The sequence below is a fragment of the Arthrobacter sp. zg-Y238 genome, from assembly GCF_024385525.1.
GTDB classification, from domain to species: Bacteria; Actinomycetota; Actinomycetes; order Actinomycetales; family Micrococcaceae; genus Arthrobacter_B; species Arthrobacter_B jinronghuae.
In genome coordinates, this window is sequence record NZ_JANFLU010000004.1 from 224,085 (window position 1) to 281,755 (window position 57,671).

57 protein-coding genes (2 of these 57 cut by a window edge) are annotated in these 57,671 nt (G+C 64.5%); 53 read left to right on the forward strand and 4 right to left on the reverse strand.

All coding sequences use genetic code 11. The features are described from left to right. Window positions 1-318 carry the 3' portion of a 50S ribosomal protein L7/L12 gene (gene rplL / locus NNX38_RS04765; protein ID WP_227918771.1) on the forward strand. It extends 57 nt beyond the left edge of the window, so 318 of the gene's 375 nt are visible here — the last part of the coding sequence; its start codon lies beyond the left edge, outside the window; it ends in the stop codon at window positions 316-318. 113 nt (window positions 319-431) lie between these two features. Here the strand turns inward: rplL and NNX38_RS04770 are convergent, their stop codons facing one another. Next, entirely contained in the window at window positions 432-1,646 is a 1,215-nt protein-coding gene (locus tag NNX38_RS04770) for an acetyl-CoA C-acetyltransferase (RefSeq protein ID WP_255796981.1), read from the reverse strand. Window positions 1,647-2,164: 518 nt separating this feature from the next. Here NNX38_RS04770 and rpoB point away from each other — a divergent pair. From rpoB to tuf, 18 genes are all read left to right on the forward strand, one after another. After that, on the forward strand, window positions 2,165-5,665 hold the full coding sequence (rpoB, locus tag NNX38_RS04775; protein WP_255796982.1) for a DNA-directed RNA polymerase subunit beta: 3,501 nt from the start codon (window positions 2,165-2,167) through the stop codon (window positions 5,663-5,665). A gap of 189 nt (window positions 5,666-5,854) precedes the next feature. Further along, window positions 5,855-9,745, forward strand: a complete 3,891-nt coding sequence (locus NNX38_RS04780; RefSeq protein ID WP_255796983.1) for a DNA-directed RNA polymerase subunit beta' — start codon at window positions 5,855-5,857, stop codon at window positions 9,743-9,745. Window positions 9,746-9,879: 134 nt separating this feature from the next. Continuing rightward, window positions 9,880-10,647 carry an IclR family transcriptional regulator gene (locus NNX38_RS04785; RefSeq protein WP_255796984.1) on the forward strand — a complete coding sequence of 256 codons (768 nt, stop codon included), beginning with the start codon at window positions 9,880-9,882 and terminating at the stop codon, window positions 10,645-10,647. A 152-nt stretch (window positions 10,648-10,799) separates the two neighbouring features. Further along, a complete protein-coding gene (locus tag NNX38_RS04790; RefSeq protein ID WP_255796985.1) occupies window positions 10,800-12,080 on the forward strand; it encodes an MFS transporter in 1,281 nt (426 codons plus the stop codon). Window positions 12,081-12,211: 131 nt separating this feature from the next. Further along, window positions 12,212-13,408, forward strand: a complete 1,197-nt coding sequence (locus NNX38_RS04795; RefSeq protein WP_255796986.1) for a 4-hydroxybenzoate 3-monooxygenase — start codon at window positions 12,212-12,214, stop codon at window positions 13,406-13,408. Window positions 13,409-13,523: 115 nt separating this feature from the next. Beyond that, window positions 13,524-14,348 carry a protocatechuate 3,4-dioxygenase subunit beta gene (pcaH, locus tag NNX38_RS04800; protein ID WP_370646367.1) on the forward strand — a complete coding sequence of 275 codons (825 nt, stop codon included), beginning with the start codon at window positions 13,524-13,526 and terminating at the stop codon, window positions 14,346-14,348. Continuing rightward, on the forward strand, window positions 14,348-14,914 hold the full coding sequence (gene pcaG / locus NNX38_RS04805; protein WP_255796987.1) for a protocatechuate 3,4-dioxygenase subunit alpha: 567 nt from the start codon (window positions 14,348-14,350) through the stop codon (window positions 14,912-14,914). Before pcaH ends, pcaG begins: the two co-directional genes overlap by 1 nt. A 2-nt stretch (window positions 14,915-14,916) precedes the next feature. After that, entirely contained in the window at window positions 14,917-16,332 is a 1,416-nt protein-coding gene (locus NNX38_RS04810; RefSeq protein WP_255796988.1) for a lyase family protein, read from the forward strand. Further along, complete coding sequence (locus NNX38_RS04815) at window positions 16,329-17,141, forward strand: alpha/beta fold hydrolase (RefSeq protein ID WP_255796989.1); 813 nt, start codon at window positions 16,329-16,331, stop codon at window positions 17,139-17,141. Before NNX38_RS04810 ends, NNX38_RS04815 begins: the two co-directional genes overlap by 4 nt. A gap of 52 nt (window positions 17,142-17,193) precedes the next feature. Beyond that, window positions 17,194-17,550: a 4-carboxymuconolactone decarboxylase gene (pcaC, locus tag NNX38_RS04820; protein WP_255797018.1), complete on the forward strand. Its 357-nt coding sequence runs from the start codon at window positions 17,194-17,196 to the stop codon at window positions 17,548-17,550. A gap of 58 nt (window positions 17,551-17,608) precedes the next feature. Next, window positions 17,609-18,808: a thiolase family protein gene (locus NNX38_RS04825; RefSeq protein ID WP_255796990.1), complete on the forward strand. Its 1,200-nt coding sequence runs from the start codon at window positions 17,609-17,611 to the stop codon at window positions 18,806-18,808. A gap of 32 nt (window positions 18,809-18,840) precedes the next feature. After that, on the forward strand, window positions 18,841-19,524 hold the full coding sequence (locus tag NNX38_RS04830; protein ID WP_255796991.1) for a 3-oxoacid CoA-transferase subunit A: 684 nt from the start codon (window positions 18,841-18,843) through the stop codon (window positions 19,522-19,524). After that, a complete protein-coding gene (locus tag NNX38_RS04835; protein ID WP_255796992.1) occupies window positions 19,521-20,186 on the forward strand; it encodes a 3-oxoacid CoA-transferase subunit B in 666 nt (221 codons plus the stop codon). Before NNX38_RS04830 ends, NNX38_RS04835 begins: the two co-directional genes overlap by 4 nt. Before the next feature lie 20 nt (window positions 20,187-20,206). Beyond that, the gene (locus tag NNX38_RS04840) at window positions 20,207-20,989 is read left to right on the forward strand and encodes an IclR family transcriptional regulator C-terminal domain-containing protein (protein WP_229950001.1); all 783 of its coding nucleotides are present in this window, start codon (window positions 20,207-20,209) and stop codon (window positions 20,987-20,989) included. A gap of 340 nt (window positions 20,990-21,329) precedes the next feature. After that, window positions 21,330-21,704: a 30S ribosomal protein S12 gene (rpsL, locus tag NNX38_RS04845; protein WP_146361060.1), complete on the forward strand. Its 375-nt coding sequence runs from the start codon at window positions 21,330-21,332 to the stop codon at window positions 21,702-21,704. A gap of 1 nt (window position 21,705) precedes the next feature. Continuing rightward, window positions 21,706-22,176 carry a 30S ribosomal protein S7 gene (rpsG, locus tag NNX38_RS04850; protein ID WP_146361062.1) on the forward strand — a complete coding sequence of 157 codons (471 nt, stop codon included), beginning with the start codon at window positions 21,706-21,708 and terminating at the stop codon, window positions 22,174-22,176. 110 nt (window positions 22,177-22,286) lie between these two features. Next, entirely contained in the window at window positions 22,287-24,401 is a 2,115-nt protein-coding gene (fusA, locus tag NNX38_RS04855) for an elongation factor G (RefSeq protein WP_255764885.1), read from the forward strand. A gap of 219 nt (window positions 24,402-24,620) precedes the next feature. Continuing rightward, entirely contained in the window at window positions 24,621-25,811 is a 1,191-nt protein-coding gene (gene tuf / locus NNX38_RS04860; protein ID WP_227918747.1) for an elongation factor Tu, read from the forward strand. 74 nt (window positions 25,812-25,885) lie between these two features. On the opposite strand, the gene NNX38_RS04865 is transcribed toward tuf, so the two are convergent. From NNX38_RS04865 to aroA, 3 genes are read right to left on the reverse strand one after another with little or no spacing between them, the layout of a single operon-like run. Further along, a complete protein-coding gene (locus NNX38_RS04865; protein WP_255796993.1) occupies window positions 25,886-27,898 on the reverse strand; it encodes an FAD-dependent oxidoreductase in 2,013 nt (670 codons plus the stop codon). A 7-nt stretch (window positions 27,899-27,905) separates the two neighbouring features. Next, on the reverse strand, window positions 27,906-29,144 hold the full coding sequence (locus NNX38_RS04870) for an acyl-CoA dehydrogenase family protein (RefSeq protein ID WP_255796994.1): 1,239 nt from the start codon (window positions 29,142-29,144) through the stop codon (window positions 27,906-27,908). Continuing rightward, the gene (gene aroA, locus NNX38_RS04875) at window positions 29,141-32,206 is read right to left on the reverse strand and encodes a 3-phosphoshikimate 1-carboxyvinyltransferase (protein WP_255796995.1); all 3,066 of its coding nucleotides are present in this window, start codon (window positions 32,204-32,206) and stop codon (window positions 29,141-29,143) included. The genes NNX38_RS04870 and aroA overlap by 4 nt, the downstream gene beginning before the upstream one ends. A gap of 392 nt (window positions 32,207-32,598) precedes the next feature. Here aroA and NNX38_RS04880 point away from each other — a divergent pair, with 392 nt between their 5' ends. From NNX38_RS04880 to rpsI, 34 genes are all read left to right on the forward strand, one after another. After that, window positions 32,599-38,442 (forward strand): proline-rich domain-containing protein, encoded by a 5,844-nt coding sequence (locus tag NNX38_RS04880; RefSeq protein ID WP_255796996.1) that lies wholly within the window; start codon window positions 32,599-32,601, stop codon window positions 38,440-38,442. 233 nt (window positions 38,443-38,675) lie between these two features. Then, complete coding sequence (locus NNX38_RS04885) at window positions 38,676-38,807, forward strand: hypothetical protein (protein WP_255796997.1); 132 nt, start codon at window positions 38,676-38,678, stop codon at window positions 38,805-38,807. A gap of 509 nt (window positions 38,808-39,316) precedes the next feature. After that, a complete protein-coding gene (gene rpsJ / locus NNX38_RS04890) occupies window positions 39,317-39,625 on the forward strand; it encodes a 30S ribosomal protein S10 (protein WP_146361073.1) in 309 nt (102 codons plus the stop codon). An 18-nt stretch (window positions 39,626-39,643) separates the two neighbouring features. Beyond that, window positions 39,644-40,300, forward strand: a complete 657-nt coding sequence (gene rplC, locus NNX38_RS04895; RefSeq protein WP_229947286.1) for a 50S ribosomal protein L3 — start codon at window positions 39,644-39,646, stop codon at window positions 40,298-40,300. 4 nt (window positions 40,301-40,304) lie between these two features. Further along, the gene (gene rplD / locus NNX38_RS04900) at window positions 40,305-40,919 is read left to right on the forward strand and encodes a 50S ribosomal protein L4 (RefSeq protein ID WP_227918737.1); all 615 of its coding nucleotides are present in this window, start codon (window positions 40,305-40,307) and stop codon (window positions 40,917-40,919) included. After that, the gene (gene rplW / locus NNX38_RS04905; protein WP_104052736.1) at window positions 40,916-41,221 is read left to right on the forward strand and encodes a 50S ribosomal protein L23; all 306 of its coding nucleotides are present in this window, start codon (window positions 40,916-40,918) and stop codon (window positions 41,219-41,221) included. The genes rplD and rplW overlap by 4 nt, the downstream gene beginning before the upstream one ends. Window positions 41,222-41,251: 30 nt before the next feature. Further along, window positions 41,252-42,091, forward strand: a complete 840-nt coding sequence (gene rplB, locus NNX38_RS04910) for a 50S ribosomal protein L2 (RefSeq protein WP_146361090.1) — start codon at window positions 41,252-41,254, stop codon at window positions 42,089-42,091. 12 nt (window positions 42,092-42,103) lie between these two features. Further along, on the forward strand, window positions 42,104-42,385 hold the full coding sequence (gene rpsS / locus NNX38_RS04915; RefSeq protein ID WP_104052734.1) for a 30S ribosomal protein S19: 282 nt from the start codon (window positions 42,104-42,106) through the stop codon (window positions 42,383-42,385). 38 nt (window positions 42,386-42,423) lie between these two features. Next, on the forward strand, window positions 42,424-42,789 hold the full coding sequence (gene rplV, locus NNX38_RS04920) for a 50S ribosomal protein L22 (RefSeq protein ID WP_227918735.1): 366 nt from the start codon (window positions 42,424-42,426) through the stop codon (window positions 42,787-42,789). Continuing rightward, window positions 42,790-43,632, forward strand: a complete 843-nt coding sequence (gene rpsC, locus NNX38_RS04925) for a 30S ribosomal protein S3 (protein WP_227918732.1) — start codon at window positions 42,790-42,792, stop codon at window positions 43,630-43,632. Continuing rightward, a complete protein-coding gene (gene rplP, locus NNX38_RS04930; RefSeq protein WP_055239353.1) occupies window positions 43,633-44,049 on the forward strand; it encodes a 50S ribosomal protein L16 in 417 nt (138 codons plus the stop codon). Between the two features lie 2 nt (window positions 44,050-44,051). Continuing rightward, the gene (gene rpmC / locus NNX38_RS16805) at window positions 44,052-44,381 is read left to right on the forward strand and encodes a 50S ribosomal protein L29 (protein ID WP_146361098.1); all 330 of its coding nucleotides are present in this window, start codon (window positions 44,052-44,054) and stop codon (window positions 44,379-44,381) included. Further along, window positions 44,378-44,683 (forward strand): 30S ribosomal protein S17, encoded by a 306-nt coding sequence (rpsQ, locus tag NNX38_RS04940; RefSeq protein WP_279326965.1) that lies wholly within the window; start codon window positions 44,378-44,380, stop codon window positions 44,681-44,683. Before rpmC ends, rpsQ begins: the two co-directional genes overlap by 4 nt. 382 nt (window positions 44,684-45,065) lie before the next feature. Further along, a complete protein-coding gene (gene rplN / locus NNX38_RS04945; RefSeq protein ID WP_055239356.1) occupies window positions 45,066-45,434 on the forward strand; it encodes a 50S ribosomal protein L14 in 369 nt (122 codons plus the stop codon). A 3-nt stretch (window positions 45,435-45,437) separates the two neighbouring features. Beyond that, window positions 45,438-45,797: a 50S ribosomal protein L24 gene (gene rplX / locus NNX38_RS04950; protein ID WP_227918730.1), complete on the forward strand. Its 360-nt coding sequence runs from the start codon at window positions 45,438-45,440 to the stop codon at window positions 45,795-45,797. Further along, window positions 45,797-46,366: a 50S ribosomal protein L5 gene (rplE, locus tag NNX38_RS04955; protein WP_227918727.1), complete on the forward strand. Its 570-nt coding sequence runs from the start codon at window positions 45,797-45,799 to the stop codon at window positions 46,364-46,366. The genes rplX and rplE overlap by 1 nt, the downstream gene beginning before the upstream one ends. A gap of 90 nt (window positions 46,367-46,456) precedes the next feature. Then, a complete protein-coding gene (rpsH, locus tag NNX38_RS04960) occupies window positions 46,457-46,855 on the forward strand; it encodes a 30S ribosomal protein S8 (protein ID WP_146361106.1) in 399 nt (132 codons plus the stop codon). An 18-nt stretch (window positions 46,856-46,873) separates the two neighbouring features. Next, window positions 46,874-47,410: a 50S ribosomal protein L6 gene (rplF, locus tag NNX38_RS04965; protein ID WP_227918724.1), complete on the forward strand. Its 537-nt coding sequence runs from the start codon at window positions 46,874-46,876 to the stop codon at window positions 47,408-47,410. A gap of 2 nt (window positions 47,411-47,412) precedes the next feature. Next, a complete protein-coding gene (rplR, locus tag NNX38_RS04970) occupies window positions 47,413-47,796 on the forward strand; it encodes a 50S ribosomal protein L18 (RefSeq protein ID WP_229949992.1) in 384 nt (127 codons plus the stop codon). Between the two features lie 29 nt (window positions 47,797-47,825). After that, window positions 47,826-48,506: a 30S ribosomal protein S5 gene (gene rpsE, locus NNX38_RS04975; RefSeq protein ID WP_227918719.1), complete on the forward strand. Its 681-nt coding sequence runs from the start codon at window positions 47,826-47,828 to the stop codon at window positions 48,504-48,506. Further along, window positions 48,506-48,718, forward strand: a complete 213-nt coding sequence (rpmD, locus tag NNX38_RS04980; protein ID WP_146361114.1) for a 50S ribosomal protein L30 — start codon at window positions 48,506-48,508, stop codon at window positions 48,716-48,718. Before rpsE ends, rpmD begins: the two co-directional genes overlap by 1 nt. Window position 48,719: 1 nt before the next feature. Continuing rightward, window positions 48,720-49,175, forward strand: coding sequence for a 50S ribosomal protein L15 (gene rplO, locus NNX38_RS04985; protein WP_227918714.1), 456 nt, complete (start codon window positions 48,720-48,722; stop codon window positions 49,173-49,175). A gap of 245 nt (window positions 49,176-49,420) precedes the next feature. Further along, a complete protein-coding gene (gene secY / locus NNX38_RS04990) occupies window positions 49,421-50,731 on the forward strand; it encodes a preprotein translocase subunit SecY (protein ID WP_255796998.1) in 1,311 nt (436 codons plus the stop codon). Beyond that, window positions 50,728-51,300: an adenylate kinase gene (locus tag NNX38_RS04995; protein WP_255796999.1), complete on the forward strand. Its 573-nt coding sequence runs from the start codon at window positions 50,728-50,730 to the stop codon at window positions 51,298-51,300. The genes secY and NNX38_RS04995 overlap by 4 nt, the downstream gene beginning before the upstream one ends. A gap of 45 nt (window positions 51,301-51,345) precedes the next feature. Next, entirely contained in the window at window positions 51,346-52,170 is an 825-nt protein-coding gene (gene map / locus NNX38_RS05000) for a type I methionyl aminopeptidase (RefSeq protein WP_255797000.1), read from the forward strand. A 300-nt stretch (window positions 52,171-52,470) separates the two neighbouring features. Beyond that, the gene (gene infA / locus NNX38_RS05005) at window positions 52,471-52,692 is read left to right on the forward strand and encodes a translation initiation factor IF-1 (protein WP_055239372.1); all 222 of its coding nucleotides are present in this window, start codon (window positions 52,471-52,473) and stop codon (window positions 52,690-52,692) included. Window positions 52,693-52,775: 83 nt separating this feature from the next. Then, complete coding sequence (gene rpmJ / locus NNX38_RS05010; protein ID WP_012397712.1) at window positions 52,776-52,889, forward strand: 50S ribosomal protein L36; 114 nt, start codon at window positions 52,776-52,778, stop codon at window positions 52,887-52,889. A gap of 201 nt (window positions 52,890-53,090) precedes the next feature. Next, entirely contained in the window at window positions 53,091-53,468 is a 378-nt protein-coding gene (gene rpsM / locus NNX38_RS05015) for a 30S ribosomal protein S13 (protein WP_227903828.1), read from the forward strand. A gap of 66 nt (window positions 53,469-53,534) precedes the next feature. Next, window positions 53,535-53,936 (forward strand): 30S ribosomal protein S11, encoded by a 402-nt coding sequence (gene rpsK / locus NNX38_RS05020; protein WP_049829160.1) that lies wholly within the window; start codon window positions 53,535-53,537, stop codon window positions 53,934-53,936. 181 nt (window positions 53,937-54,117) lie between these two features. Then, window positions 54,118-55,128: a DNA-directed RNA polymerase subunit alpha gene (locus tag NNX38_RS05025; RefSeq protein WP_146361126.1), complete on the forward strand. Its 1,011-nt coding sequence runs from the start codon at window positions 54,118-54,120 to the stop codon at window positions 55,126-55,128. A 65-nt stretch (window positions 55,129-55,193) separates the two neighbouring features. Further along, a complete protein-coding gene (rplQ, locus tag NNX38_RS05030; RefSeq protein WP_229949952.1) occupies window positions 55,194-55,739 on the forward strand; it encodes a 50S ribosomal protein L17 in 546 nt (181 codons plus the stop codon). 38 nt (window positions 55,740-55,777) lie between these two features. Further along, window positions 55,778-56,707, forward strand: a complete 930-nt coding sequence (locus tag NNX38_RS05035; protein WP_255797001.1) for a tRNA pseudouridine(38-40) synthase TruA — start codon at window positions 55,778-55,780, stop codon at window positions 56,705-56,707. Between the two features lie 320 nt (window positions 56,708-57,027). After that, window positions 57,028-57,471, forward strand: a complete 444-nt coding sequence (rplM, locus tag NNX38_RS05040) for a 50S ribosomal protein L13 (RefSeq protein WP_227918698.1) — start codon at window positions 57,028-57,030, stop codon at window positions 57,469-57,471. A gap of 39 nt (window positions 57,472-57,510) precedes the next feature. Next, window positions 57,511-57,671, forward strand: the 5' end (the start) of a protein-coding gene (gene rpsI, locus NNX38_RS05045) for a 30S ribosomal protein S9 (RefSeq protein WP_227918696.1). Its footprint extends 337 nt past the window's final position; only the first 161 of its 498 coding nucleotides appear in the window; the start codon lies at window positions 57,511-57,513; the stop codon falls past the right edge of the window.

Consider the following 57,671-nt stretch of genomic DNA (forward strand, 5'->3'; position numbering starts at 1 on the left):
GAGCTCTCCGATTTCGTGAAGCTCTTCGAGGAGACGTTCGACGTCACCGCTGCTGCTGTTGCAGTTGCCGGCCCCGCTGCCGGTGCCGCTGAAGCCGCTGAAGAGAAGACCGAATTCGACGTCATCCTCGAAGCTGCCGGCGACAAGAAGATCGCAGTGATCAAGGAAGTTCGCTCCCTGACCTCGCTGGGTCTGAAGGAAGCCAAGGACCTGGTTGACAGCGCTCCGAAGGCCGTCCTCGAAGGCGCCAACAAGGAAGCCGCTGACAAGGCCAAGGAAGCTCTCGAAGCTGCCGGCGCCACCGTCACCGTCAAGTAGTTTTTACTGCCTAACCGCATAAAAACGCTTTACAGAAGGCCCCGTTCCGCAAGGAACGGGGCCTTCTGTGTTCTACCTGGAGCGGTCGCTCCGGGGCAGTTGCTCCGGGGCGGTTACGCCTCTTCGCGGTAAAGCAGCAGCGCCTCGCCCTGCCCGCCGCCGCCGCAGAGCGCGACGCCGGCCCGGCCGGATCCGCGCCGGGCAAGCTCATGTGCCGCCGTGAGGGCCAGGCGGGCGCCCGAGGCGCCGATCGGATGCCCGAGCGCGATGGCTCCGCCGTGCACGTTGCACTGTTCCAGGTCCATGCCCAGTTCATTCAGGGACTGGACCGCCACGGCGCCAAAGGCCTCGTTGATCTCGATGAAGTCCAGGTCCGAGGTGCTCCAGCCGGCCCGCCCGAGAGCGGCGAAGAGGGCATTGGAGGGCTGGGAATGCAGGGTGTTGTCCGGTCCCGCCACCTGTCCGGGAAGCCCGACGGCGGCGAGGACGTTCAACCCGTTGGCTTCGGCATAGTCCCGGGTCGTGACGATCAGGGCTGCCGCGCCGTCGGACAGGGGAGAGGAGTTGCCCGCCGTGATGGTTCCTTCGGAATCGAACGCCGGACGGAGGCCCGCCAGCGTCTCCACGGTGGTGTTGGGCCGCACGCCCTCGTCCGAGGTAAGGACCAGGGGCTCTCCGCGGCGCTGCGGCACCGTCACGGGAACGATTTCCGCGTCGAAGACTCCCGCCGCCATCGCCGCTGCCGCACGCTGGTGCGAGGCAGCTGCTACTTCGTCCTGCTCCAGGCGCTTGATGGCCAGTTTCGTATTTCCCCGCTCGGTGGAAATACCCATGGAATCGTTGTCGAAGGCATCAGTGAGTCCGTCGTGGGCCACCGAATCCAGTGCGGAGATGTTGCCGTAGTTCCAGCCCTGCCGGGAACCGGGAAGCAGGTGCGGCCCGCGGGTCATGGATTCCTGGCCGCCGGCCACCACCACGGTGGCCTCGCCGCCGCGGATCAGCCGCGCGGCATCAATCACCGCAGCCAGGCCGGAGAGGCAGACCTTGTTCACGGTGACCGCCGGGACGTTCCAGCCGATACCGGCTTTGATGGAGGCCTGGCGGGCGGGGTTCTGGCCACAGCCGGCCTGCACCACATGACCCATGATGACGGAGTCGACATCCGCGGCATCGACGCCGGCTTTATCCAGGGCGCCCTTGATGGCAAACGCGCCGAGCTCGACGGCCGTGAAGGGGGACAGCTGGCCGTTCAGGCGGCCCTGGGGCGTACGTGCGCCCCCGACAATAACCACTTCGGGAACGGAGGTGCTTATGGGTGCGTTAGTCACTCGTGCATCGCTTTCGTCGGTGTATTCGTCATTGAAGACAGGGATAAGGCTACGCCACCCCGGCGCGCCGGGGGAGAGCGCCGTCACAGGGGTCCGCGGCACCGCACACGATGCCGGCAAGCATAAAAGCCCCGTTGTGCGGTAAGGTATCTGTATCCGATGCGTGAACGGTGCGCCGGTGCAGCCTGTAGCTCCCCCTCGATTCCGGGATTAGACCGGGATTGATCCGGGATAGTCACCCGGGAATCCGATCCCCGGAACGTCCTTTCGGAGGGGTTGAGCGAAGCAGGGTTCAGATACCGGGTAGACTTGTCTGCCCATAATGGCCTATAGTGGATATTTGCTTCCTCCTGTTAACCTTCAGCCTTCATATAGCGGTGGGCTTCGTTCCGTGCCGGGCAGTATCCGCAACCTGTGGATAGGCCCCATGCCGGACATCGGGACGCACACGGACTCGGTCCGCATAGTGCAGGGGAGGAGGCGTGAAACACGCCTGAAGGTCTGTGGAAGGATCCCTCTTGGTCGCCTCGAGCACCTCTAATAACGAAACCGCTACTAATCCGGAGAACGCAGCTTCCCGGATTTCATTCGCAAAGATTCACGAACCGCTTGACGTTCCCAATCTTCTTGCCCTGCAGACGGACAGCTTTGACTGGCTCGTCGGCAACGAGCGCTGGAAGGCGCGCGTTGAAAAGGCGCGGGAGACCGGCGAACAGGGTATTGCCACCACTTCCGGCCTGGCTGACATCTTCGAGGAAATCTCCCCGATTGAAGACTTCCAGGGCACCATGTCCCTGAGCTTCTCGGAGCCGGAGTTTGCCGACCCGAAGTACACCATGGCGGAGTGCAAGGACCGGGACGCTACGTACTCGGCCCCGTTGTACGTTAAAGCCGAATTCATGAACAACAACACGGGTGAAATCAAGCAGCAGACCGTGTTCATGGGCGACTTCCCCCTCATGACCGACAAGGGAACGTTCGTCATCAACGGCACCGAGCGTGTTGTTGTTTCCCAGCTGGTCCGTTCCCCGGGCGCGTACTTCGAGCGCACCGCGGACAAGACCAGTGACAAGGACATCTACACCGCGAAGATCATTCCTTCCCGCGGTGCATGGTTTGAACTTGAGATCGACAAGCGCGACCAGGTGGGCGTCCGCCTGGACCGCAAGCGCAAGCAGTCCGTCACCGTGCTGCTCAAGGCACTGGGCTGGACCGAAGGCCAGATCCTCGAGACCTTCGGCGAGTACGACTCCATCCGGGCCACCCTGGAAAAGGACCCGACGGAAACCCGCGAAGATGCCCTGCTGGACATCTACCGCAAGCTCCGTCCGGGCGAGCCGCCCACGGTCGAGGCTGCCCAGACCCTGCTGGACAACCTGTACTTCAACCCGAAGCGCTACGATCTGGCCAAGGTTGGCCGTTACAAGATCAACCGCAAGCTGGGCATCGACAAGCCGCTGACGGATTCCGATGCTTCGGTGCTGAACAATGACGACATCGTCGCCATGATCAAGTTCCTCGTTGCACTGCACGCCGGCGAGAAGACGGTCCCGGGCAAGCGCAACGGCGACGACGTGGACATCCGCGTCGAGGTCGACGACATCGACCACTTCGGCAACCGCCGCATCCGCGCCGTCGGCGAACTGATCGAAAACCAGATCCGCACGGGCCTGTCCCGTATGGAGCGCGTAGTCCGCGAACGGATGACCACCCAGGACGTCGAGGCCATCACGCCGCAGACCCTGATCAACATCCGTCCGGTCGTTGCTGCGATCAAGGAGTTCTTCGGAACCTCCCAGCTGTCGCAGTTCATGGACCAGAACAACCCGCTGGCCGGCCTGACGCACAAGCGCCGCCTGTCCGCGCTGGGCCCGGGCGGTCTGTCCCGTGACCGCGCAGGCATGGAAGTCCGAGATGTGCACCCGTCCCACTACGGACGTATGTGCCCCATCGAAACCCCTGAAGGCCCGAACATCGGCCTGATCGGTTCGCTGGCTTCCTACGGCCGCATCAACGCCTTCGGCTTCATCGAAACCCCGTACCGCAAGGTCGAGGAAGGCGTAGTCACCGACAAGGTCGACTACCTGACCGCCGATGACGAAGTTGAGCGCACCATTGCCCAGGCAAACGCTCCGCTGCGCGCCGACCAGCACTTCGCCGAGGACCTCGTCCTCGTCCGTGCCCGCGGCGGCTCCGGTGAGCCCGTCCTCGTTGAGCCCAACGAGGTCGAGTACATGGACGTCTCCCCGCGCCAGATGGTGTCGGTGGCTACGGCCCTGATTCCGTTCCTCGAGCATGACGATGCCAACCGCGCCCTCATGGGTGCGAACATGCAGCGCCAGGCTGTGCCGCTGCTCCGTTCCGAGCGTCCCGTCGTGGGCACCGGCATGGAGAAGTACACCGCCGTTGACGCCGGCGACTCCGTGACCGCAAAGAAGCCCGGTGTTGTCACCGAGGTTTCCGCTGACCTCGTCACCGTCATGAACGACGACGGCACCGAGACCAGCTACCCGATCATGAAGTTCGAGCGCTCCAACCAGGGCAACGCCTACAACCAGCGTGTGCTGGTCTCCGAAGGCGCCCGGGTTGAGGTCAACAGCATCATCGCTGACGGTCCCGCAACGGACCAGGGTGAACTGGCCCTTGGTAAGAACCTGCTCGTGGCATTCATGTCATGGGAAGGCCACAACTACGAAGATGCCATCATCCTGTCCCAGCGCATGGTCTCCGACGATGTCCTGACCTCCATCCACATTGAGGAGCACGAGGTTGACGCCCGCGACACCAAGCTTGGTGCCGAGGAAATCACCCGCGACATCCCCAACGTCTCCGAGGAGGTGCTGTCGCAGCTCGACGAACGCGGCATCATCCACATCGGTGCCGAGGTTGAAGCCGGCGACATCCTGGTTGGCCGTGTCACCCCGAAGGGTGAAACGGAACTGACTCCGGAAGAGCGCCTGCTGCGCGCCATCTTCGGCGAGAAGAGCCGCGAAGTCCGCGACACGTCCCTGAAGGTGCCCCACGGCGAGTCCGGCACCGTCATCGGCGTCCGCATCTTCGACCGCGACAACGACGACGAGCTGCCCCCGGGCGTCAACCAGCTGGTCCGCGTTTACGTGGCCCACAAGCGCAAGATCACCGACGGTGACAAGCTGGCCGGCCGCCACGGCAACAAGGGCGTCATCTCCAAGATCCTCCCGATCGAAGACATGCCGTTCATGGAAGACGGCACCCCCGTCGACATCATCCTGAACCCGCTGGGTGTTCCGGGCCGAATGAACGTCGGACAGGTCCTGGAAATCCACCTGGGCTGGGCTGCCAAGCAGGGCTGGAAGATCGAAGGCGAGCCGGACTGGGTCAAGGACCTGCCGAACCTGCCCCGTGAAACCGGTCCCACCACGGTTGCCACCCCGGTGTTCGACGGCGCCAGCGAGGACGAGATCACCAACCTGCTCGACTCCACCAACGTGACCCGTGACGGCAACCGCCTGATCGGTGCCTCGGGCAAGGCCCGGATGTACGACGGCCGCTCCGGCCAGCCGTTCCCGGACCCGATCTCGGTCGGCTACATGTACATCCTGAAGCTGCACCACCTGGTGGACGACAAGATCCACGCACGCTCCACCGGTCCGTACTCCATGATCACGCAGCAGCCGCTGGGTGGTAAGGCACAGTTCGGCGGACAGCGCTTCGGTGAAATGGAAGTCTGGGCCCTGGAAGCGTACGGCGCCGCCTACACGCTGCAGGAACTGCTCACGATCAAGTCCGATGACATCCATGGCCGCGTGAAGGTCTACGAAGCCATCGTCAAGGGCGAGAACATCCCGGAGCCCGGCGTTCCGGAATCGTTCAAGGTCCTGATCAAGGAAATGCAGTCGCTCTGCCTGAATGTGGAAGTCCTCTCCACCGAAGGCAACACGATTGAAATGCGTGACTCGGATGAAGAAGTCTTCCGGGCCGCGGAGGAACTGGGTATCGATCTGTCCCGTGCAGAGCCCAGCTCCGTCGAAGAGGTTTAGCTGGTAGATCCGCCCGGGGAGTCCGTCGGGCGGTTCGGAACGGCGGCAACGAAATTCCTTGCTCGCAGAGCTCGCAGGAATATTAAAGCCGCCTAACCCGAACCGTCCGACGGACCCAGGGTGGGTCACCTTCAATCTTTTCCGCACCCGAGACATTCAGATTTAGAGAACAAGAGAGAACAGGGACCCATGTCCAACGATTCCACGTTCGGCCTCATGCGAATCGGCCTTGCCACCGCGGATGAAATCCGCGGTTGGTCTTACGGCGAAGTCAAGAAGCCGGAAACCATCAACTACCGAACCCTGAAGCCGGAGAAGGACGGTCTTTTCTGCGAAAAGATCTTCGGTCCTTCCCGCGACTGGGAATGCTACTGCGGTAAGTACAAGCGCGTCCGCTTCAAGGGCATCATCTGTGAGCGCTGCGGCGTCGAGGTCACCCGTGCCAAGGTCCGCCGCGAACGCATGGGCCACATTGAGCTCGCCGCTCCGGTCACCCACATCTGGTACTTCAAGGGTGTTCCGTCCCGTCTGGGCTACCTGCTGGACCTGGCACCGAAGGACCTTGAGAAGGTCATCTACTTCGCTGCCTACATGATCACCTCGGTTGACGAAGAAAACCGCCACGCGGAGCTTCCGAACCTGCAGGCCGAGCACGACGTGGAGCGCAAGCACCTCGTCGACCAGCGCGACTCCGACATTGCCGCGATTGCCAAGGACCTCGAAGGCGAGCTTGCCCGCCTCGAGGGCGAAGGCGCCAAGGCTGCCGACAAGAAGAAGGCACGCGACTCCGCCGACCGCCAGATGGCCAAGGTCCGCCGCGACGCCGACAACAACATCGAGCGCCTCGAGCAGGTCTGGGACCGGTTCAAGAACCTCAAGGTCGGCGACCTGGAGGGCGACGAAGGCCTCTACCGCGAACTGCGCGACCGCTACGGTCTGTACTTCGAAGGCTCCATGGGTGCCGAAGCCATCAAGAAGCGTCTTGAAGACTTCGACATGCAGGCCGAGTCCGAGAACCTGCGCGACATCATCCAGAACGGCAAGGGCCAGCGCAAGACGCGTGCCCTGAAGCGCCTGAAGGTTGTCAACGCGTTCCTGACCACCACGAACAGCCCGCTGGGCATGGTCCTGGACGCCGTTCCGGTCATCCCGCCGGAACTGCGCCCGATGGTCCAGCTCGACGGCGGCCGTTTCGCGACGTCGGACCTTAACGACCTGTACCGCCGCGTGATCAACCGCAACAACCGCCTGAAGCGCCTGCTGGATCTCGGTGCCCCCGAGATCATCGTGAACAACGAAAAGCGGATGCTCCAGGAAGCTGTTGACTCCCTGTTCGACAACGGCCGCCGCGGCCGTCCGGTCACCGGACCGGGCAACCGTCCGCTGAAGTCGCTGTCCGACATGCTCAAGGGCAAGCAGGGCCGCTTCCGCCAGAACCTGCTGGGTAAGCGCGTTGACTACTCCGGCCGTTCCGTCATCGTCGTTGGCCCGCAGCTGAAGCTGCACCAGTGCGGCCTGCCGAAGCAGATGGCACTGGAGCTCTTCAAGCCGTTCGTGATGAAGCGCCTGGTTGACCTCAACCACGCCCAGAACATCAAGAGCGCCAAGCGCATGGTCGAGCGTTTCCGTCCGCAGGTCTGGGACGTGCTGGAAGAGATCATCACCGAACACCCGGTGCTGCTCAACCGTGCACCCACCCTGCACCGCCTCGGCATCCAGGCCTTCGAGCCGCAGCTCGTTGAAGGTAAGGCCCTTCAGCTGCACCCGCTGGTCTGCGGCGCCTTCAACGCTGACTTCGACGGCGACCAGATGGCAGTCCACCTGCCGCTGAGCCCCGAAGCCCAGGCTGAAGCACGCATCCTGATGCTGTCCTCGAACAACATCCTGAAGCCGTCCGACGGCCGCCCGGTCACCCTGCCTTCGCAGGATATGATCATCGGCCTGCACCACCTCACCACCAAGCGCGACGGCGCTGCCGGTGAAGGCCGCGTGTTCGGTTCCATGGCCGAAGCCATCATGGCCTTCGACATGGGCGAGCTGCACCTGAACGCACTGGTAAAGATGCGCGTGGACGGCTTCGTCCCCAGCGCAACCCAGCCGGCACCGGAAGGTTGGGAAGAGGGCACTCCTGCCCTCATCGAAACCTCCCTCGGCCAGGTCATCTTCAACCAGACGCTGCCTGCGGACTACCCGTGGGTAAAGGAAGTTGCCGACAAGGGACAGCTCTCCGCGATCGTCAACGATCTGGCTGAGCGGTACCCGAAGGTTGTCACGGCAGCAACGCTGGACAACCTGAAGGACGCCGGTTTCTACTGGGCCACCCGCTCGGGCGTTACCGTTGCCATCTCCGATATCGCGGCTCCGATCGACAAGCCGGCCATTATGGAAGGCTACGAAGCCCAGGCTGCCAAGGTTGAAAGCCAGTACGGCAAGGGCCTGATCGCTGAAGACGAGCGCCGCCAGGAACTGATCGACATCTGGAACAAGGCCACCAACGAGGTTGCTGCTGCAATGCGGGCGAACATGCCCGAGTTCAACAACATCAACCGCATGGTGTCCTCCGGCGCCCGTGGTAACTGGCTGCAGGTCCGGCAGATTGCCGGTATCCGTGGCCTGGTGGCCAACCCTAAGGGTGAGATCATCCCGCGCCCGATCAAGTCCTCGTACCGCGAGGGCCTGTCGGTGCTGGAATACTTCATCGCCACCCACGGTGCCCGTAAGGGTCTCGCCGATACCGCTCTGCGTACCGCCAACTCGGGTTACCTGACCCGCCGTCTGGTGGACGTTTCCCAGGACGTCATTGTCCGCGAGGAAGACTGCGGCACCGAGCGCGGCCTGAACGTAACCATCGCGGTTCCGGACTCCAACGGCGAACTGCAGCTGCACGAAGAGGTCGAGAACTCGGCGTACGCCCGTACGCTGGCCACCGACGTCACCGACGCACAGGGCAACGTCCTGGCCAAGGGCGGCGACGATGTGGGCGACGTCCTCATCGCCAAGCTGTTCGAAGCCGGCGTCACCGACATCAAGATCCGCTCCGTACTCACCTGTGAGTCCGCCGTCGGTACCTGTGCACTTTGCTACGGCCGCTCCCTGGCCACGGGTAAGACCGTGGACATCGGCGAGGCCGTGGGCATCATTGCCGCACAGTCCATTGGTGAGCCGGGTACCCAGCTGACCATGCGTACCTTCCACACCGGTGGTGTTGCTTCCGCTGAGGACATCACCCAGGGTCTGCCCCGTATCCAGGAGCTCTTCGAAGCACGTACGCCTAAGGGTGTTGCTCCGATCTCCGAGACCGCGGGTCGGGTCACGCTGGAAGAGACCGACCGCCAGATGCGTCTGGTTGTCACTCCCGACGACGGCTCCGAGGAAATCGCGTACCCGGTCCTGCGCCGTGCCCGCCTCCTGGTTGCCGACGGCGACCACGTCGAGGTTGGCCAGCAGCTGGTCTTCGGTGCGGTGGATCCCAAGCAGATCCTCCGTATCCTCGGCCCGCGCAAGGCACAGGAATTCCTGGTGGACGAAGTCCAGCGCGTGTACCGCAGCCAGGGTGTGGGCATCCACGACAAGCACGTCGAGGTTATTGTCCGCCAGATGCTGCGCCGCGTAACCGTGATCGAGTCCGGCGACTCCGATCTGCTCCCGGGTGAGCTGACCGAACGCCGCCGCTTCGAGAGCGAGAACCGCCGCGTGGTTTCGGAAGGCAAGAAGCCTGCTTCGGGCCGTCCGGAACTCATGGGCATCACCAAGGCCTCCCTGGCCACCGAGTCCTGGCTGTCCGCAGCTTCCTTCCAGGAGACAACCCGCGTCCTGACGCAGGCTGCCATGGAAGGCAAGAGCGATCCGCTGCTCGGCCTCAAGGAGAACGTCATCATCGGTAAGCTGATCCCGGCCGGAACGGGCCTGCCCCGTTACACCGAGGTCACTGTCGAGCCGACCGAAGAAGCAAAGGCCAATCTCTTCACCGGCCCGAGCGCCTTCAGCGACTTCGACTACGCCGGCGTTGACGGCGGTCTGAGCCCCGAGTTCCACGCCATCCCGCTGGATGACTACGACATGGGCAGCGACTTCCGCTAACCAAGGCAACCGGCGCCGCGCGTAAAGCGCAGCGTCAACGGCAGGTCCCGCACCCCAGGGTGCGGGACCTGCCGTGTTTAACGGCTGTGTCAAATAACCGCAGTGGCGGATACCGGCTGTGCAAGACTTAAACCATGGCCAATTCCCCGAGCGGTGAGTCCATGACCAGCCGCATTGTGCGGGTGATCAGCGCCTTCGACGAAACCCACCAGGCCATGCCCATCGCCGTGCTGGCTCGCCGTGCCGGGCTGCCGCTGTCCACCGCGCACCGGATCGTGAATGAGTTGATGGGGCACGGCTTCCTGCAGCGAGAGGCCGACGGCGGCGTCCGCCTTGGCCTCCGCCTCTGGGAACTGGCCAACCGCAGTTCCGCTGCCCTGGGTCTAAAGCAGATTGCCATGCCCTTCATGGAAGACATCCAGGCAGTGGTTCGGCAGCACACCCAGCTGTCCGTGCTGCGCCAGGATGAGGTCCTGTTCATCGAGCGCCTTTCCAGCCACGGCTCGGTGCTGAACCATGCGAAGGTCGCCGGGCGGCTCCCTGTCCACGTCTCCTCATCGGGGATGGTCATGATGGCCCACTCGCCGCGGCACGTACAGGAGGAGTACCTGGCGCAGCAGAACCCCGATGCCTCCGAAGAAAAGCGGCTGCGTTCGTCCTGGGCGAAGATGCGCCTGGAAGGCAGCGCACGCCTGCCCGGCGCCGTCGTTCCGGACACCACCGGAATAGCCGTGCCCGTCTTCGGCGCAGGAGGCACTGCCGTGGCCGCCATCGGAGTAGTGGTGCCCACCGGCAGCGAACACATCTCCTCGACCATCCCGGCGCTGATGACTGCTGCCCGCGGGATTTCCCGCGGCCTGGGTGTCCGCGCGGAGGCCGCGGGTCCCCACTACCAGCGCTGACCCCCTGGCAGCCCGGAACCGGCCGTGCCGCGTGGCGCTGCAGGCCGGCGGCGGACTTCCGGGGAATAGTAGTGCCGGGCCGGCAGCACACGGAGACCGCCACCGGTAAATCCGTGCCGGCACTCAACGGGCGCGGCACAACGGGGGACACATTGGCAAAATCAGAGGCAGGCGTGTGGGCGCTGCCTGCTTTCCGTGGTCTGTGGCTGGCCACCACGGCCGTGCATGCTGGCCGTGACGTCGCCGTATTTGCCGTATCGGTGGGAATGATCTCCGTGCTCGGCGCTACCCCGTTCGAGGCCGGGCTGGCCGCGCCCCTGAGCAGCGCCGGGCCGCTGCTCTTCGGACTGGTAGCCGGGGTGGCTGTTGACCGGTGGGGGCAGCGGCGGACCATGCTCGCCATGACCTGGGTCCGTGCAGCAGCCTATGCCTGGGCCGTTGCGTCGTTCTTCCTGGGCTGGTTGGCGGCATGGCAGCTGCTGCTGGTGATCCTGGTGGTCGGGATCGCCGACGTGTTTTTTATGGCCGCCCACACCTCGGTATTGCCGCGGCTGGTGGGACGGCACCGCATTGCGGATGCCGCGTCTTCACTGATGGCGTCCGAGCAGGTGGTGTCCCTGGCCGGACCGGCGGCCGGCGGGGTTCTGGTGCGGCTCCTGCCGGCACCGGCAGTGCTTGCGGTAAGCGCAGCCACACAGCTTGTCGCCGCCGCAGGACTGGCCCGGCTGCCCCCGGACAACCCCGTACCGCCGAAGACGGATCGGCCGGGCATCCGGGAAGCCGTTGCGACGGGGGTCAGGTTCATCGCCGGTCATCGCGTTCTGCTGGCCCTGATCATGACGACCGCCACGAACAACTTTGCCGCCGGTCTGTACCAGGCTGCCGAGTCCTGGTTCATCCTTTCCGATCTGGCAATGGACCCGGCGGTCTTCGGCGCCGTCTGGTCCGTCAGTGCCGTGGGCGGCATCGCCGGTGCGGTGCTGGCCCCGCGTATCGGAAGGGCCATCGGCCCGCTCCGCGCAATGCTGCTGGCAGCGCTGATGATGCCGCTGAACTTCGCGCTCGTCCCGCTCACAGCGCTCTGGCCGCATCTCGCGGTGCTGAGCATCGGGGTATCGTTCACCCTCTTCGGCCTGGCGCTTGGCCTGATGATGGTGAACAGCTCTGCCCTGACCACTGCACTGATCCCGGATAATCTCCTGGCCCGTGTCTCGTCCACCCGCCGCACCCTCACCCAGGGCGCCGTCGTGCTGGGCGGTGTCCTCGGAGCGGTGCTGCTGGGCACCGTCGGCGCTGTCCCAACGCTCTGGCTGGCTGTGGCGGTGGCACTGGGCCAGTGCGTGTTCCTGCTCCGGATAGGGGTTCCCCGGCGGGGCGCGCTGCTGCCTTCGGAGCTTCCCGGGGAGCCGGAGACCCTGCCCGCCGGAGCGTGAACCGCAACCACCCGCGGCGGGCCGGATCCGGGCCCGTTTCCCATTCAATGAGAATCACTTTGTAGCTCCCCATGTGCCGGCAGTCACACTGGGAGGTAGTGTCCGTTACAAAGTTTTCAAGGGAGTAATAGATGGGTGCAGAGCGCACTATCCTCAAGACGCAGGTCGGCATAGTGGGCGGCGGCCCCGCCGGACTGATGCTTTCGCACCTGCTGTCGAAGTCCGGCATCGACAATATCGTGGTGGAAAAGCGGGACCACGAAACCATCCGCACCACCCACCGGGCCGGCATCCTGGAGCACGGAAGCGTCCGCATGCTGACTGAGACGGGGGTAAGCGACCGGGTGCTTACGGAGGGGTACCGCCACGAGGGAATTGACCTCCGCTTCGGCGGCGAGAGCCACCGGATCGATTTTGAAGACCTGGTGGGGGAGTCCGTGTGGCTGTACCCGCAGAATGAGGTCTTTACCGACCTGGCGGCGGCCCGCGAACGGGACCACGGCGATGTCCGCTACGGAGTTAGCGAAACATCCGTCACCGATCTGGCGACCGACACCCCTAAGATCCTGTTCACGGACAGTAACGGCCGGGACTTTGAAATCCACTGCGACATCCTGGTGGGCTCCGACGGTTCCGGCGGGATCTGCAAGCGCTCCATCCCCAAGGAAGCGCGCACGGATAACTTCATCGAGTACCCCTTTGCCTGGTTCGGCATCCTCACCAAGGCCGCTCCCAGTGCCCCGGAACTGATTTATGCCAATTCCGACCGTGGCTTTGCCCTGATCAGTCAGCGCAACGACTCCGTCCAGCGGATGTACTTCCAATGTGACCCGAACGAGGACGCAGGCGCGTGGAGCGAGGACCGCATCTGGGACGAACTCCAGGCACGGGTCGACGGCCCGGACGGTTTCGAGCTGACACGTGGCCCCATCTTTGAAAAGACCGTCCTGAAGTTCCGCAGCTACGTGTGTGAACCCCTGCGGTACGGCAACTTGTTCCTGGCGGGCGATGCCGGGCACACGGTTCCGCCCACCGGCGCCAAGGGCCTCAATCTCGCCCTGGCCGACGTGAAAGTCCTGTTCGAGGCCATCGACTCGTTCTACGCCACCAAGTCCCCGGACCTGCTGGACGGCTACAGCGACAAGGCCCTGCAGCGGGTCTGGCGTGCGCAGAACTTCTCCTATTGGATGACGTCGATGCTGCACACCCGGACGGACGCCAGCCCCTTCGAACGCAAGCGTGCGCTGGGAGAGCTCAGCGGCGTCGTCTCCTCCCGGCACGGCAGTGCGTACCTGGCCGAGGCCTACACGGGATGGCCGCACGACTAGCGTTCGCATAACGAACATCTGTACATCCAACGAACAGGCGGTGTAACGTGGTCTCGACCACGTGGATGCTTGGAAATCCGGAGCGCGAAGGTGCGCTTCATTGAAAGGAAAACCCATGGAAATGGAAGAGAACCTTTTCTCGAACAGCCATGTCATCGAGAAGCTGGACGCGGCCGAGGCCTCGCAGGACCAGATCTCCGCTGAAATCGCCGCGGTCCACGCCGAGTACTCCAAGGGGGTGGACGACGGCGCCGCCGAGGAAACCCAGCCCCGCATCGACTTCCGGCCCTACCGCAGTTCCCTCCTGCGCCACCCCACCAAGGATCCGCACCACGTGGACCCCGAAACCATTGAGCTGTGGTCCCCGGCATTCGGCCACCAGGACGTCCATGCGCTCGAGAGCGACCTGACCATCCAGCACAACGGCGAGCCGATGGGGGAGCGGATCATCGTCCGCGGCCGCATCCTCGACGGTGACGGGCATCCGGTCCGCAACCAGCTGGTGGAAATCTGGCAGGCCAACTCCGCCGGCCGCTACATCCACAAGCGCGACCAGCACCCGGCTCCGCTGGACCCGAACTTCACCGGCGTCGGCCGCTGCATCACCACCGATGACGGTTCCTACGAGTTCACCACCATCAAGCCCGGTCCGTACCCGTGGAAGAACCACTACAACGCCTGGCGGCCGGCACACATCCACTTCTCGCTTTTCGGCACCGACTTCACCCAGCGCATGATCACCCAGATGTACTTCCCCGGGGATCCGCTTTTCGCGCTGGACCCGATCTACCAGTCGATTACCGACCCCAAGGCACGCGACCGCCTCGTGGCCACGTATGACCACAACATCACCTCGCACGAGTGGGCCACCGGCTACAACTGGGACATCGTGCTCACCGGCAGCAACCGCACCTGGATGGAAGACGAGGACGCAGAGTAATGAGCGAGCAGAAGCTAACCGCCACGCCCGGCCAAACCATCGGCCCCTTCTACGGCTACGCCCTCCCCTTCGAGAAGGACAACCAGCTGCTGCCCCCGGGCATGCCCGGCAGCGTCCGCCTCCAGGGCACCGTGACCGACGGCGCCGGAGAAACCATTCCGGATGCCCTGCTGGAAATCTGGCAGGCCGACGCCGACGGCAATATCCCGCAGCGGACCGGATCGCTGGTCCGTGACGGCTACACCTTCACCGGCTGGGGCCGCACCGCCGTCGACAACGTCGGCAACTACACCTTCACTACGGTCAACCCCGGTCCCACGGAAGAGGGATCGGCACCCTTCATTTCATTCGTCATCTTTGCCCGCGGCCTGCTCAACAAGCTGCACACCCGGATGTACCTGCCGGATGACGAAGAGGCGCTGGCCCGCGACGCCCTGCTGTCCTCGCTGCCGGAGGACCGCCGGCGCACCCTGATCGCCACCCGTGAAGCCGACGGCGGACTCCGCTGGAACATCTGCCTGCAGGGCGAGGACGAAACCGTCTTCCTCACCTACCCCGGGGCGTAACCGTGGGCGCAGCGGACAGTGCGGACTACGGCCTGCTTTCCCCGGCCTGGGCGGGAACGCCGGTCGCGGAACTGACCGGAGACCGACAGCTGCTCCAGGCCCTCCTGGACGTGGAACTCGAATGGGTGCGCGTGCTTGCGTCGGCCGGCCTGGCCGATCCGGAGGCTCCTGCCGCGGTCGCCGCCGTCAGCGATGCCTCCCGGTACGACGCCGCGTCCCTCGCCGAGCGGGCGCAGGGCGGCGGCAATCCCGTGATTCCGCTGCTGGCCGACCTCCGGACCCAGGCACGGGAATCTTCCCCGAAGGCCGCGGCCGCCATTCACCGCGGAGCCACCAGCCAGGACATCATGGACACCGCCCTGATGCTGCTGGCCCGCCGCGCCCTGGAAGTCATCCTGGCGGATGCCGACCGGGCCGCCGCTGCCCTGGGGGCTACCGCCCGGCGCCACGCCGCGACCCTGTGCGTGGCCCGGACCCTGACCCAGCACTCGCTGCCCTCCACCTTCGGCCTGCGCGCCGCCCAGTGGCTGCACGGGGTGGGCAGCGCCGCGCAGGGACTGCGTACCGCCGCCGACAACCTCCAGCTGCAGTGGGGCGGCGCCTCCGGAACCCTTGCAGCGGTTTCCCTGGCCGCCGCCTCCGCTGACCCCGGTGTGGAACGCCCCACCGCCTTCGACCTCACCGCACGCCTGGCACGCGGCCTCGGCCTGGCCGAGCCCCTGGCGCCGTGGCAGACCAACCGGCTGCCGGTGACCGCCCTCGGCGCTGCACTGCAGGACTTCACCGCCGCGGCCGGGAAGGTTGCCAACGACGTCCTGCTGCTCAGCCGGCCGGAAATCGGGGAGGTCTCCGAACCCCGCGCCGCCGGACGCGGAGGATCCTCCGCCATGCCGCAGAAGCAGAACCCCGTCCTGTCCGTCCTGATCCGCAGTGCGGCCCTGGCAGCACCGGGCTACGGCATGCAGCTGAACGCCGCTGCGGCCGCCGCGGACGATGAACGGCCCAGCGGCTCCTGGCACGTGGAATGGCAGGCCCTGCGCTCCCTGCTGCGCCTCGCCGGGGGAGCGGCCGCCAAGCTGGCCGAACTGGCCGAGGGCCTGCAGATCCACCCGGAGGCGCTGACCCGCAACCTGGAATCCGCCGGGCCGCTCGTGGTCAGCGAGAAAATCATGGCCGTGGCCGCCCCGCTGCTTGACGACGGCGTGCCCGGACGCGGCAAGGAAATCATCGCCGACACGGTGGCCCGCTCGCTGTCCTCCGGCGAGCCCTTCGAAGAGCTGCTGCGTGCTGCGGTCCCGCCGGAGGTCCTTTCCGATGCGGAACTCAAGAACATCCTCGACCCCGCCGAATACCTAGGGGAGGCCACCGCCCTCATTGAGCGGATCACCGCTGCCTACCCCGGAAAGCCCTCAGCATGAGCATCCCCGCCATTAAGGCCTCCCGCCTTTCCAACGCCGGCCCCGCGGCCCCGGTCCTGATCGCCGGCCCGTCGCTGGGCACAGCGTCCATGCCGTTGTGGAGCCGGGCCGCGGCAGCCCTGGACACCTTCACCGTCATTGCCTGGGACCTGCCCGGCCACGGCGCGAGCCCCGCGGCAGGGGAATCCTTCAGCATCGCGGACCTGGCCGCCGCCGTCGCCGCGATGGTCACGGGAGCCCGCGATGCCGGAGACATTCCCGCAGATGTCCCGGTTTTCTATGCCGGAGTATCGCTGGGCGGCGCCGTCGGGCTCCAGCTCGCCCTGGACCACGGGGCGCTGTTCGACGGCGTGGCCGTCCTTTGTTCCGGCGCCAAGATCGGCGAAACCGGAGCCTGGGAGGAACGCGCTGAAACGGTGCGTGTCCAAGGCACGCCCACCCAGGTGGTCGGCTCCGGGCAGCGCTGGTTCGCTCCGGGCTTTATGGACCGTGAGCCCGCCGCTGCCGCCGCCCTGCTCCACTCGCTGCAGGACGCGGACCGCTTCTCCTACGCCCTCTGCTGCCGGGCACTGGCGACCTTCGATGTCCGGGGACGGCTGCCGGACATCACGGTCCCCGTGCTCGCTGTCGCCGGCGCCGAAGACGTCGTCACCCCGCCGTCGTCCGCGCAGCTCATTGCCGACCGGGTGGCCAACGGAACCGCCGCCGTCGTCGAAGACGCAGCGCACCTGGTGCCGGTGGAGCAGCCGGCCGTTACCGCAGAACTGCTGAAGGACTTCTTCGGCGCCCAGTACCTCGAAGGGAAATAACCCAGTGATCGCAGACGCCAACAAGAGCCGGCAGGACGTATACAACGAGGGCATGGCGGTGCGCCGCGAGGTCCTCGGAGCCGAGCATGTGGACCGCGCCAACGCAGGCAAGGACGAGTTCACCGCCGACTTCCAGGACCTGATCACCCAGTACGCCTGGGGCACCATCTGGACCCGGCCGGGCCTGCCGCGCACCATGCGCAGCGCCATCACCCTGACGGCGCTGATCGCCCACGGACACCTGGAGGAGTTCGCCATGCACGTCCGGGCAGCGCTGCGCAACGGGCTGGACCGGGACGAGATCAAGGAGATCGTGTTGCAGTCCGCCATCTACTGCGGCGTCCCCTCCGCCAACTCCGCCTTCAAGGTGGCCCAGGGCGTCTTCCGCGAGATCGACGCCGCGGCCTGAGCCTCAGTCCGTCCCAACTGCCACTTCCAGTTTTCGCTTTCCAGTTCAAGGAGCACCGGTGAACCAGGCCTATATCTACGACGCAGTCCGCACCCCCTTCGGCAAATTCGGCGGGGCCCTCGCCGGCGTCCGCCCGGACGACCTGGCCGCCCAGGTCCTGAAGGCTTCCGTGTCCCGGGCGCCCGGCCTGGACCCCGAGCGGATCGACGAGGTGGTCTTCGGCAACGCCAACGGCGCAGGCGAGGAGAACCGCAATGTCGCGCGGATGGCCACGCTGCTGGCAGGCCTGCCCACCTCGATCCCGGGCACCACGGTCAACCGGCTCTGCGGCTCGTCCCTCGACGCGGCACTGATCGCGTCGCGGCAGATCAACACCGGCGAAGCGGACCTGATGCTCATCGGCGGCGTCGAGTCCATGAGCCGTGCCCCCTGGGTGCTGCCCAAGAACGAGAAGCCGTACCCCGCCGGAGATCAGACCCTGGCCTCCACCACGCTGGGCTGGCGGCTGGTCAACCCGGCCATGCCGAAGGAATGGACCGTCTCCCTCGGCGAGGCCACCGAGCAGCTGCGCGAGAAGTACGGCATCACGCGGGAACGCCAGGATGCGTTCGCCGCAGCCTCGCACGCCCTCGCCGCAAAGGCGTGGGACGAGGGCAAATACGCGAACCTGACGGTCGCCGTCGACGGCGTGGACCTGGACCGGGATGAAAGCATCCGCGCCGGCTCCACGGTCGAGAAGCTGGCCACGCTGCGCACCGTGTTCCGGCCGGCGTCGGAGGATGTCTCCGGCGGCACCGTCACCGCCGGCAACGCTTCCCCACTGAACGACGGCGCCTCCGCGGCCTGGCTGGGCAGCGAGAACGCCGCCGGCATCCTCGGCCTGGACCCGCTGGCCCGGATCGCCGGCCGCGGCGCTGCAGCCAACGAGCCGCAGTACTTCGGTTACGCCCCGGTGGAAGCAGCCAACACGGCGCTGAAGCGGGCCGGCATCAGCTGGAGCGACGTCGGCGCCATTGAGCTCAACGAGGCCTTCGCAGCCCAGTCCCTCGCCTGCCTGGACGCCTGGGATGTCGACCCGGCTATCGTCAACGCCTGGGGCGGCGCCGTCGCCATCGGCCACCCGCTCGGAGCTTCCGGCACCCGCATCCTCGGCACGGTGGCCCGCCGGCTGCAGGAATCGGGTGAGCGCTGGGGCGTGGCCGCCATCTGCATCGGCGTGGGCCAGGGCCTCGCCGTCGTGCTCGAAAACGCCAACTGAGAATCCAGCAACCGAAGACGTAAGGAAAAACCGTGCTCAACATTGTGCAGGACGTTGATGAGGCCGTTGCGCCCATCCACGACGGCGCCACCGTCATGATCGGCGGGTTCGGCCGGGCCGGACAGCCCGTGGAGCTCATCGAGGCGCTGCTGCGCCAGGGCGCCAAGGACCTGACCGTGGTCAACAACAACGCCGGCAACGGAGAACAGGGCCTGGCCGCCCTGATCGGCGCCGGACGGGTGAAGAAGATCATCTGCTCCTTCCCGCGTCAGTCCGACTCGCAGATCTTCGACGCCAAGTACCGCGCCGGGGAAATAGAACTGGAACTGGTGCCCCAGGGCAACCTCGCCGAGCGTATCCGCGCCGCCGGCGCGGGCATCGGCGGGTTCTTTACTCCCACCGCTTACGGCACCCCGCTGGCCGAAGGCAAGGAAACCCGGATGATCGACGGCCGCGGCTATGTCTTCGAAACCCCGCTGCACGCTGACTTCGCACTGGTCAAGGCACTGCGCGCCGACAAGGCAGGGAACCTGGTCTACCGGAAGACCGCCCGGAACTTCGGTCCGATCATGGCCGCCGCTGCGAAGACCGCAATTGTGCAGGTCCGCGAAATCGTCGACGTCGGAGAAATGGACCCCGAAGTCGTGGTCACCCCGGGAATCTACGTCAACAGCCTGGTCCGTGTGGACCGGGAGAAAGCGCCGGCTGCAGCATGAGCAACAAAACCGAAAAGCTGGGCAAGAACGACCTCGCTGCCCTCGTGGCCGCCGATATTGCCCCCGGGTCCTTCGTGAACCTGGGCATCGGCCAGCCGACCCTGGTCTCCAACTACCTTCGGCCCGAGCAGAACATCACCCTGCACACCGAAAACGGGATGCTGGGTATGGGCCCCGAAGCCACCGGGGAAGAGGTGGACCCGGACCTGATCAACGCCGGAAAGATTCCGGTGACCGAACTGCCGGGTGCTGCCTACTTCCACCATGCCGATTCCTTCGCGATCATGCGCGGCGGACACCTGGACGTGTGTGTCCTGGGCGCCTTCCAGGTCTCCGCCTCCGGGGACCTGGCCAACTGGCATACCGGTGCACCTGATGCCATCCCGGCAGTGGGCGGCGCCATGGACCTGGCCACCGGTGCCAAGGACGTCTACGTCATGATGTCGCTGTTCACCAAGGAAGGCCTCAGCAAACTGGTGAAGGAGTGCACCTACCCGCTCACCGGCGTCGGATGCGTTACCCGCGTCTACACTAATGAAGCGGTCTTCCTGCTGAAGGAGGACGGCGTCCACGTCCGCGACACCTTCGGAACCACGTTCGAGGAACTGGCGGCAAAGATGGACATCCCGCTGATCCGCTCCGCGGCCGACAGCCAGCAGTAACCGACAACAAAAGGGGACATGTGAGCGAGACGGCATCGGCCAGCGACCAGTTCGTACAGTCGCTGGCCCGCGGCCTGACGGTGATCCGGGCCTTCGACGCCGACCACGTGCAGATGACCCTGAGCGAGGTTTCGCGCCGAACCGGGCTGACCCGGGCCACGGCCCGCCGCTTCCTGCTCACCCTCGTGGAACTCGGCTACGTACGCACGGACGGGCGGACTTTCGAACTGACCGCCCTGGTCCTGCAGCTGGGGTACTCCTACCTCTCCGGCCAGTCCCTGCCCCAGCTCGCACAGCCGGTGCTGGAGGACCTGTCCAGGGAAATCTCGGAGTCGACGTCGGCCTCGGTGCTGGACGGCGACGAGATCGTCTACATCGCCCGGATCCATACCCGGCGGCTGATGACCGTGGGTATCAGCGTGGGGACCCGGTTCCCGGCCTACGCCACCTCCATGGGCAGGGTCCTGCTGGCAGGGCTCCCCGAGGACCGGTTCGACGACTACCTGTCCAAAGCCAGCCTGAGTCCCTTGACGGAGCGCACGGTCACGGACCCGGACCGGCTGCGTACCCTCGTGGCGCGGGCACGGGAACAGGGCTGGGCCATCGTGGACCAGGAGCTGGAACTGGGCCTGCGATCCGTGGCCGTTCCCGTCCTGGACCCGCGGGGAAACGTGGTCGCTGCCCTGAATACGTCGATGCAGGCGACCATGGGGCTTACGCTGGAAGAGGCGGCCGCACGAGTGCTGCCGCACCTGCAGCAGGCTTCGGCCACGATTACCTCGGCCCTGAGTGCCCGCAGCTAGTGACGCTGCTCGCACTTTCGTCCGGGAGTCGTTAAGTCTGCTAGACTGAAAACCAATTGTTTGTGTGGCAGTGGATGAAGGCCGCTCGCGTGCCCTCCGTGGAGAGATACTCGGAGGAATGCATTCCGTAAGGAATGGGCGGGCCTGTTTCCGGGTTGCGGGGTCCTTGCGCAACGAATGCCACACTTTTGCACGCCTACGGTCGCTTTCGGCGAGAATACGGAACTTCTCGGGGCATTGCGGCAACGACTTGAAGCGCGCCGCCCCTTTAGTTGGTTTCAGCCGGCAGCGGGGCGGGGCAACCAGAGAATTATCTCGAGAAAAAACGGAGAACACGAAAGTGCCTACGATTCAGCAGCTGGTCCGCAAGGGCCGCTCACCCAAGGTCTCCAAGACCAAGGCTCCTGCCCTCAAGGGCAGCCCGATGCGCCGTGGTGTCTGCACCCGCGTTTACACCACCACCCCGAAGAAGCCGAACTCGGCTCTGCGTAAGGTTGCACGTGTCCGCCTCAACGGCGGCATCGAAGTAACCGCTTACATCCCCGGTGTGGGTCACAACCTTCAGGAACACTCCATCGTGCTGGTGCGCGGCGGTCGTGTGAAGGACCTTCCCGGTGTCCGCTACAAGATTGTCCGCGGTGCCCTCGATACCCAGGGTGTCAAGAACCGCAAGCAGGCTCGCAGCCGCTACGGCGCGAAGATGGAGAAGAAGTAATATGCCCCGCAAGGGTCCGGCCCCCAAGCGGCCGCTCGTACTGGATCCCGTCTACGGCTCCCCGCTGGTCACGCAGCTGATCAACAAGGTTCTGGTAGACGGCAAGAAGTCCACCGCAGAGCGCATCGTTTACGGTGCACTTGCAGGCGCTCAGGAGAAGACCGGGCAGGATCCGGTTGCAGCCCTGAAGAAGGCCATGGACAACATCAAGCCGAGCCTTGAGGTCAAGTCGCGCCGTGTTGGCGGCGCTACTTACCAGGTTCCGGTCGAGGTCAAGCCGGGCCGTGCAACTGCACTGGCCCTGCGCTGGCTGGTCGGCTACTCCAAGGCCCGCCGCGAAAAGACGATGACTGAGCGTCTGCGCAACGAAATCCTGGACGCTTCCAACGGTCTTGGTGCAGCTGTGAAGCGCCGCGAGGACACCCACAAGATGGCCGAGTCCAACAAGGCCTTCGCCCACTACCGCTGGTAATACGCCAAGCTGACGGCAGCCGTTGAAGGCCCTGTGGCCCGCATTTGCGGGCCGCAGGGCTTCAGCCGGATAAGCGCCGTTGACGGAAGCAACCAAAAAAGGGAGAAACCGTGGCACTTGACGTGCTTACCGACCTGAATAAGGTCCGCAACATCGGCATCATGGCCCACATTGATGCCGGCAAGACAACCACCACTGAGCGCATCCTGTTCTACACGGGTGTCAACCACAAGATCGGCGAGACCCACGACGGTGCGTCCACGATGGACTGGATGGCACAGGAGCAGGAGCGGGGTATCACCATCACCTCCGCAGCTACCACGTGTTACTGGGACAACAACCAGATCAACATCATCGACACCCCGGGTCACGTTGACTTCACTGTCGAGGTTGAGCGGTCCCTGCGCGTCCTCGACGGCGCCGTTGCTGTCTTCGACGGCAAGGAAGGCGTTGAGCCGCAGTCCGAGACTGTCTGGCGCCAGGCCGACAAGTACGACGTTCCGCGTATCTGCTTCGTCAACAAGATGGACAAGCTGGGCGCTGACTTCTACTTCACCGTAGACACGATCATCAACCGCCTCGGCGCCAAGCCGCTGGTCCTCCAGCTGCCGATCGGCTCCGAGAGCGAATTCGAAGGCGTCGTCGACCTCCTCGAAATGCGTGCACTCACCTGGCGCGGCGACGCCAAGGGTGACGTGACCATGGGCGCCAAGTACGAAATCGAACCGATTCCCGCAGAACTGCAGGAAAAGGCCGAAGAGTACCGCGCACAGCTCGTTGAGACCGTTGCTGAAGCCAGCGACGAACTGATGAACAAGTACCTCGAAGGCGAAGAGATCAGCATTGCCGAGCTGAAGGCCGGCATTCGTAAGCTGACCATCAACTCCGAGGTCTACCCGGTTCTGTGTGGCTCTGCCTTCAAGAACCGCGGTGTGCAGCCGATGCTGGACGCCGTCGTCGACTACCTGCCCAGCCCGCTTGACGTCCCGAATATCAAGGGCCACGACATCCGCGACGAAGAGGTCATCCTCGAACGCGCCGCTGATGCCAACGCTCCGTTCTCGGCTCTGGCATTCAAGGTTGTGACGCACCCGTTCTTCGGCCGTCTGACCTACATCCGCGTGTACTCCGGTCACGCTGCTTCCGGCGCCCAGGTCATGAACGCGACCAAGCAGAAGAAGGAGCGCATCGGAAAGCTCTTCCAGATGCACGCCAACAAGGAAAACCCGGTCGAGGAAATCACGACGGGCCACATTTACGCCGCCATCGGTCTGAAGGACACCACCACGGGCGATACCCTGTGCGACCTTCAGGAGCCGATCGTGCTGGAATCCATGAGCTTCCCGGAGCCCGTGATTTCCGTGGCCATCGAGCCGAAGACCAAGGGTGACCAGGAGAAGCTCTCCACGGCCATCCAGAAGCTCTCCGAAGAGGATCCGACCTTCCAGGTCTCCCTCGACGAAGACACCGGCCAGACCATCATCGCCGGCATGGGCGAGCTCCATCTGGACATCCTGGTGGACCGCATGCGCCGCGAGTTCCGCGTCGAGGCAAACGTGGGCAAGCCCCAGGTTGCCTACCGCGAAACGATCCGCCGTGCAGTCGCCAAGCACGACTACACGCACAAGAAGCAGACCGGTGGTTCGGGTCAGTTCGCTAAGATCCAGATCGCCATCGAGCCGCTGGATACGTCCGACGGCACGTTCTACGAATTCGAGAACAAGGTCACCGGTGGTCGCGTTCCGCGCGAATACATCCCCAGCGTTGACCAGGGTATCCAGAGCGCGCTTACTGACGGTGTGCTCGCCGGTTACCCGGTTGTCGGCATCAAGGCCACGCTGCTTGACGGCGCGTACCACGACGTCGACTCCTCGGAAATGGCGTTCAAGATTGCCGGACGGCAGGCTTTCAAGGAAGCCGCACGTATGGCAAGCCCTGTCCTGCTCGAACCGCTGATGGATGTTGAAGTCCGCACCCCTGAGGAATACATGGGTGAAGTTATCGGTGACATCAACTCCCGTCGCGGCCAGATGCAGTCCATGGAAGATGCAGCCGGCGTAAAGGTCATCCGGGCACACGTCCCGCTGTCCGGCATGTTCGGCTACATCGGCGACCTGCGGTCGAAGACCCAGGGCCGCGCCGTGTACTCCATGTCCTTCAACAGCTACGCCGAGGTCCCGAAGGCAGTTGCCGACGAGATCATCCAGAAGACGCGCGGCGAGTAAAACTTGGAGGGTGGACCGGTTCACGCCGGGCCACCCACCGTGTGCGGTCGGTCCGGGCTTCGGCCCGGACCGGGCGCATAGCCAGACTGAGCGGCCTTCCGAGGCTGCTGCGGAAATCGGCAATTTCATCAAATAAACAGCCCCAAGTAGACTTACATCAGTTTCAGTTGCGAAAAGCGCGGCTGGAGATTGAGTCTTCTAACTCTCTAGGAGGAACCCGTGGCGAAGGCAAAGTTCGAGCGGACTAAGCCGCACGTCAACATCGGCACCATTGGTCACGTTGACCATGGAAAGACGACGTTGACCGCTGCCATTTCGAAGGTGCTTGCTGACAAGTACCCTGATCTGAATGAAAAGCGCGATTTCGCTGCTATCGACTCTGCACCTGAAGAGCGCCAGCGCGGCATCACCATCAACATCTCGCACATCGAGTACCAGACCGAGAAGCGCCACTACGCACACGTAGACGCCCCCGGCCACGCTGACTACATCAAGAACATGATCACTGGTGCAGCTCAGATGGATGGCGCAATCCTCGTGGTTGCCGCTACCGACGGTCCGATGGCACAGACCCGCGAGCACGTCCTGCTCGCCCGCCAGGTTGGTGTTCCCTACCTGCTGGTCGCACTGAACAAGTCCGACATGGTTGACGACGAAGAACTGCTCGACCTCGTGGAAATGGAAGTTCGCGAACTGCTGAGCTCCCAGGACTTCGACGGCGACAACGCTCCCGTCGTCCGCGTTTCCGGCCTGAAGGCTCTCGAAGGCGACCCCAAGTGGGTTGCAGCCGTCGAAGAGCTCATGGAAGCCGTTGACAACAACGTGCCGGACCCCGTTCGCGACAAGGACAAGCCGTTCCTGATGCCGATCGAGGACGTCTTCACGATCACCGGTCGTGGAACCGTCGTCACGGGCCGCGCCGAGCGCGGTACCCTCGCCATCAACTCCGAGGTCGAGATCGTCGGCATCCGTCCGGTCCAGAAGACCACGGTTACCGGTATCGAGATGTTCCACAAGCAGCTTGACGAAGCATGGGCCGGCGAGAACTGTGGCCTGCTGCTCCGCGGTATCAAGCGCGAAGACGTAGAGCGTGGCCAGGTTGTCGTGAAGCCGGGTTCCATTACCCCGCACACCGACTTCGAAGCCAACGTCTACATCCTGTCCAAGGATGAAGGCGGACGCCACAACCCGTTCTACTCGAACTACCGCCCGCAGTTCTACTTCCGTACCACGGACGTAACCGGCGTCATCACCCTCCCCGAGGGCACTGAAATGGTTATGCCCGGCGATAACACTGAGATGACCGTTGAGCTCATCCAGCCGATCGCTATGGAAGAGGGCCTCGGCTTCGCTATCCGCGAAGGCGGCCGCACCGTTGGATCAGGCCGCGTCACCAAGATCATCAAGTAATTTGATGGTTTAGCCTGGACCTCATCGGTTCTTAGCAGGGCCCCGTTGCTTATGGCAGCGGGGCCCTGCTGCTTTTAAGCCGGAGTCCGTCCTCCGGTCCGTGCCGGCTCGAGTAAGCGCGCCACGGTGGTGCCGGCCGCCAGCCCCTGTTCGAAGGCACGGACAGCGTTCAGGCCCGAGGCGTCCAGGGCACCGCCGATCACCGTACAGGGGATGCCGAGGGCGTCCAGCTGGAACTGGAGCGGGTTGTGCGGGATCTGCCCGGCAGCCAGGACGACGGCGTCTGCCGGCAGGACCGCCGTCGTGCCGTCCGCGTTCCGGACGCGAAGCCCGAGGGGGGTCACTTCCAGCGGCGTGGTTCCGGCGAGGGTCCGGACACCGGCAGCGCGGATTTCCTGAAGCACAGCCCACCGCGTGGACGGGCCGATACCGTGACCGATCCGGGACCCCCGGCGCATTATGGTTACGTCCCTGGAACCGCCTGCCGTCCCGCCGGCCGCCCCGGTATCCGCCAGCAGGCGGGAAAGGTCCACTGCAATGCCGCCGGCACCGATGATGACTACCTGTCGGCCCAGCCGGGCCGGGTCCGCGAAGGCCTGCCGGTAGTCCAGCACGGGGAGCAGGCCGGTGCCCGGCAGACGAACGGTTCGAGGCCGGACACCCGTGGCCAGCAGGACGTGTGCGTAGCGGGCCAAGTGCGCGGCCTCGGGGGCGGTGCCCGTCAGGACGCGGACGCCGAGCCGCGCCAGTTCATGGGTGAAGTAACGGATGGTCTGCAGGAAGTCTGCCTTGCCCGGCACCTTGCCGGCCAGCCGGAACTGCCCGCCGATGGAGCTGTCCTGCTCATAGAGGTCCACGGGATGTCCCGCCTGCGCCACCGTTGCGGCAGCCTGCATCCCCGCCGGACCGGCTCCCACTACGGCGACCCGGACGGGGGTACCGCCCCGTCGCCGGGGCGGCCGTAGCGGAAGCGGAAATTCTGTTTCGCGGCCGGCCCGCGGGTTGACCAGGCAGGAGACAGGTTCGGCGCCGAGGGAACGGTCGACGCAGGCCTCGTTGCAGGCGATGCAGGTGTTGACGAGGTTCGACTCGCCGCGCCGGGTCTTGTCCACGATTGCCGGGTCGGCGAGGAAAGGGCGGGCCATTGAAACCAGGTCCGCGTGTCCGGCGGCAAGGGCACGCTCCGCAAGCTCCAGCGAGTTGATCCGGTTGCTGCCGATGACCGGAACGGGCACTCCCGCAGCCGTCAGGGCCGTGCGGATCCCCCCTGCAACTTCCATCCAGCGGCCGTGCGGAACCAGGCCCTGCACGGAGGGCACCCCTGACTCGTGCCACCCGATGCCGATGTTGACCGCATCGGCCCCCTCCCTGGCCAGTGCCACCGCCAGGGCTGCAGATTCCTCCCGGGAGCTCGATCCGGCGACGAAGTCGGCACCCGATGTCCGGTAGATGACCGGATAGCCGGGCCCAACTGCGTCCCGGACCGCCTGCAGCACCGCCAGTGGAAAAGCCTGCCTGCGGTGCGGTTCACCGCCCCAACGGTCCTGGCGCAGGTTGGTCAGGGGCGAGGCGAACTGGTTGATCAGGTAACCTTCAGAGCCCATGATCTCCACCGCATCGAAGCCCAGGGTGCGGGCGGCAGCGGCACCCGCAGCGAAGTCGGCAAGCGTGTCCTCGATCTGTCCCGGCGTGAGCGCGCGGGGCAGCGCGCGCGAAAAGTCCGAATACACCTCCGACGGCGCGGCCGGACGCAGCCCGTACGTGCTTTCCCGGGCGTAGCGTCCCGCGTGGAACAGCTGAAGGGCGAGCCTGCCGCCCGCACCATGCACCGCATCGAGCATCGGGGAGACCCGGGCGGCGGCTTCGGGCTCATTGATCAGCAGGTAGTTGGGCCCGCCGGCACCGGCGCGGTTCACTGCCGCGCCCCCCGTGACGATCAGCCCGGCGCCGGCGGCCGCCCGTTCGCCGTAGAACGCGGCCAGGGCACGTGGGTCATCCTCCCGGTTCAGGTGCATTGACCCCATGACGATCCGGTGGTCCAGCTTCAGCCGCCCGAGGGAAACGGGGGAGAAGACCCGGTCCAGCATGTCGGTGTCAGAGGCTGGCGGCGGATGCCGCAGACGGATCGGCCGGGGCGGCGTCGGCCCTCGGGCCCTGGGCCTGGCGCAGGATACCGCGGGCAATCACCTTTTTCTGGATCTCATTTGTCCCTTCTTCGAAGCGCTGCGCCCGCGCGTCGCGGTACACCCGTTCGATGGGTGCGGTCTTCCAGTACCCGATGCCGCCGTGGACCTGCAGGGCCTTGTCCGTTACCCGGGTGAGCATGTCCACTGCGGTCAGCTTGGCCATGGAGGACAGGGAACCGGCATCGGGAACACCGTCCTGCCAGGCCGAGGCTGCATGCAGGGTCAAGGCGCGGGCCGCCTCGATATCGGCGGCGTTTTCCGCCAGGGCAAAGGCGATGGCCTGCCGCGCGGCGAGCGGTTTCCCGAAGGTGGTGCGCTCCAGGGCATGGTCGACTGCGAGCTGCTGGGCGCGTTGGGCCAGCCCGACGCAGCTCATCGCCACGGAGATCCGGCTGGGGGTGAGGAAGCCGCCGAGGGCAATGGAGAGTCCATCTCCCTCCGCTCCGAGGCGGTCGGCAACGGGGACGGGAGTATCTCGGAAAGCCAGGGAGGCATGGTCGGTGCCGCGGACCCCCATGGTCTGCGAGGTGTCTTCCACTTCGACGCCGGGCGCATGCCGGTCCACCAGCAGCGCCACGGTTCCTGCACTGCCGGAGGTGCCTTCCAGCCGGGCAAAAAGCAGCCAGTAGTCGCAGCGCACACCGAAAGTGATCAGGTGCTTGCGGCCGGTGAGGTAATAGGTGTCACCGACCCGCCGGACACTCGAGGTGATGTCCGCTCCCGTGCCGTTGCCGGGTTCCGTCAGGGTGAAAGCAACAACCAGGTCTCCTGCCACGGACGGAAGGACGAACTTCCTTCGCTGCACCTCGTCGGCATGCGGATTCATGGCACGCCAGGTGCCGTTGACCACGTGCACGATCATGCGGACCGAGGCGTGTGAACGGGAGAAGACTTCCATCAGGCCCATCCACTGGACAAAGCTCAGCCCCCGGCCGCCGAGTTCCGCCGGTGCCGCCAGCGAAAGGAAGCCGGCCTCGCGGAGCTCCTTCCACAGGGCGTCGGGCACGGTGCCGCCGGTTTCGATGCGGTCGGCCCATTCCTCGCCGGGGCCTTCGACCCACTCGGTAACGGACGCGAGCAGGTCTCTGTATTCCGGGTCCGGGATACTGCTGCCCCGTCCGTCGGCTGCGATGGCTGCAGTACTCACTGGCTGCTCCAATCCGGTGTTCCGGGTTTGGGCGGTCCGCCGCCGGCGGCGAAGCTGCGGGCCGTGTCCCGCAGCAGGAACTTCTGCACTTTGCCCACGGCATTGCGGGGGAGTGCGTCGACCAGCTCGAGGCGTTCAGGCCAGTAATGCCTGGAGACGCTGTGCCGGTCGAGGAACCCGGTGAGATCCGCCAGCTGCAGGCGCGACCCCTCCACGGGGACTACGAAGGCGCAGGCCCGCTCGCCCAGCCGATCATCGGGCATGGCCGCCAGGGCAACATCCCGCACGGCGGGATGGCGGTAGAGGAGCTGCTCGATCTCGGCCACCGGGATTTTCTCCCCTCCGCGGTTGATGATGTCGCGAACCCGTCCGGTGATGCGCAGGTACCCGGCATCATCGAGGATGGCGGTGTCTCCCGTGCGGTACCAGCCGTCTTCGGTCAAGGCTTCCTTGGTCAGGTCCGGGCGGTCAAGGTATCCGTCAAAGACGGTGGGACTGAGGAGTTCGAAGTTACCCTCGACGCCGGGCGGCAGGAGGCGGCCGTCGTCGTCGACAATCCGGGTCCGCACCCCCTCCAGTGCCCGCCCGTCGGTGCCCCACACCTTTACCGGTTCATCCCCGGGTGATGCCAGGGTGGCCAGACAGGTTTCAGTGGTTCCAAACGCACCGCAGATGCCCGCACCCAGGACGCGTGTGGCACGCTCGGCGAGGTGCCGGGGGACGGCGGCACCTGTCGCGACGAAGATGCGCAGGCTGGGCGGAGCTGCGGTTCCCGCGTCCACAGCGGCAACCAGGTCGGTGAGGAACGGGGTGGCAGCCTGGACGAAGGTGGCACGCCACCCCCGCATGAGTTTCACGGCCCGTTCCGCGTCCCACACCGGCTGCAGGATCTGCGGGCAGCCGAGTACGAACGAGAGCCACATTCCGTACAGGAATCCGGTCTGGTGGGCCAGGGGCGAGGGGATGAACACGGCGTCATCGCTGGTGAGGCCCAGATGCGCCGCCTCCATGGCCGCAGCGCGGCTAAGCGTCCCATGACGGTGCACCACCCCCTTGGGTTCCCCGGAGGTGCCGGATGTGAAAAGCAACTGTGCAGGGTCCCCGGCGGTTGGCGCAGCACCGGGAGGGAGCCCAGCCGCGGGGTGCACGCGGTTCAGCACGGCGTCCCAGTCGTGGAACCGCGGGCCGCCGGCTACGGAGGGGAGGGGGCGCGGCGACTCGGCATTCCGCAGCACCAGAACATCCGCCGCCTTGGGGGCGGGCACCGCATCGGTTCGGTCCGCGCGCTGCAGCAGCCCGGCCAGTTCCTCCGCCGGATGGCGTCCGCGGAACTCCTCCACGGCAACGAAGACGCGGGCACCGGCCCGGTCCAGTGCCAGCGCCACCTCCCGCTCCCGGAAGATCGGCATCACGGGCGCGGCGACGGCGCCCAGACGCAGGACAGCCACGGTGAGGACAACGAACTCGCTTCGGTTGGGGAGCTGGAAAGCCACCCGGTCACCCGGCCGCACCCCCAGCTCCAGCAGTGCTGCGGCGACGCGGTGGGCCTGCGTGTCGAGCTCGGACCAGGTGAGGTGCCCCGATATCCGCGGGCCGCCGTCGACCACCGCTGTTTCATTGGGACGTTCCGCAGCCCAGCGCCGCACCCAGTCCGGACCGGTGACGGCCGCTGCCGCCTCTACTGCGGCCGGTCCGGAAATGCTCCGGGGGCGGCTTCCGCGTGCGGTCCGGGCCGGCCGGCTGGGGCGGGGACGCTGGAGCACGCCGTCTTCGACCTTCATGTGCAGCCCGAAAGTGGTCATGGCCGCCAGATATTCGGGGTAGGAAATGCGGTAGGCGTTTGGATAAGTGAGCGTACTGCGTCCTTCTGCGGCGGAAGCCGCCACGGCCAGGGACATCAGGACCCGGTGGTCATTAAAGGAGGAGAGATCCGCGCCGCCGAGGCTGCCGACTCCGCGGATCGTCAAGGTAGAGCCCTCCACGGTGAGGTGCGCGCCCATTGAGTTCAGCTGCAGCATGGCGGCCACCCGATCGGACTCCTTCATCCGTACGTGGTCGATGTTGCGGAAAACGCTCCGGCCCGCGGCGTGGCATGCCATCACGGACAGCACCGGAAGCATGTCCGGCACGCGCCGGCAGTCGACGTCCACGGGTTGCAGGTCCAGGCCCTGATGGCGGACCCTCACCGCGTCGGCTGCCTGGTCGTAGTCCATGGGCACCCCCATCTGCGCCGCAAGGTCCAGGAAGTCAGCCTCGGGATGGTCGGATCCGGACGAGGAGGTGGCGCTCAGCCCGGTCAGGGAAATATCTGCCGGATGCAGGGCCGCCGCCGCGAGTCCGAAGGCAGCCGACCCGATATCCGGTGGCAGCCGCAGGTCCGCGGGGACGGCCTGCTGGTCCGCCGGGATGCGGAAGCGCCTGAGGTCCTCGGAGGCCTCCACCTGCAATCCGAAGCGGGCCATCATGGCGAGGGTCAGTTCCACATAGCTGGTTTCATTCTGCGGGCCGTCCACCAGCACCGTGGTTTCGGAGCGGGCAAATGGTGCCAGCAGCAGCAGGCCGGAAATCCACTGTGAGAGGGTCCCGGAGATATGGACTTCGCCGCCGCGCGGCCGCCCGTGGGCAACCTGCAGGGGAGGGCAGCCGCCGTTCGAGGCGATGTCCACACCCATCTCGCGGAGGGCGGCCAACAAGGCACCGATGGGGCGGCGCTGGAAGTATTTCTGCCCGGTGACGACGACGTCGCGTGTCCCCAGCGAGGCGAGTCCGGCCATGAAGTACAGCGTGGTTCCGGAGCTGCCGGCGGAGACAACGGCACGCCGTGGGCGGTACGGGCCGCCGTGGACAATAAAGGTGTCATCCTGCACCTCTATCGCGGTACCGAGCTGGCGTAGCGCGGCCACTGTGTACTGCACATGGCGGGCATCGGTCAGACCGGAAATGCGGCTGGTGCCCGGAGCGAGGGAAGCCAGTATCAGCGCCCGGTGGGCGTGGTATTTGGAGTTGGGAACCTGCACCGAACCGGTGATGCCGGAGTGCGTTCCAAGGACCGAAAGATACATGGCCGCAAGGCCCTTTCCGTTCGTGTGGCGCCTTCCCCCTGACCCCTAGTGCGCCGACGCTACCAGTTTGTTATCCGGGCTGGAACAGCCTTTGCGGCAGATCGGCAGGCGGGGCACATTTCCGCCGGGGGCAGGTTGAGGGGTCGGTTGGGGGCCGCTGCGGGTCGGCTGGGGCGCTGCGCCGCCTGCCGGGACCGGACCGGACCGGGACCCGGCGCCGCCACGCGGCCTGCCCTGTGCCCGCAGGCAGTCAGGCACTATTCCTGCACAGGACGCCTGGGTGCGGCCGGCACGGAATGTTGCCCCCACCGGGATCGAACAGTTACCGGCATGTGAGCTGCAGCACCCTAGGATGGTCTCCAGTCGAACTCGAACCGGAAGGTAGCAGTTTCATGGGGGTCTTTCTTTTTTTCCTGGCAGCAGCCGCTGCCAGTTTCGCCATAGGGCGGTCGGCAGGTAAAAAAGCCGCCCGCCCCGTGGACAGCCAGGGCAGGCCGCTGCCGCCGCCGGCCCAAATCTACGAAGACGGCTACCGGGCGGGATTCAACGACGCAGCACTGCGCTTCCAGCAACCCGCCGCGGCACCTGCTCCCGCCGCTTCGGATCCTGCCGCGGCGCCGGCCCCTGCTGGGCCTCCAGCCGTCACGCCGGCTCTTGCTGCACCCGCTGCCGCTGCACCTGCTCCCGCTGCCGCACCTGCTGCCGCCGCACCTGCTGCCGCTGCACCTTCCGCCACCGCACCTGCTCCCGCTGCTGTACCGGCCCCTGCTGCCGCACCTGCCCCCGCTGCCGCACCGGCCCCCACTGCTTCGTATGTCTCCTCATACACGGTTCCGTCGTCTCAGTCCCATGCTCCGTCAGCCGCTGTGCCTCCTGTCGGAGTGCCGGGCGGCCACCCGCCGGTTGCCGTCCCAGCGCCCGGTGCCCCGAACCGGAACGTTCCGGTTCCGCCTCGACCGGTTCCGCCTCGACCGGTTCCGCCGGTCAAGACCGAAGCCGAGTTGAAGGAAGAAAAACAACGCCGGGACCTGCGCAACATCAACATCACGCTCTACTCCGCCAGCCTCCTGCTGGTGGCTGCTGCCGCACTGTTCATCGGGCTGGCCATCCCGGCAGAGGCCCGCTTCTTCGGAGTTGTCGCTGTCACGGCCCTGTTCTACATCTCGGGACTGGTCATACATGCCCGAAGCGCCCGCCTTCGGCCGGCAGCCGTAGCATTTACGGGTACCGGCCTGGCCTTGATCCCCGTGGTCGGACTAGCCCTGTTCAATTTTGTGCTTCCGGACGGATCTGCAGCCTGGCTGGTCACCTCGGTGGTTGGAACCGCGGCGTTTGCGTACGCCGCAGCAAAGATTGAAAGCCGGGTAGTCACCTATCTTGCCTTGACGTTCCTGCTGTCCTCGGGCCTGGCTTCCGGTGCGGCACTGCGCTGGGGAATCGTCTGGTACTTCCTCTTCACGGTCATTCTGGCCACCCTGATCAGCCTCGCTGCGGTCCGGCGTCCGGGCTGGCTGAACAATCTCTACGTAGATGCATTTGTCCGCTCCCACCGCTACCTGGTTCCGGCTACGGCCATCGCCTCCGTCCAGATCTCCGGCCAGCTAAGCTCGGCGCAGCTGGGGATCCTGTTCCTCGCATTCGCCCTCTACTACGCCGTAATGCTCTGGCAGGGCCCCGCCCGCCACCAGCTCGTCAACAGCTATGGGCTGCGGGCGGCCGGCACCGTGGGACTTACGTCCCTGTTCTATTCCGTTACGGACAGCACCCAGCTGACGCTGCTCGCTTTCGCGGTGCAGGTTGCGGTCCAGACGGCAGGGGTCCTGGCACGCCGCCCCATGTACGGTGCAGCAGCGCTGTTGCAGGTGGCCGCCAAGAGCACCGGGCTGCCTTTGGACCGCGACGTCGACGAGCGGTCCCGCCCGGAGGCGGGAACTGTACGAACAGGGGTTTCCGATCCGCAGGCACCGGCTGCGGCACACGGCAACAAGCCTGTGCCCGTGCCGGCACAACCGGCACAACCGGCACCACCGGCCCCGTCATCTCCCGCCCCGGCATCCGAATCCGCGGCTTCAACGGCGGCAACCGTCAGCCTCAAGAAGAAGCCTGCGGCTGCCCCCGAAGACGCTGCGCGTAGATTCTTCCGCGTCGATGTGGCCGCCCTGTTGGTCCTGCAGGCGTGCACCGCACTGGTAGCCGGACTCTGGTACGTGGTTCGCGAGTGGCAGTCTTCGGGAAGTTCCATTGCCTTCGCAGGAACCGTCGTCGTAGTCCTGCTGACGTATTTCGCCGCCGCCTGGAAACTGGGCGGACGCCTTGAGTATGCGGTGCCCGTGCCGGCCGCCCTCGCCTTTGTGCCTAATGCGCTGATGCCCGGCGACGCACTGTGGCCGGGCGTCCTGGCCACCGCAGTCCTCGCCGGCTATCTGGTGATCCGTGCGGTGCGGGGCGGCGCGGAGGAACGTCTGGTATTCGTCCTCGCCGCACGCGCTGCGGCCGTCCTGCTGGTGTCCTTGACCGTCCTCGCCTCCCTTGTCGGAGTGTCCGGGGTGAATGCAGGAGCCTGGGCCCTCGTCACCGCGGTGCTCGCGCTGACGGCCAATCAGGCCGTTTCGGTTGTCCGTACACGGCGCGCAAAGCCCGAACGCTTCCCGGGGGCAGCCATTACCACTGCGGCTGCTGCCGCGGTGGTCCTGACGCTGCTGCTCCGCTTCCAGGAATCGCCGGGGCTAACCCTGACCTTGGTGGGCCTGTGGACCGTTGTGGCCGGAAACGTTTTGACATCCGTCCTCCGGCCCGGCGGAAGGTACCTCCTTGCTGCACCGGCCGGTTTCGCGGCTGCGGTACTTATGGGTGCAGGCCTCCTGGGCATCAGTGGCTACGAACTGCTTGCAGCCGCTGCTCTTTGCTACTGTGCCGTCCTGGCCTGGAAGCTCGCGCCCAAGACGCACCGGACCTATTACCTGGCGGCAGGACAGACCCAACTGACTGCCCTGGCTGCCCTGATTGCCGCAGACCTCGGAGCGGGGGTGCACGGGATCTTTATTGCCATGGCGGCCTGCCTGGCTGCCCAGCACCTTCTGCGGATTTTCCTGGACCGGAAACTCCGCGGGCTCGGACTCGCCCAGACGCTCCTGTGGGCAACCGTCACCGTGCTGGCGATGCTGCCCCCGCTCTATTACATCCTTACCTACACCGCAGCACGTTCGGAGACCGGAGTTGTCCTGCTGCTCATCGGCGCCGGTTCCGCGGTCCTCACCCAGGGCGCGTACACGCTTGGGGCGGCAGGGCGGACGCGCTTCGGTGAACACGTTGCGGCCGATACCGGTTCGCCGGGGTCCTCTACCGCAGCTTCCAGCGGAACCGCCGGCGTCACCGGACGTAAGCGTGTTCCCGGTACCCAGGCTTCCGTTGGAGCCGCCGCCGCAGCAGGACTGGTGCTGCTGCTGGTGACCGGCGTGCGGGCGGCGGAAGGCAACGGAGCAGTTGCCACCGTGGCCGTCCTCGCCGCGGCGCTTGCCGTCAATGTGTTTACTGCACTGATGCTTCGCCGCAGCTGGCCCGCACTGGCTGCACCCGCCGGCTTCTCCGCCGCCGCCGTCGTTGGCGCGGGGGTCCTGGGGGTCAGGGGGTACGAGATCCTGGTGCTGGCAGCCCTTGCCTACTGCACGTACCTCGTTCTGGGCCGCAGCAATCCCCTCCGCGGCGCCTATCTCCTGGCCGTCCAGATCCTGGCGGTTATCCTGGCCGGGCTGGTGGCGGCCGACCTGACCGGGGACGTTCATCAGGTCTTCGCTGCCGTGGCGGTCGGTATTGCCGTCGGGCAGGTGCTGCGGACCTTCTTTGCCGGGATGCTGGAGCCGCTGGGGCTTGCATCATGGGCACGGTGGGGCGGTCTGGCTGCATCAGCAGGAGTTCCCCTGGCATATGTCGGGTTGCAGGGACCGGCCGCGCAAAGCGGCATGCTGATGTTCCTTGTCCTCTGTGCCGCCGCCGTGGCGGTGTTCAGCCAGTTGGCCGCCGTCATCCGCGTGCGAAGGGGTAGGCCGCTGAGGTTCGCTGCCGAGTTCCTCGCCGCCGCCGCATTGGTGGCGCTGCTGGCTACTGCCGCATCCCGGGCAGTCGAGGGACACGGGGCCGGCTGGACCTTGGCGTTGCTCTGGATCGCGCTGGCCGCGAATGTTGCCACCTCGCTGTTGCTTCCCGATCGGTACGAAGCAGCGGCACTGGCAGGATTCGCCGCTGCGGCGGCGGTAGGTGCCGGAGTGCTGGGGCTGCGCGGCTACGAACTGCTGGTTCTGGCAGCCCTGGCCTACTTTGTGTATCTCGCACTGAAGCGCACAGAAAGCAACCGCGGTCTCTACCTCCTCGGCGTGCAGGGCCTGGTGGTGGTCCAGACGGTGCTCGTGGCTGCCGACCTCGGCGTCGGTATGCACGGCCTGTTCATTGCCGGCGCCGTAGCACTGGCAATACAGCAGCTGTTCCGTACCCTGCTGCATCGCCGACTCGACGACATGGGATACTCCGAAACGTCGCAGTGGCTGAGCATCGCATTGCTGGCCCTGATTCCGATCGTCTACAGCTTCCTTGCCGGAACGGCCAGCCAGCGCGACGTCGTCGCGCTGCATCTGCTCCTGCTTCTCATCACGGCTGCGGCTGCGTTCACTCAGCGCCGTGCGGAGCGGCACCCCAGGTCAGCCTGGGTTGTCTATCCCGCCGTGTACGCGTTGGGTGCGCTTCCGCTGGTCCTCAGCAACCTGCTGCAGGTCAGCAGCCGGGGATCGCTTCGGGAAGGGCTGCTCGACGGCGGCGCGGCAGGATCGGTTTTGCTCGTCCTCGCAGCGGCGGCATTGTGCGGGGAAGCGCGCAGGTCCCTCGATAAGCCCACCCGTACGGCACTGCTGGTAGCCGCCGTCGGCTATACCGCCACTGTCCTTGTGATCAGCCTGGCCATAGACAATAGCTTCCTGGTGGCTGCTGCCTTCGTTCTGGGTGCGGCAATCTTCCTGGTTGTCTCCTCTGCCCGCAGCCTTGCGTGGCTGGCCGTCGGGACGCCGGTCCTGCTCACCATGGGAATGATGGCCCTGTTCCGGGGACTCTTCGATACTGTCCTTGCAGGCAGTGGGGATGCCGGCTTTGCTTCGCTGCTGCCGTTCTGGGTGACAGCGGCTGTTCTCCAGGCCCTCCGTCTCCTCACCCCACTCCGTTCGGTGGAATCATCGCGGCCGGGCGGCGCGGCGGGAGCCACTTCGCCCTCGCAGCTCCGCCGGAGCATCCTGGGCTCGGCTTCGGCTCTGATCCTGGCACTGGCGGCGATACCGGCAATGGTCCCTGACTCGTCAGCCGCAGCCGGCGCACTGACCGTGGTTGCTGCTTTGGCGTTGGCCCTCGTCGAGGTTCCCGCCCGGTTCCGTGAGCCGGCCGTGCAGGCCGCCGTGCTGGTGACCGCATTGGCGGTGCAGCGGATGGGTTGGCTCGTTCTGGGCAACGTCAGCGGATTCTGGTCCCTGCAGTATTGGGCAGCTGTCCTGGCCGGATTCGCGGCTTACGAGTTCCTTCGTAAACGCGACCAGCGGGGCACTATGGTCCTGGGGGTTTCGGCCGTCATCCTTTCATCCAGCGGTCTGTCCACGGTCATCTTCGGTGGAGGCGGAAAACAGCTCTGGGCGCTGGTGGCACACGCCGGGCTCCTGGCCTTCGGTCTTCTGGCGAGCAGAAGGCTGTTCACTCTGTGGGGCGCGGCCGGTGTGGTGCTGGCGGTGCTTTGGTACCTGCGCGGTTACACGTTCCTGCTCCTGGCCCTGCTGGGCATCGGGCTGATCGCTTTGGCTGTCTGGCGGCTCACCCGTGTGCGGACCGAGGAACCGGGGAATCCACCTGTTCAAACTGCGCAGGGGGACCCGGCCCTTCCGGTGCCGGCAACCGGGCCCACTCCGCCGGAATCGGCAGCCGGGTCAGGTACGCAGGGACCCGCAGGTGCGCAGGGACCGGCAACCGGGTCGGGTCCGCAGGGACCTGCAACCGGGCCCACTCCGCAGGGTTCGGCAACCGGTTCCGCACCGCCGGCACCGCCGGTGCCTGTGTACCCGGCGCAGGGCAGTGCGCCGGCGGTGTCCGGACCCTCGAACACCGGCAGTGCGGATGGAGCGGGACCTGTACCGGGCGGCAACGCCGGACCTGGAGCGGACACAAACGCTCCGGGCCGCATGCAGGCCCCGGAGGAGGACCGCACGCGCTGACGTGCCGTGGATCCTGAATCCTGGACGCGTGCAGCGCAGGGGAGAGCGGTGGTCGTCCGGCCCGGCCCGGCTCGGCTCGGCCAAGCCCGCCAAGCCGAGCCGGGCCGGAAGCGGGGAGCCGGGACCAAGACAGGCCAGGCAGTGCGCTGAGTGCCGTGCCCCGACTGCCGTGCACCGGCTAAGGAGTGCCGTGCCCTCTGACACCGGGACAAAGGCTCCGCTAGGCTCGGACCATGGAATTCCTTATCCTTCTGGTGATCGTGGCCGCAGTGGCTGCAGGCGTCGGGTGGTCCCGCAAGCGGTTCCGCCCCGAAATTGAGCGGGCCAGGCGCATCCGCCGGGCCAACCGGGACGGCGAATCCTGACTTTCAAGGTGCCGCCGGCGGTGCGTTAGACTGGTGGAAGTTAAAGCGCCGCCCCTTGAGGGGTTTACCTCTGGGGCAGCGTGAACGGACTTGGTCAGCGCGGCGTCGGGACCCCGGAGGGAGACCTTCGGTGGAAGATGCCTGATTAGCCATCTGTGCCCGAGTCTGGCAGACTAGAGAAGTTGTTCAAGCGCTTTTGTGCCCACACGCGCCCATGTTCCTGCGAACAGCAGGGATCAGGCAGTGGTGAGATTTCGTCCCGGTCAGGATAATGCCTGATGCAGGGTCGGGTCCTTCAGGGAAAGAGCCCATATATAACCCGCCCCTATTCTTGCTCGGCGTCGTTGGTCTCAACACCGCGACACGCCCGAGCGCGGGGGTCGGAGCCTCGGCAGGGTGAGGAACCCGGAATTATCCGGATTCAGTCTGTTGGAGGGGCGCCAGGCCGTAAGGCAGTTCGGCGCAAAAACTGTACAGAGAGCATTACTCGAAGAAAGAGGCACGACGCCATGGCGGGACAAAAAATCCGCATCCGGCTGAAGTCGTATGACCACGAGGTCATCGACGTATCAGCACGGAAGATCGTTGAGACGGTCACGCGTGCAGGCGCAACGGTAGTAGGCCCCGTGCCGCTGCCCACGGAAAAGAACGTTTACGTTGTTATCCGTTCGCCGCACAAGTACAAGGACAGCCGCGAGCACTTTGAAATGCGCACGCACAAGCGCCTGATCGACATCATTGACCCCACGCCTAAGGCCGTTGACTCGCTGATGCGTCTCGACCTGCCTGCAGACGTGAACATCGAAATCAAGCTGTAGGGGGGGGAGCGGATACTTATGTCTACTTCACTTACACGCCAGGTAAAGGGACTGCTGGGCACCAAGCTCGGCATGACCCAGGTTTGGGACGAGAACAACAAGCTCATCCCCGTAACCGTCGTCCAGGCTGACTCCAACGTCATCACGCAGCTGCGCAACGCGGAAAAGGACGGCTACACCGCCGTTCAGATCGGCTACGGCCAGATCGACCCGCGCAAGGTGACCAAGCCGCTGGCCGGCCACTTTGAAAAGGCCGGCGTCACGCCGCGCCGCCACGTAGTTGAACTGCGTACCGCAGACGCCGACACCTATGAGCTGGGCCAGGAACTCTCTGTTGAGATGTTCGCAGCCGGCCAGAAGGTCGACGTCACCGGAACCTCCAAGGGCAAGGGCTTTGCCGGTGTCATGAAGCGTCACGGCTTCCATGGCGTTGGTGCCTCCCACGGTGCACACAAGAACCACCGTAAGCCGGGTTCCATCGGTGGCGCATCCACCCCGGGCCGCGTCTTCAAGGGCGTTCGGATGGCGGGCCGCATGGGCGGCGTCCGTCACACCACCATGAACCTCACGGTTCACGGTGTGGACGCCGAGAAGTCGCTCCTGCTGATCAAGGGTGCCGTTCCCGGCGCCCGCGGCCAGGTCGTCCTCGTACGCACTGCCGTGAAGGGAGATTAGTCTCATGGCTAACGAAACCACTGTTGAATTCCCCGCAGAGATCTTCGACGTTCAGACGAACGTACCGCTGCTCCACCAGGTGGTAGTTGCTCAGCTTGCAGCCGCCCGCCAGGGTACGCACAAGACGAAGACGCGCGCCGAGGTAAGCGGCGCAGGCCGCAAGCCGTTCAAGCAGAAGGGCACCGGCCGGGCTCGTCAGGGCTCCATCCGTGCTCCTCACATGACCGGCGGCGGCGTAGTCCACGGACCGACGCCCCGCGATTACAGCCAGCGCACCCCCAAGAAGATGAAGGCTGCTGCACTGCGCGGCGCCCTGTCGGACCGGGCACGCAACGGCCGTATCCACGTCCTCGAATCCCTGGTTGAAGGCACCAAGCCCTCCACCAAGGACGCACTGAGCGCCCTGCGTTCGGTTTCCGACCGCAAGAACCTGCTCGTTGTTATCGAGCGCGCCAACGATGTTGCCGCACTTTCAGTGCGCAACGTTCCGGCTGTTCACGTGATCTACGTAGATCAGCTGAACACCTATGACGTGCTTGTTGCCGACGACGTGGTCTTCACCAAGGCTGCCTACGACGAGTTCGTCGGCAAGAACACAGTCAAGGAGGACGCCAAGTGAGCGCGACCACCGCTAAGGATCCGCGCGACGTAGTGCTTGCACCCGTCGTCTCGGAAAAGAGCTACGGCCTGATCGACGAAGGTAAGTACACCTTCCTGGTCGACCCCCGCTCCAACAAGACCGAGATCAAGCTGGCCGTGGAGAAAATCTTCTCCGTCAAGGTCGACTCGATCAACACCATCAACCGTGCCGGTAAGCGTAAGCGCACCAAGTTCGGATGGGGACAGCGCAAGAACACCAAGCGCGCAATTGTCACCCTCAAGGACGGCACAATCGACATCTTCGGCGGTCCGCTCAGCTAGGGCGGAGACCACTTTAACGAGGAATAAATAATGGGAATCCGTAAATACAAGCCGACTACCCCGGGCCGTCGCGGCTCGAGCGTAGCCGACTTCACCGAAATCACGCGGTCGACGCCGGAAAAGTCGTTGGTACGTCCGCTGCCCAAAAAGGGCGGCCGTAACAACACCGGTAAGATCACGACCAGGCACAAGGGTGGTGGACACAAGCGTCAGTACCGTCTGATCGACTTCCGCCGCCACGACAAGGACGGCGTCAACGCACGCGTTGCCGAGATCGAATACGATCCGAACCGTACCGCCCGCATTGCGCTGCTGCACTACGTTGATGGCACCAAGCGTTACATCATTGCTCCGAACAAGCTCAAGCAGGGCGACTTCGTAGAGGCAGGCGCCGGCGCTGATATCAAGCCCGGCAACAACCTGCCCCTGCGTAACATCCCCGTGGGTACGACCATCCACGCTGTTGAACTGCGTCCGGGCGGCGGCGCCAAGATGGCCCGCTCCGCCGGTGCATCCGTTCAGCTTGTCGCCAAGGAAGGCCGCTTCGCCCAGCTGCGTCTGCCCTCCGGCGAAATCCGCAACGTTGATGTGCGCTGCCGCGCCACCATCGGCGAGGTCGGCAACGCCGAGCAGTCGAACATCAACTGGGGCAAGGCCGGCCGTATGCGCTGGAAGGGCGTACGCCCGACCGTCCGTGGTGTCGCCATGAACCCGGTCGACCACCCGCACGGTGGTGGTGAAGGTAAGACCTCCGGTGGACGCCACCCGGTCAACCCGAACGGTAAGCGCGAAGGCCGTACCCGCCGTCCCAATAAAGAGAGCGACAACCTCATTGTGCGTCGCCGTCGTTCCGGCAAGAACAAGCGATAGGAGCCTGGAAACATGCCACGCAGCCTGAAGAAAGGCCCCTTCGTCGACCAGCACCTGTTTCTCAAGGTAGCGGCCGAAAACGAAAAGGGCACCAAGAACGTCATCAAGACGTGGTCCCGCCGTTCGATGATCATCCCCGACATGCTCGGGCACACGATCGCCGTACACGACGGACGTAAGCACATTCCGGTGTTTGTCACCGAGTCGATGGTCGGGCACAAGCTCGGCGAATTCGCTCTGACGCGGACATTCCGCGGCCATGTGAAGGACGACCGCAAGGGCAAGCGCCGCTAGGCGCTGCTCTTTCGGCAGAAGACGAGAGAAGGAAAGCAATGGAAGCCAAGGCAATTGCGCGTCATATCCGCGTAACGCCTATGAAGGCCCGGCGCGTCGTCAACCTTGTTCGTGGCAAGCAAGCGAATGAGGCTCTGGCAATTCTGAAGTTTGCCCCCCAGGCAGCTTCGGAGCCGGTACTTAAGGTAATTCAGTCGGCTATGGCCAATGCACGTGTCCTCGCGGACCGTGACGGCGTGGCCTTCGACGAGGGTGACCTCTTCGTCAGCGAAGCATTCGTTGACGAAGGACCCACCATGAAGCGGTTCCAGCCGCGGGCCCAGGGCCGCGCCTACCGCATCAACAAGCGGACCAGCCACGTCACCGTGGTAGTCGCAACCCCTACGATCGAGGAGGAACGCTAAGTGGGACAGAAGGTAAACCCGCACGGGTTCCGACTCGGCATCACCACTGACCACGTATCGCACTGGTTTGCTGACAGCAACAAGCCGGGCCAGCGTTACAAGGACTTCGTCCGCGAGGACATCAAGATCCGTCAGCTGATGTCCACCGGCATGGACCGCGCCGGCATCGCCAAGGTTGAGATCGAGCGCACCCGTGACCGTGTCCGTGTGGATATCCACACCGCACGTCCGGGCATCGTGATCGGCCGCCGCGGCGCCGAAGCGGACCGCATCCGCGGCGAGCTCGAAAAGCTCACCGGCAAGCAGGTCCAGCTGAACATCCTCGAGGTCAAGAACCCCGAGATGGAAGCACAGCTGGTTGCCCAGGGTGTTGCAGAGCAGCTCTCTTCCCGCGTGGCTTTCCGCCGTGCGATGAAGAAGGCCATCCAGTCCGCACAGCGTGCAGGCGCCAAGGGTATCCGTATCCAGTGCTCCGGCCGTCTGGGCGGCGCTGAAATGAGCCGTTCCGAGTTCTACCGCGAAGGCCGTGTGCCCCTGCACACCCTCCGCGCGCAGATCGACTACGGTTTCTTCGAAGCCAAGACCACCTTCGGCCGCATCGGCGTGAAGGTCTGGATCTACAAGGGCGACGTTACCGCTAAGGAACTGGCTGCACAGCAGGCTGCTGCACCGTCCCGCGGACGCTCCAACGACCGTCCGGGCCGCGGCCCGGCCGACCGCGGTGACCGTGGCGGCGACCGCCGTCGTCGTCCCGAGCGCGGCGACAAAGCCGCCGCGCCTGCTGCTGCAGAGGCTCCGGCCGCTGAGGCAGCTGCCCCCGCAGCAGAAGGAGGACAGGCTTAAATGCTTATCCCACGTCGAGTCAAGTACCGTAAGCAGCACCACCCGGGTCGCTCCGGCGCTGCAACCGGCGGCACCGCCGTCAGCTTCGGCGAGTGGGGTATCCAGGCTCTGACGCCTGCTTACGTCACCAACCGCCAGATTGAAGCTGCGCGTATTGCCATGACACGCCACATCAAGCGCGGCGGTAAGGTCTGGATCAACATCTACCCGGACCGTCCGCTGACGAAGAAGCCTGCTGAAACCCGTATGGGTTCCGGTAAGGGTTCTCCGGAGTGGTGGGTTGCAAACGTCAAGCCGGGCCGGGTTCTGTTCGAACTCTCCGGTGTTTCCGAAGAGGTAGCTCGTGAGGCCCTGCGCCTGGCGATCCATAAGCTGCCGTTGAAGGCACGCATTGTGCGTCGCGAGGGTGGTGAATAGAAATGGCAGTTGGATCAAAAGAGCTGACAACTGAGCAGCTGGACGGCTTCGATAAGGACCGTCTCGTAGAAGAACTGCGCAAGGCCAAGGAGGAGCTGTTCAACCTCCGCTTCCAGTCGGCCACCGGCCAGCTGGAAAACCACGGTCGTCTGCGTGCAGTCAAGCGCGATATCGCCCGCATCTACACGGTGCTGCGTGAGCGCGAGCTGGGCATTCGTCCCGAGGTTGTCGCTCCCGTTGAGGAAGCAGCACCTGAGGCACCGAAGAAGTCAAAGAAGAAGGCTGACAAGTCTGAAGCTGAAGCCAAGGTCGCTGAGGATGATGCCAAGTGAGCGAAAACAAGAATGAGGCAGCAGTGACAACTGACGCAAACGGCGCCGATGCCCGCGGGTACCGGAAGACCGCACGCGGTTACGTGGTCTCGGACAAGATGGACAAGACCATCGTCGTCCAGGTTGAAGACCGCGTGAAGCACGCCCTTTACGGCAAGGTTATTCGCCGGACCGAGAAGCGCAAGGCACATGACGAGCAGAACGCTGCCGGCATTGGTGACCTCGTGCTGATCGCCGAGACCCGGCCGCTGTCCGCTACCAAGCGGTGGCGCCTGGTCGAGATCCTCGAAAAGGCCAAGTAATCTAGTAGTAAGAAGTACCGGCCGGCCCGCCGGTGTGATCTCCGCGGCAAGCGGAGAACACACCGGCACCGTCCACAGCGTGAGGGCCCCGGCCGCGTTATCATCTTCGATTTCGCTTCCGGGGCCTTTTCGCGATAAACTTGAAATCTTGTCTGTGTGGTGCGGAAGTGTGTCCATAATCCGGTCTCGAACCGGGTCCCCGGTACGCACTTCCTCACCGCCGAATGAGACAAAAGCCCGATAATCTTGTTCGACGCCGCGTAAGGCGGCTGCACTGGCGTGCGGCCGGCACGCCCGGCGTTGAGTACCAGTATTACGGGGTCCACCCATATCCGTTCCGCAAGGCTCATTTCGAGAACCGGCGCGACGACAGGAGTAATAAGTGATTCAGCAGGAGTCGCGACTGAAGGTCGCCGACAACACGGGTGCCAAGGAAATCTTGACCATCCGCGTTCTCGGTGGATCCGGCCGTCGCTACGCAGGCATTGGCGACACCATTGTTGCCACCGTCAAGGATGCAATTCCCGGCGGCAACGTCAAAAAGGGCGACGTGGTCAAGGCCGTCATCGTCCGTACCAAGAAGGAACGCCGCCGCCAGGACGGTTCCTACATCAAGTTCGATGAGAACGCTGCAGTGATCTTGAAGAATGACGGCGACCCCCGCGGTACCCGTATCTTCGGGCCCGTCGGCCGCGAACTTCGCGACAAGAAGTTCATGAAGATCATTTCGCTGGCTCCGGAGGTGCTGTAGTCCATGGCAAAAATCAAGAAGGGTGACCTCGTTCAGGTCATCACCGGTGCTAAGGCTGAGCGCGGCGGAGACCGCGGCAAGCAGGGCAAGGTTCTGAAGGTTTTCCCCGAGAGCAACCGCATCCTCGTTGAAGGCATCAACCGCGTCACCAAGCACACCAAGGTTGGCCAGTCCTCCCGCGGTTCCAAGACCGGCGGCATCGAGGTTGTTGAAGCCCCGATCCACGTTTCCAACGTCGCCATTGTCGACCCGGAGACCAAGAAGCCGACCCGCGTTGGCTTCCGCACTGAAACCGTCGAAAAAGATGGCCGTGAGCGCACTGTGCGTATCCGCGTGGCCAAGGGCTCTGGGAAGGACCTCTAATGACTGAGACTGTCACCAAGATCGTCCCCCGTCTGAAGACCCGCTACGCAGCGGAGATCAAGCAGACCCTGCAGGACGAATTCAACTACTCGAACGTCAACCAGGTTCCCCGCCTCGTCAAGGTGGTTGTGAACATGGGTGTTGGAGATGCCGCTAAGGACTCCAAGCTCATTGACGGTGCGGTACGCGACCTCACCCAGATCACGGGCCAGAAGCCCCAGGTCACCAAGGCACGCAAGTCCATCGCCCAGTTCAAGCTGCGCGAAGGCATGCCGATCGGTACGCACGTTACGCTGCGCGGCGATCGCATGTGGGAATTCGTGGACCGTTTGGTCACCCTGGCACTGCCCCGTATCCGTGACTTCCGCGGCCTGAACGGCAAGCAGTTCGACGGCAACGGCAACTACACGTTCGGTCTGACCGAGCAGTCGATGTTCCACGAAATCGATCAGGACAAGATCGACCGCGTACGCGGCATGGACATCACCGTGGTTACCACCGCAAAGACCGATGACGAGGGACGCGCGCTGCTGAAGGCGCTCGGCTTCCCGTTCAAATCCGAAGATTAATTACTACGTAACAGGTCCGACGGAGATCCGTGAGGCAACGCCGCACGGGGATCCTGCAGGAAACCGTTACGAGGGAGGGCAAGAGCCCAAATGACAATGACAGATCCTGTCGCAGATATGCTCACGCGTCTGCGCAATGCAAACTCGGCATACCACGATTCCGTGTCCATGCCTTACAGCAAGCTCAAGGCGCGCGTTGCTGACATCCTGAAGGCCGAGGGCTACATCGCCGGCTGGAAGGAAGAAGAGGCCGAGGTCGGCAAGAAGCTGACCCTGGACCTCAAGTTCGGTCCGAACCGCGAGCGTTCCATCGCCGGCGTTCGCCGCATCTCCAAGCCCGGTCTGCGCGTTTACGCGAAGTCCACCAACCTGCCGCACGTGCTGGGTGGTCTGGGTATCGCAATCCTGTCGACGTCGTCAGGTCTTCTGACCGACCGCCAGGCCGCCAAGAAGGGTGTAGGTGGGGAAGTCCTCGCCTACGTCTGGTAGCAGGGAAGGGAAAGAAAAATGTCACGTATTGGACGTCTGCCCATCCCGGTTCCTGCCGGAGTAGATATCGCCATCAACGGCAACGTTGTATCCGTCAAGGGCGCCAAGGGCGAGCTGAGCCACACTGTGCCCAGCCCGATCACGGCAACGCTTGAAGACGGCACCATCACCGTTACCCGCCCGAACGACGAGCGTGAATCCCGCTCCCTCCACGGCCTGACCCGCACGCTGATCGCCAACATGATCACCGGCGTGACCGAGGGCTACAAGAAGGATCTGGAAATCGTTGGTACCGGTTACCGCGTAGTCGCGAAGGGTGCGGACCTCGAGTTCGCCCTGGGCTACAGCCACCCGGTCCCCGTCGCGGCCCCCGAAGGCATCACGCTTACCGTGGTCGCCCCGACGAAGGTCACCGTGTCCGGTATCGACAAGCAGCAGGTGGGCGAGGTTTCCGCCAACATCCGCAAGCTGCGTAAGCCCGACCCGTACAAGGGCAAGGGTATTCGTTACGCCGGCGAGATTGTCCGCCGCAAGGTCGGAAAGGCTGGTAAGTAACCATGGCCATCAGCATTAATAAGAAGCGAAACAGCAAGAGCAAGTCTGCCCTGCGCAGCCGTCGCCAGCTGCGTATCCGCAAGCGGATTTCCGGAACCGCGGTTCGTCCGCGCCTCGTGGTCAACCGCTCTGCCCGCCACATCTTCGTCCAGGTTGTCGATGACACCCGTGGCGTAACCGTGGCTTCCGCCTCCACCATGGAAGCGGATCTGCGTGCACTGGACGGCGACAAGACCGCCAAGGCCAAGCGCGTCGGCGAACTCGTTGCTGAGCGGTCCAAGGCCGCCGGCATCGAAGCCGTTGTCTTTGACCGCGGTGGTAACCGCTACCACGGCCGTATTGCCGCAGTTGCAGACGGCGCACGTGAAGGTGGGCTGGCACTGTGACCGAGGTAAACAAGGAAAAGGAAAATCAGGTGACTGAAGCTACAGCTGCTGAGGCAACTGAGACCAAGGAAGCCGCAGCCACCGGTACCGACGACCGCCGCGGCGGACGTCGCGGCGAGCAGCGCGGCTCCGACCGTGGAGGCCGCGGCGAACGCGGTGGCCGCGGTGGCCGCGACGGCGGACGCAACGATGAGAAGGACAAGTTCATTGAACGCGTCGTGACCATCAACCGCGTTGCCAAGGTGGTCAAGGGTGGCCGTCGCTTCAGCTTCACCGCCCTCGTTGTTGTCGGTGACGGCAACGGCATGGTCGGCGTTGGCTACGGCAAGGCAAAGGAAGTTCCCTCCGCCATCGCAAAGGCCGTTGAAGAAGCCAAGAAGACCTTCTTCCGCGTCCCGCGCATCGGTGGAACCATCCCGCACCTCGTCCAGGGTGAAGCTGCTGCAGGCGTCGTCCTGCTGCGTCCGGCTTCCCCGGGTACCGGTGTTATCGCCGGTGGTCCGGTCCGCGCCATTCTCGAATGCGCCGGTATCCACGACGTCCTGTCCAAGTCGCTCGGGTCCTCCAACGCCATCAACATCGTGCACGCCACGGTTGATGCGCTGAAGCGCCTCGAAGAGCCCCAGGCAGTGGCAGCACGCCGCGGCCTTCCGCTCGACCAGGTCGTTCCCTACGCGATGCTCCGCAACATGCAGAAGGCAGGTGCCTGATGTCGACTCCGAAGAACGTCGCCGTTAGCACGGCTCGACTGGAAATCACTCAGATCAAGTCCACCATCGGTGGTAAGCAGAATCAGCGCGACACGCTGCGTTCACTGGGCCTGAAGCACATCGGCGACTCCGTCGTCCGTACTGCTGATGCAGTGACCGTTGGCATGATCAACACGGTTCCGCACCTCGTGAAGGTTGAGGAGGCGAAGTAACATGCCCGAAGAAAACAGAACTCTGAAGGTCCATCACCTGCGTCCGGCACCCGGTGCCAAGACGGCCAAGACCCGCGTAGGCCGCGGTGAAGGTTCCAAGGGTAAGACGGCAGGCCGCGGTACCAAGGGTACGGCTGCCCGCTACCAGGTCAAGGCAGGCTTCGCAGGCGGGCAGCTTCCGCTGCACATGCGTCTGCCGAAGCTGCGCGGCTTCAAGAACCCGTTCCGGGTCGAGTTCCAGGTTGTAAACCTGGACAAGATCTCGGAGCTGTTCCCCGAAGGCGGCGCCGTGGATATCGAAGCACTGGTTGCCAAGGGTGCGGTTCGCAAGAACCAGCCCGTGAAGGTTCTCGGCTCCGGCGACATCACCGTCAAGGTTGATGTCTCCGCCAACGCCTTCTCCGCCAGCGCTGCAGAAAAGATCGCCGCAGCCGGCGGATCCACCACCACGGTCTAAGACCTCGTGGCGGGTCTGTTTCCCTCCCCGTCCGGGCGCATTGCGTATACCGGCGGGGGAGGGGCGCACGATCCAACGTTTCACCACTGAACTCCTGGCGGACCCTATCCGGTCCGCCGGGAGTTCAGTTCCGTTTAAGGCAACTACCGCGTCCCGTACGGCGTTAACGCAGTACGGGCCGCGAGCGGCTAGACTCTGTTTCTGTCACAAGTCCGGAACGGACTTTCCAAACTTCAGGAGGACGCTTGCTTAGCGCTATTGGCCGGGCTTTCCGGACACCAGACCTGCGACGCAAGCTGTTGTTTACGCTGGGAATCATCACTATCTTCCGCATGGGTGCTTTTATCCCGGCCCCGGGTGTTGACTACGGCAATGTGCAGCAGTGCTTGAATCTGGGTGCCACCTCCGGTGGTATTTACCAGTTCGTCAATCTTTTCAGCGGCGGTGCGCTGCTGCAGGTCTCCATCTTTGCCCTCGGCATCATGCCCTACATCACCGCCAGCATCATTGTTCAGCTGCTGCGCGTCGTGATCCCGCACTTCCAGGCCCTTTACGACGAGGGCCAGCAGGGCCAGTCGAAGCTGACCCAGTACACGCGGTACCTCACCATCGCGCTGGGCCTGCTCAACGCCACGACCGTCGTCTCCCTGGCCCGTTCGGGCGCGCTCTTCAACAACCAGTGCGCCCTGCCGATCATCCCGGACGACAACATGGTCACCGTCCTGCTGCTCATCGTCACGCTGACGGCCGGTACCGGCGTCATCATGTGGATGGGCGAGCTCGTCACGGAAAAGGGTGTGGGCAACGGTATGTCGCTGCTCATCTTCACCTCCATCGCGGCGTCCTTCCCCAGCGCCCTTGGCGCGATCCTCAGCGCGCAGGGCTGGACCATCTTCCTGGCCGTCATTGCTGTCGGCATCCTGACGGTGGCCCTGGTCATCTTCGTGGAGCAGTCGCAGCGCCGCATTCCGGTGCAGTACGCCAAGCGCATGGTCGGCCGGCGTACGGTCGGCGGCACCAACACCTACATCCCGATCAAGGTCAACATGGCCGGCGTGATCCCCGTGATCTTCGCGTCCTCCATGCTCTACCTGCCCAGCCTGCTGGCGCAGTTCAATACGCCCGAGCAGGGCACGCCGCCGGGATGGGTGGTCTGGATCAACAACTACCTCGTCAGCGGCGACCACCCGCTGTACATGCTGGTGTACTTCCTGCTGATCGTCTTCTTCACCTACTTCTACGTCTCCATCACGTTCAACCCGGACGAAGTTTCGGAGAACATGAAGAAGTACGGCGGCTTCATTCCCGGCATCCGGGCCGGCCGCCCCACCGCCGAATACCTGCAGTACGTGCTCTCCCGGATCACGCTGCCCGGCGCCCTTTACCTGGGCTTTGTCGCCCTGATCCCGCTGATTGCTCTGGTGTTGGTTGGAGCTAACCAGAACTTCCCGTTCGGCGGAACGTCAATCCTCATCATGGTTGGTGTGGGACTGGAAACGGTTAAGCAAATTGACGCGCAGCTCCAGCAACGTCACTACGAAGGGTTATTGCGATGACAAGAATGCTCATTATCGGGCCTCCCGGCGCCGGTAAAGGAACTCAGGCCGCTCGGATCTCGGACCGGCTCGGTGTCACGGCAATATCAACCGGCGACATTTTCCGTTTCAACGTCAAGGAGCAGACTCCGCTCGGCGTGGAAGCAAAGAAGTACATCGACGCCGGCAACTTCGTTCCGGATTCCGTCACCAACGACATGGTCCGCACCCGGCTCACCGAGGACGACGTCGAATCGGGCTTCCTGCTGGACGGTTACCCGCGCACAGTGGCGCAGGTCGAGGAACTCGACGACATCCTTGCCGGCAACGGCCAGAAGCTCGACGCGGTGCTCCTCCTGACGGCCGACGACGACGAACTCGTTGCCCGCCTGCTGCGGCGCGCGGAACTCGAAGGCCGCAGCGATGACACCGAAGACGTCATCCGGCACCGCCTGGACCTGTACAAGCAGCAGACAGGCGACGTCGTCGCCCGCTACGAGGACCGCGGAATCGTGACCCGCGTGGATGGCCTCGGCGGCATCGACGACGTCACCGAGCGCGTCATGGAAGCACTGAAGGACCTGCGCTAAGAAAGACCGGCGCAAAAAGTTATCCGCTAGGAAGTTAGAAGACACATGTTCGGCCAGCCTCGAATCGAATACAAAACCAACGAGCAGATGCGCATCATGCGCGAAGCCGGCCTTGTTTTGATCTCAGCGCTCGACGCAGCGGTCAAGGCCGCCGACGTCGGCGTCAGTACACGCGAAATCGATGCGGTTTTTGCCCGGGTGCTCAAGGAAGCGGGAGCTACCTCCAACTTCCTGGGGTACTACGACTACCCGGCAACGGTCTGCACGTCCGTGAATGAAGAAGTTGTCCACGGTATTCCGGGGGACCGGGTGCTGCAGGACGGCGACATCATTTCCATCGACGGCGGTGCAGTGGTGAACGGCTGGCACTCGGACTCCGCGCGTACCGTGATCGTGGGTACGCCGGATCCGGAGGACCAGCGGCTGTCGGACGTCACCGAGAATGCCATGTGGCACGGCATTGCCGCTGCCGCGAAGGGCAAGTTCGTGGGCGATATCGGCGACGCCGTGGACGACTACGTCAACAGCGTCCCGGGCAGGAAACTGGGAATCCTCGAGGACTATGTCGGCCACGGCATCGGCACTGAAATGCACCAGGCACCTGACGTCCTGAACTACCGCACGGGACACCGGGGACCGAAGCTGCGGCCGGGCCTGTGCCTGGCCATTGAGCCGATGCTGGTGCGCGGCAAGATCCTCACCCGCACGCTCGATGATGACTGGACAGTTGTCACCGAGGACGGCAGCCGTTCCAGCCAGTGGGAGCACTCCGTCGCGATCCATGAAAAGGGGATCTGGGTGCTCACGGCGCCCGACGGCGGCGCGTCCCGGCTGGAACCGCTGGGTGTCACCCCGGTTCCGATTCCCTAGGGAATCCTTCGCATGTACCAAACCAGCAGGCCCCGTTCCCTTCCGGAACGGGGCCTGCCGGCGTTTGGGGAGCCGAAACAGCCGGACCAAAGTGCCGCGGCGGGAACTGGACAGCGGGAGCGATTTAACTTATGGGGGGTCTTCCCGTAGAGTTATCTGTTGGTTGTCTCTACATTCGTGCCCGGATTGACCGCTTTCGATGCCTTGTGTGCCGATGCGGTTGGCTGGGCCGGGGTGACGGCCACATTCGAAAAACCGTTGCCGGCGTCAAAGCCGGCGACACAGACGTTAGCGGAGGATATGGCCAAGAAAGACGGCGTCATTGAGATCGAGGGCTCGGTAAACGAAGCCCTGCCCAACGCGATGTTCCGCGTTGAGCTGGCCAACGGCCACATTGTGCTCGCACACATCTCGGGAAAGATGCGTCAACACTACATTCGCATCCTCCCTGGAGACCGCGTTGTGGTGGAACTTAGCCCGTACGACCTCACCCGGGGTCGCATCGTCTACCGCTACAAATAAACCGCTGCAAAGACGGACAGCGGACCGCATTGCCGGTTCACTGACCGTTCAAGCTCAACCCTGCAACCACGCAAAGGAAAACCATGAAGGTCCAGCCGAGCGTCAAGCAGATCTGCGATAAGTGCAAGGTGATTCGCCGTAACGGTCGAGTCATGGTGATCTGCGAGAACCCGCGCCACAAGCAGCGTCAGGGCTAATCAGCTTCTCTAGCTCCGGGGTCCGAAAGGACAACGGTAAGAGGGCCCCTGATTTCAGGGATCAGCCCACGCGTAGTTAATTCAATATGGCAGTGCAGCGTCTATACGCGTGACGCATACCCCCGGTACGGAGGCCGGGGACCTGGCAACAGGGACGCACTGCTTCAGACCTCCGGTAATAACCAAAGGAGAACCGCCGATATGGCACGTCTCGCTGGCGTTGACATTCCCCGCGAAAAGCGGGTAGTGATTGCGCTTACCTACATCTACGGCGTGGGCAAGACCCGTGCAGAGCAGACCCTTGTAGAGACCGGCATCAGCCCGGAAACTCGCGTCAAGGACCTCACCGACGCTGAACTCGTTCAGCTGCGTGACTACATCGAGGGCAACTTCAAGGTTGAGGGTGACCTCCGCCGTGAGGTGGCCGCCGACATTCGCCGCAAGGTTGAAATCGGCAGCTACCAGGGCATCCGGCACCGCCGCGGCATGCCCGTCCACGGTCAGCGCACGAAGACCAACGCTCGTACCCGCAAGGGCCCGAAGCGCACCGTTGCCGGTAAGAAGAAGGCCGGCCGCTAAATAAGCGGTCTTTCGGCCACGGCCCGAATCCGGGCCACCTAAACCAAACTCTTTGTAGGAGAAGTAATGCCCCCCAAGACTCGTGGAGCGGTCCGCAAACCGCGTCGCAAGGATAAGAAGAATATCGCGCTCGGCCAGGCGCATATCAAGAGCACCTTCAACAACACCATCGTGTCCATCACGGACCCGTCCGGTGCTGTTATCTCATGGGCTTCCGCCGGTGAGGTTGGCTTCAAGGGCTCGCGTAAGTCCACCCCGTTCGCTGCTCAGATGGCTGCTGAAGCTGCCGCAAAGCGCGCACAGGAGCACGGCGTCCGCAAGGTCGACGTCTTCGTGAAGGGTCCGGGCTCCGGTCGCGAGACCGCCATCCGTTCGCTGCAGGCCACCGGCCTGGAGGTTGGCTCCATTCAGGATGTCACTCCGAGCGCACACAACGGTTGCCGTCCCCCGAAGCGCCGCCGCGTATAAGCAGCACTGCGGTTCCGGTTTCCCCGGCGGGCTGCCCACTTTCACGAGTGGGCTGCCCGCCGGAGGGCGCCGGTCCCGGGCTGGCTGTTAGCCGTCCAAGACGCCCGCGGAAGACCCGTCGTCGTCGTTTCCACCATTTGTGTTGCGTCATATAGCGGATGCTCGCTGAAAGGAAATGCAAGTGCTCATTGCACAGCGCCCCACCCTCACTGAAGAAGTCGTAGCCGACAACCGCTCACGGTTCATCATTGAACCCCTGGAGCCGGGTTTCGGTTACACCCTTGGTAACTCCCTCCGTCGTACCCTGCTGTCCTCCATTCCCGGTGCCGCTGTAACCAGCATCCGCATCGAGGGCGTGCTGCACGAGTTCACGACGGTTCCCGGCGTCAAGGAAGATGTCACCGAGATCATCCTGAACGTCAAGAACCTCTCGGTTTCCTCCGAACACGACGAACCCGTTGTGGCTTACCTGCGCAAGCAGGGCCCCGGCGTGGTTACGGCTGCGGACATCGCTCCGCCGGCCGGCGTGGAGTTCCACAACCCCGACCTGCACATCGCCACGCTGAACTCGAAGGGCAAGTTCGAACTCGAACTGACCATCGAGCGCGGCCGCGGCTACGTGTCGGCCAGCCAGAACAAGTCCGGTGACCAGGAAATCGGCCGCATCCCGGTCGACTCCATCTACTCGCCGGTCCTGAAGGTGACCTTCCGCGTGGAGGCCACCCGTGTTGAGCAGCGCACCGACTTCGATCGCTTGATCGTTGACGTTGAAACCAAGGATGCCATTGCACCGCGCGACGCTGTCGCCTCTGCCGGTACCACCCTGGTTGAGCTGTTCGGCCTGGCACGTGAACTCAACACCGCCGCTGAAGGTATCGAAATCGGTCCGAGCCCCACGGATGCCGCACTGGCAGCCGACATGGCACTGCCGATCGAAGACCTCGAGCTGACCGTGCGTTCGTACAACTGCCTCAAGCGCGAAGGCATCCACACCGTGGGTGAACTCGTAGCCCGCTCCGAGGCTGACCTGATGGACATCCGCAACTTCGGCGCGAAGTCCATCGACGAGGTGAAGGCAAAGCTGGTTGAACTGGGTCTGTCCCTGAAGGATTCCCCTCCCGGGTTCGACCTGGCCGCCCGTGCCGCAGCTATTGAAGAGGACGAGTCCGAGTACTCGGACGACGAGCTCTAACTGAAGCAAATTCTTGCCGTTCGGGCCACTGAGCACCGCACGGCACCGTTTGAGGAGAAAAAGTAATGCCTACACCCACCAAGGGTAAGCGCCTCGGAGGCAGCCCGGCACACCAGCGACTGATGCTGGCCAACCTTGCCGCGCAGCTGTTCGAGCACAAGCAGATCACCACCACGGTGACCAAGGCCAAGCGTCTGCGTCCCTACGCAGAGCGCCTGATCACGTTCGCAAAGCGCGGGGACCTGTCCTCCCGCCGTCGCGTCCTGGCCCTGATCTCCGACAAGGGCATCGTCCACGAGCTCTTCACCGACATTGCTCCGGCAGTCGAGAAGCGCGACGGCGGCTACACCCGTATCACCAAGATCGGCAACCGCAAGGGCGACAACGCTCCCATGGCTGTCATCGAGCTGGTTCTGGAACCGCTTTCTGCCAAGCAGTCGGTTGTGGCTGAAGCCAGCACCGCTGCCGCTGCAGCCGCTCCGGCGCCTGCCGTTGAGTCTGCTGATTCCGCCGAGTCGGCAGAATCTGCCGATTCCGCTGAGTCCGCCGATTCTGCTGAGTCTGCCGACTCCGCTGATGAGGCTGTCGAAGAGACCGAAGAGAAGAAGTAATTCTTCGCTGAGGTCCCGGTGCCCTTAATATGGGTGCTATGACTATTGAAAGGCCCGCCGTCCCCGAAATGGATGGCGGGCCTTTCCGCGTCCGGATGGACCTCGCCTATGACGGTGCGTCCTTCTCCGGCTGGGCAGCCCAGCCCGGACTGCGGACCGTCCAGGGCCTGGTGGAAGATGCGTTGGCGGTCCTGCTGCGCCGTCCGGTTCGGACGACGGTGGCGGGGCGGACCGACGCCGGTGTCCACGCCCGCGGGCAGGTGGTGCACTTCGACCTCACCGCGTCCGAGTGGTACGGACTGGCCAGGGGCCGGGACCTGGATCCGGGAGTCTCGCTGCGGCGCAGGCTGCACGGGGTGCTGAACAAGGAGCTGACCATGTCGGCCCGGGAAGCCGGCCTCCAGCGCCGAGCCATCGACGCCCTCGGCGGGGCCGTGGAAGTACTGTCGGCCGTCCCGGCTCCGGCCGGTTTCGATGCCCGTTTCTCGGCCCTCTGGCGGCGGTACAGCTACCGCATCTGCGACCTTCCCGAAAACCGGGACCCGCTGACCCGGCATACCACTCTGTGGTTCAAGGCGCCCCTGGACACAGACCGCATGAACGAAGCCGCAGCCGGCGTGCTGGGGATCCGGGACTTCCTCTCCTTCTGCAAACCGCGGACCGGCTCCACCACCACCCGCGAGCTCCTGGAGTTCAGCTTCCACCGCGGCGGTGACGGAATCATCACCACGCACATCCAGGCGGATGCCTTCTGCCACAACATGGTCCGCTCGCTGGTGGGCGGTTCACTGCTGGTCGGCTCGGGGGAGCGGCGCCCCCAATGGCTGGCCGAACGCATGTTCGCGCGGATCCGGGACTCGAAGTCCCTGCTCGCCCCGCCGCACCCGCTGGTGCTGGAGGAAGTCCGCTACCCGGCAGCGTCAGAGCTGGCCCGGCGGGCCGAGCTGACCCGGGCGCAGCGCGAATAGCCGATCAGCGGCTTCCGGTCCTAAAATAGGGACAAATCCAATATCCGGCGCTGGATCCATAACGCGGGGACAGCTTTTGACCTGACTACGCAAGCAGGCTATTGTTTATAGTCGTTGTGCGTGTCCTACCTCGATAGGCCTATGCCCACGGGAGCGGCTCAGTTGCAGAGCCACCTGGCCCCGGGGAAATAGCCGAGATCTCAGGACCACTGGTTAATTCAGTCCTCACCTGACCATCCGGTAACGCATAGAGAAGCTGCACTGTCCATGGCATCCATGGGCGGCGCGCCACCTAAGAAGAAGAAACGAAGGCAAACACCGTGCGTACGTACACCCCGAAGCCCGGCGACATCAACCGCCAGTGGCACGTCATTGACGCCACCGACGTTGTCCTAGGCCGTCTTGCCAGCCAGACCGCAACACTGCTGCGCGGAAAGCACAAGCCGACCTTTGCTCCCCACATGGACATGGGCGATTTCGTCATCATCATCAACGCCGAGAAGGTTGCCCTGACCGGCGCCAAGCTCGAACAGAAGCGTGCCTACCGCCACTCGGGTTACCCGGGCGGTCTGTCCTCCGTCAACTACGCCGAACTGCTGGAGCAGAACCCGGTACGTGCAGTTGAGAAGGCCATCCGCGGCATGCTGCCCAAGAACTCCCTGGCTGCTGACCAGATCAGCAAGCTGAAGGTTTACCGCGGTGCCGAGCACCCGCACGCCGCTCAGCAGCCCAAGACCTACGAAATCAACCAGGTCGCCCAGTAGTTCTGGCCCGCCAACTAAGAAATTAATTCAAGGAGAATCGTGGCTCAGAACACTGAAGAGCTGAATGAAAACACCGAGGAGCTTTCGAGCTACACCTCGGAATCCTCTGACTCGGTCCAGGCCGATGTCAAGGAACGCCCCGCCCTGACCGTCCCCGGCTCCGCCGTCGGACGCCGCAAGCAGGCTATCGCCCGCGTGCG

What these genes read in the sequence shown, in the direction of transcription:
- NNX38_RS04780 (WP_255796983.1), top strand. Translation starts at nt 5,855, where the DNA reads ATGTCCAACGATTCCACGTTCGGCCTCATGCGAATCGGCCTTGCCACC.
- NNX38_RS04785 (WP_255796984.1), top strand. Translation starts at nt 9,880, where the DNA reads ATGGCCAATTCCCCGAGCGGTGAGTCCATGACCAGCCGCATTGTGCGG.
- NNX38_RS04795 (WP_255796986.1), top strand. Translation starts at nt 12,212, where the DNA reads ATGGGTGCAGAGCGCACTATCCTCAAGACGCAGGTCGGCATAGTGGGC.
- pcaH (WP_370646367.1), top strand. Translation starts at nt 13,524, where the DNA reads ATGGAAATGGAAGAGAACCTTTTCTCGAACAGCCATGTCATCGAGAAG.
- pcaG (WP_255796987.1), top strand. Translation starts at nt 14,348, where the DNA reads ATGAGCGAGCAGAAGCTAACCGCCACGCCCGGCCAAACCATCGGCCCC.
- NNX38_RS04815 (WP_255796989.1), top strand. Translation starts at nt 16,329, where the DNA reads ATGAGCATCCCCGCCATTAAGGCCTCCCGCCTTTCCAACGCCGGCCCC.
- pcaC (WP_255797018.1), top strand. Translation starts at nt 17,194, where the DNA reads ATGGCGGTGCGCCGCGAGGTCCTCGGAGCCGAGCATGTGGACCGCGCC.
- NNX38_RS04835 (WP_255796992.1), top strand. Translation starts at nt 19,521, where the DNA reads ATGAGCAACAAAACCGAAAAGCTGGGCAAGAACGACCTCGCTGCCCTC.
- rpsG (WP_146361062.1), top strand. Translation starts at nt 21,706, where the DNA reads ATGCCCCGCAAGGGTCCGGCCCCCAAGCGGCCGCTCGTACTGGATCCC.
- NNX38_RS04865 (WP_255796993.1), bottom strand. Translation starts at nt 27,898, where the DNA reads ATGCTGGACCGGGTCTTCTCCCCCGTTTCCCTCGGGCGGCTGAAGCTG.
- aroA (WP_255796995.1), bottom strand. Translation starts at nt 32,206, where the DNA reads ATGTATCTTTCGGTCCTTGGAACGCACTCCGGCATCACCGGTTCGGTG.
- NNX38_RS04880 (WP_255796996.1), top strand. Translation starts at nt 32,599, where the DNA reads ATGGGGGTCTTTCTTTTTTTCCTGGCAGCAGCCGCTGCCAGTTTCGCC.
- NNX38_RS04885 (WP_255796997.1), top strand. Translation starts at nt 38,676, where the DNA reads ATGGAATTCCTTATCCTTCTGGTGATCGTGGCCGCAGTGGCTGCAGGC.
- rpsJ (WP_146361073.1), top strand. Translation starts at nt 39,317, where the DNA reads ATGGCGGGACAAAAAATCCGCATCCGGCTGAAGTCGTATGACCACGAG.
- rplC (WP_229947286.1), top strand. Translation starts at nt 39,644, where the DNA reads ATGTCTACTTCACTTACACGCCAGGTAAAGGGACTGCTGGGCACCAAG.
- rplD (WP_227918737.1), top strand. Translation starts at nt 40,305, where the DNA reads ATGGCTAACGAAACCACTGTTGAATTCCCCGCAGAGATCTTCGACGTT.
- rplB (WP_146361090.1), top strand. Translation starts at nt 41,252, where the DNA reads ATGGGAATCCGTAAATACAAGCCGACTACCCCGGGCCGTCGCGGCTCG.
- rpsS (WP_104052734.1), top strand. Translation starts at nt 42,104, where the DNA reads ATGCCACGCAGCCTGAAGAAAGGCCCCTTCGTCGACCAGCACCTGTTT.
- rplV (WP_227918735.1), top strand. Translation starts at nt 42,424, where the DNA reads ATGGAAGCCAAGGCAATTGCGCGTCATATCCGCGTAACGCCTATGAAG.
- rplP (WP_055239353.1), top strand. Translation starts at nt 43,633, where the DNA reads ATGCTTATCCCACGTCGAGTCAAGTACCGTAAGCAGCACCACCCGGGT.
- rpmC (WP_146361098.1), top strand. Translation starts at nt 44,052, where the DNA reads ATGGCAGTTGGATCAAAAGAGCTGACAACTGAGCAGCTGGACGGCTTC.
- rplX (WP_227918730.1), top strand. Translation starts at nt 45,438, where the DNA reads ATGGCAAAAATCAAGAAGGGTGACCTCGTTCAGGTCATCACCGGTGCT.
- rplE (WP_227918727.1), top strand. Translation starts at nt 45,797, where the DNA reads ATGACTGAGACTGTCACCAAGATCGTCCCCCGTCTGAAGACCCGCTAC.
- rpsH (WP_146361106.1), top strand. Translation starts at nt 46,457, where the DNA reads ATGACAATGACAGATCCTGTCGCAGATATGCTCACGCGTCTGCGCAAT.
- rplF (WP_227918724.1), top strand. Translation starts at nt 46,874, where the DNA reads ATGTCACGTATTGGACGTCTGCCCATCCCGGTTCCTGCCGGAGTAGAT.
- rplR (WP_229949992.1), top strand. Translation starts at nt 47,413, where the DNA reads ATGGCCATCAGCATTAATAAGAAGCGAAACAGCAAGAGCAAGTCTGCC.
- rpmD (WP_146361114.1), top strand. Translation starts at nt 48,506, where the DNA reads ATGTCGACTCCGAAGAACGTCGCCGTTAGCACGGCTCGACTGGAAATC.
- rplO (WP_227918714.1), top strand. Translation starts at nt 48,720, where the DNA reads ATGCCCGAAGAAAACAGAACTCTGAAGGTCCATCACCTGCGTCCGGCA.
- NNX38_RS04995 (WP_255796999.1), top strand. Translation starts at nt 50,728, where the DNA reads ATGACAAGAATGCTCATTATCGGGCCTCCCGGCGCCGGTAAAGGAACT.
- map (WP_255797000.1), top strand. Translation starts at nt 51,346, where the DNA reads ATGTTCGGCCAGCCTCGAATCGAATACAAAACCAACGAGCAGATGCGC.
- infA (WP_055239372.1), top strand. Translation starts at nt 52,471, where the DNA reads ATGGCCAAGAAAGACGGCGTCATTGAGATCGAGGGCTCGGTAAACGAA.
- rpmJ (WP_012397712.1), top strand. Translation starts at nt 52,776, where the DNA reads ATGAAGGTCCAGCCGAGCGTCAAGCAGATCTGCGATAAGTGCAAGGTG.
- rpsM (WP_227903828.1), top strand. Translation starts at nt 53,091, where the DNA reads ATGGCACGTCTCGCTGGCGTTGACATTCCCCGCGAAAAGCGGGTAGTG.
- rpsK (WP_049829160.1), top strand. Translation starts at nt 53,535, where the DNA reads ATGCCCCCCAAGACTCGTGGAGCGGTCCGCAAACCGCGTCGCAAGGAT.
- rplQ (WP_229949952.1), top strand. Translation starts at nt 55,194, where the DNA reads ATGCCTACACCCACCAAGGGTAAGCGCCTCGGAGGCAGCCCGGCACAC.
- NNX38_RS05035 (WP_255797001.1), top strand. Translation starts at nt 55,778, where the DNA reads ATGACTATTGAAAGGCCCGCCGTCCCCGAAATGGATGGCGGGCCTTTC.